General features: G+C 68.5%; 59 protein-coding genes and 3 tRNA genes (2 of these 62 running past the window's edge). 22 read left to right on the forward strand and 40 right to left on the reverse strand.

Annotation, left to right across the window (positions count from 1 at the left end; all coding sequences use genetic code 11):
* Both OEL49_RS14465 and OEL49_RS14470 read left to right on the forward strand, forming a co-directional pair.
* On the forward strand, positions 1 to 151 hold the 3' portion of the coding sequence (locus OEL49_RS14465; protein WP_014235648.1) for a hypothetical protein. The gene continues 77 nt to the left of window position 1, outside the view; the window shows 151 of its 228 coding nt (coding positions 78-228); its start codon lies beyond the left edge, outside the window; its stop codon occupies positions 149 to 151.
* A gap of 31 nt (positions 152 to 182) precedes the next feature.
* Entirely contained in the window at positions 183 to 428 is a 246-nt protein-coding gene (locus tag OEL49_RS14470; RefSeq protein ID WP_014235649.1) for a hypothetical protein, read from the forward strand.
* A 10-nt stretch (positions 429 to 438) separates the two neighbouring features.
* On the opposite strand, the gene OEL49_RS14475 is transcribed toward OEL49_RS14470, so the two are convergent.
* The 6 genes from OEL49_RS14475 to cbiB form a co-directional block, all read right to left on the reverse strand.
* On the reverse strand, positions 439 to 1,899 hold the full coding sequence (locus OEL49_RS14475) for an ATP-binding protein (RefSeq protein WP_287875335.1): 1,461 nt from the start codon (positions 1,897 to 1,899) through the stop codon (positions 439 to 441).
* A gap of 121 nt (positions 1,900 to 2,020) precedes the next feature.
* Positions 2,021 to 2,560, reverse strand: coding sequence for a flavin reductase family protein (locus OEL49_RS14480; RefSeq protein WP_287875337.1), 540 nt, complete (start codon positions 2,558 to 2,560; stop codon positions 2,021 to 2,023).
* 55 nt (positions 2,561 to 2,615) lie between these two features.
* Positions 2,616 to 3,359 (reverse strand): hypothetical protein, encoded by a 744-nt coding sequence (locus tag OEL49_RS14485; RefSeq protein ID WP_287875339.1) that lies wholly within the window; start codon positions 3,357 to 3,359, stop codon positions 2,616 to 2,618.
* A 9-nt stretch (positions 3,360 to 3,368) separates the two neighbouring features.
* Positions 3,369 to 4,253, reverse strand: a complete 885-nt coding sequence (locus OEL49_RS14490; protein WP_287875341.1) for a cobalamin-binding protein — start codon at positions 4,251 to 4,253, stop codon at positions 3,369 to 3,371.
* On the reverse strand, positions 4,250 to 5,254 hold the full coding sequence (gene cobD / locus OEL49_RS14495; RefSeq protein WP_014235654.1) for a threonine-phosphate decarboxylase CobD: 1,005 nt from the start codon (positions 5,252 to 5,254) through the stop codon (positions 4,250 to 4,252). Before cobD ends, OEL49_RS14490 begins: the two co-directional genes overlap by 4 nt.
* Positions 5,247 to 6,218 (reverse strand): adenosylcobinamide-phosphate synthase CbiB, encoded by a 972-nt coding sequence (gene cbiB / locus OEL49_RS14500; protein ID WP_205229699.1) that lies wholly within the window; start codon positions 6,216 to 6,218, stop codon positions 5,247 to 5,249. The genes cobD and cbiB overlap by 8 nt, the downstream gene beginning before the upstream one ends.
* 115 nt (positions 6,219 to 6,333) lie before the next feature.
* Between cbiB and OEL49_RS14505 the strand changes: the two genes are divergently transcribed.
* Together OEL49_RS14505 and OEL49_RS14510 are read left to right on the forward strand one after the other, a co-directional pair.
* Positions 6,334 to 7,827: a cobyric acid synthase gene (locus tag OEL49_RS14505; RefSeq protein ID WP_287875344.1), complete on the forward strand. Its 1,494-nt coding sequence runs from the start codon at positions 6,334 to 6,336 to the stop codon at positions 7,825 to 7,827.
* Positions 7,828 to 8,055: 228 nt separating this feature from the next.
* Positions 8,056 to 10,332, forward strand: coding sequence for an NADP-dependent malic enzyme (locus OEL49_RS14510; RefSeq protein WP_130459797.1), 2,277 nt, complete (start codon positions 8,056 to 8,058; stop codon positions 10,330 to 10,332).
* Between the two features lie 124 nt (positions 10,333 to 10,456).
* Here the strand turns inward: OEL49_RS14510 and OEL49_RS14515 are convergent, their stop codons facing one another.
* From OEL49_RS14515 to queC, 6 genes are all read right to left on the reverse strand, one after another.
* Complete coding sequence (locus OEL49_RS14515; RefSeq protein WP_152090347.1) at positions 10,457 to 10,846, reverse strand: flagellar basal body-associated FliL family protein; 390 nt, start codon at positions 10,844 to 10,846, stop codon at positions 10,457 to 10,459.
* Positions 10,847 to 10,940: 94 nt separating this feature from the next.
* Positions 10,941 to 11,015, reverse strand: a tRNA-Thr gene (locus tag OEL49_RS14520).
* An 81-nt stretch (positions 11,016 to 11,096) separates the two neighbouring features.
* A tRNA-Lys gene (locus OEL49_RS14525) sits at positions 11,097 to 11,172 on the reverse strand.
* 59 nt (positions 11,173 to 11,231) lie between these two features.
* Positions 11,232 to 11,307 (reverse strand) — tRNA-Lys (locus OEL49_RS14530).
* A 72-nt stretch (positions 11,308 to 11,379) separates the two neighbouring features.
* Entirely contained in the window at positions 11,380 to 12,486 is a 1,107-nt protein-coding gene (locus OEL49_RS14535) for a YeeE/YedE family protein (RefSeq protein ID WP_287875347.1), read from the reverse strand.
* Entirely contained in the window at positions 12,486 to 13,175 is a 690-nt protein-coding gene (gene queC, locus OEL49_RS14540) for a 7-cyano-7-deazaguanine synthase QueC (protein ID WP_014235660.1), read from the reverse strand. The genes OEL49_RS14535 and queC overlap by 1 nt, the downstream gene beginning before the upstream one ends.
* A 240-nt stretch (positions 13,176 to 13,415) precedes the next feature.
* On the opposite strand from queC, the gene nifE reads away from it, so the two are divergent.
* From nifE to OEL49_RS14580, 8 genes are all read left to right on the forward strand, one after another.
* Positions 13,416 to 14,873 (forward strand): nitrogenase iron-molybdenum cofactor biosynthesis protein NifE, encoded by a 1,458-nt coding sequence (gene nifE / locus OEL49_RS14545; RefSeq protein ID WP_287875350.1) that lies wholly within the window; start codon positions 13,416 to 13,418, stop codon positions 14,871 to 14,873.
* Positions 14,866 to 16,251: a nitrogenase iron-molybdenum cofactor biosynthesis protein NifN gene (nifN, locus tag OEL49_RS14550; RefSeq protein ID WP_287875352.1), complete on the forward strand. Its 1,386-nt coding sequence runs from the start codon at positions 14,866 to 14,868 to the stop codon at positions 16,249 to 16,251. The genes nifE and nifN overlap by 8 nt, the downstream gene beginning before the upstream one ends.
* Before the next feature lie 22 nt (positions 16,252 to 16,273).
* Positions 16,274 to 16,702, forward strand: coding sequence for a nitrogen fixation protein NifX (gene nifX / locus OEL49_RS14555; RefSeq protein WP_197739016.1), 429 nt, complete (start codon positions 16,274 to 16,276; stop codon positions 16,700 to 16,702).
* A complete protein-coding gene (locus OEL49_RS14560) occupies positions 16,695 to 17,165 on the forward strand; it encodes a NifX-associated nitrogen fixation protein (protein WP_014235664.1) in 471 nt (156 codons plus the stop codon). The genes nifX and OEL49_RS14560 overlap by 8 nt, the downstream gene beginning before the upstream one ends.
* A 154-nt stretch (positions 17,166 to 17,319) precedes the next feature.
* Positions 17,320 to 17,517 carry a CCE_0567 family metalloprotein gene (locus tag OEL49_RS14565; protein WP_014235665.1) on the forward strand — a complete coding sequence of 66 codons (198 nt, stop codon included), beginning with the start codon at positions 17,320 to 17,322 and terminating at the stop codon, positions 17,515 to 17,517.
* A gap of 8 nt (positions 17,518 to 17,525) precedes the next feature.
* Positions 17,526 to 17,906, forward strand: a complete 381-nt coding sequence (locus OEL49_RS14570) for a hypothetical protein (protein WP_014235666.1) — start codon at positions 17,526 to 17,528, stop codon at positions 17,904 to 17,906.
* Positions 17,907 to 17,927: 21 nt separating this feature from the next.
* On the forward strand, positions 17,928 to 18,227 hold the full coding sequence (gene fdxB / locus OEL49_RS14575) for a ferredoxin III, nif-specific (RefSeq protein ID WP_014235667.1): 300 nt from the start codon (positions 17,928 to 17,930) through the stop codon (positions 18,225 to 18,227).
* Positions 18,228 to 18,252: 25 nt separating this feature from the next.
* Positions 18,253 to 18,678, forward strand: a complete 426-nt coding sequence (locus OEL49_RS14580) for a nitrogen fixation protein NifQ (RefSeq protein WP_130459793.1) — start codon at positions 18,253 to 18,255, stop codon at positions 18,676 to 18,678.
* On the opposite strand, the gene OEL49_RS14585 is transcribed toward OEL49_RS14580, so the two are convergent.
* The 3 genes from OEL49_RS14585 to OEL49_RS14595 form a co-directional block, all read right to left on the reverse strand.
* Positions 18,646 to 20,094, reverse strand: coding sequence for a tetratricopeptide repeat protein (locus tag OEL49_RS14585; RefSeq protein ID WP_287875357.1), 1,449 nt, complete (start codon positions 20,092 to 20,094; stop codon positions 18,646 to 18,648). The genes OEL49_RS14580 and OEL49_RS14585 overlap by 33 nt on opposite strands.
* Positions 20,095 to 20,274: 180 nt before the next feature.
* Positions 20,275 to 20,616 carry a zinc ribbon domain-containing protein YjdM gene (locus OEL49_RS14590; protein WP_014235670.1) on the reverse strand — a complete coding sequence of 114 codons (342 nt, stop codon included), beginning with the start codon at positions 20,614 to 20,616 and terminating at the stop codon, positions 20,275 to 20,277.
* Positions 20,617 to 20,981: 365 nt separating this feature from the next.
* Positions 20,982 to 21,410 (reverse strand): TOBE domain-containing protein, encoded by a 429-nt coding sequence (locus OEL49_RS14595; RefSeq protein WP_014235671.1) that lies wholly within the window; start codon positions 21,408 to 21,410, stop codon positions 20,982 to 20,984.
* A gap of 213 nt (positions 21,411 to 21,623) precedes the next feature.
* Between OEL49_RS14595 and OEL49_RS14600 the strand changes: the two genes are divergently transcribed.
* The 6 genes from OEL49_RS14600 to modD all read left to right on the forward strand — a co-directional run bounded on the left by OEL49_RS14600 (position 21,624) and on the right by modD (position 26,689).
* Entirely contained in the window at positions 21,624 to 22,442 is an 819-nt protein-coding gene (locus tag OEL49_RS14600) for a TOBE domain-containing protein (RefSeq protein WP_014235672.1), read from the forward strand.
* A 45-nt stretch (positions 22,443 to 22,487) separates the two neighbouring features.
* On the forward strand, positions 22,488 to 23,267 hold the full coding sequence (modA, locus tag OEL49_RS14605) for a molybdate ABC transporter substrate-binding protein (RefSeq protein ID WP_014235673.1): 780 nt from the start codon (positions 22,488 to 22,490) through the stop codon (positions 23,265 to 23,267).
* A gap of 125 nt (positions 23,268 to 23,392) precedes the next feature.
* The gene (modB, locus tag OEL49_RS14610) at positions 23,393 to 24,073 is read left to right on the forward strand and encodes a molybdate ABC transporter permease subunit (RefSeq protein ID WP_014235674.1); all 681 of its coding nucleotides are present in this window, start codon (positions 23,393 to 23,395) and stop codon (positions 24,071 to 24,073) included.
* On the forward strand, positions 24,063 to 25,160 hold the full coding sequence (modC, locus tag OEL49_RS14615) for a molybdenum ABC transporter ATP-binding protein (protein WP_014235675.1): 1,098 nt from the start codon (positions 24,063 to 24,065) through the stop codon (positions 25,158 to 25,160). The genes modB and modC overlap by 11 nt, the downstream gene beginning before the upstream one ends.
* Before the next feature lie 213 nt (positions 25,161 to 25,373).
* Positions 25,374 to 25,760, forward strand: coding sequence for a NifB/NifX family molybdenum-iron cluster-binding protein (locus tag OEL49_RS14620; RefSeq protein ID WP_014235676.1), 387 nt, complete (start codon positions 25,374 to 25,376; stop codon positions 25,758 to 25,760).
* A 38-nt stretch (positions 25,761 to 25,798) separates the two neighbouring features.
* A complete protein-coding gene (gene modD / locus OEL49_RS14625) occupies positions 25,799 to 26,689 on the forward strand; it encodes a ModD protein (RefSeq protein ID WP_014235677.1) in 891 nt (296 codons plus the stop codon).
* Here the strand turns inward: modD and OEL49_RS14630 are convergent.
* The 25 genes from OEL49_RS14630 to OEL49_RS14750 form a co-directional block, all read right to left on the reverse strand.
* A complete protein-coding gene (locus tag OEL49_RS14630; RefSeq protein ID WP_014235678.1) occupies positions 26,686 to 27,516 on the reverse strand; it encodes a TOBE domain-containing protein in 831 nt (276 codons plus the stop codon). The two genes, modD and OEL49_RS14630, sit on opposite strands and share 4 nt — an antisense overlap.
* Before the next feature lie 168 nt (positions 27,517 to 27,684).
* Positions 27,685 to 29,601: a sensor domain-containing diguanylate cyclase gene (locus OEL49_RS14635; RefSeq protein WP_014235679.1), complete on the reverse strand. Its 1,917-nt coding sequence runs from the start codon at positions 29,599 to 29,601 to the stop codon at positions 27,685 to 27,687.
* 81 nt (positions 29,602 to 29,682) lie between these two features.
* A complete protein-coding gene (locus tag OEL49_RS14640; RefSeq protein ID WP_014235680.1) occupies positions 29,683 to 30,162 on the reverse strand; it encodes a hypothetical protein in 480 nt (159 codons plus the stop codon).
* A gap of 19 nt (positions 30,163 to 30,181) precedes the next feature.
* A complete protein-coding gene (locus tag OEL49_RS14645) occupies positions 30,182 to 30,676 on the reverse strand; it encodes a hypothetical protein (protein ID WP_130459782.1) in 495 nt (164 codons plus the stop codon).
* Complete coding sequence (locus OEL49_RS14650) at positions 30,667 to 30,990, reverse strand: (2Fe-2S) ferredoxin domain-containing protein (protein ID WP_205229681.1); 324 nt, start codon at positions 30,988 to 30,990, stop codon at positions 30,667 to 30,669. Before OEL49_RS14650 ends, OEL49_RS14645 begins: the two co-directional genes overlap by 10 nt.
* 9 nt (positions 30,991 to 30,999) lie before the next feature.
* Positions 31,000 to 31,455, reverse strand: a complete 456-nt coding sequence (locus tag OEL49_RS14655; protein WP_287875364.1) for a ferritin-like domain-containing protein — start codon at positions 31,453 to 31,455, stop codon at positions 31,000 to 31,002.
* A gap of 225 nt (positions 31,456 to 31,680) precedes the next feature.
* Complete coding sequence (locus OEL49_RS14660) at positions 31,681 to 31,968, reverse strand: ferredoxin family protein (RefSeq protein WP_287875366.1); 288 nt, start codon at positions 31,966 to 31,968, stop codon at positions 31,681 to 31,683.
* Between the two features lie 16 nt (positions 31,969 to 31,984).
* Positions 31,985 to 33,283 carry an FAD-dependent oxidoreductase gene (locus OEL49_RS14665; RefSeq protein WP_014235685.1) on the reverse strand — a complete coding sequence of 433 codons (1,299 nt, stop codon included), beginning with the start codon at positions 33,281 to 33,283 and terminating at the stop codon, positions 31,985 to 31,987.
* A 12-nt stretch (positions 33,284 to 33,295) separates the two neighbouring features.
* Positions 33,296 to 34,378, reverse strand: coding sequence for an electron transfer flavoprotein subunit alpha/FixB family protein (locus OEL49_RS14670; protein ID WP_014235686.1), 1,083 nt, complete (start codon positions 34,376 to 34,378; stop codon positions 33,296 to 33,298).
* A 21-nt stretch (positions 34,379 to 34,399) separates the two neighbouring features.
* On the reverse strand, positions 34,400 to 35,245 hold the full coding sequence (locus tag OEL49_RS14675; RefSeq protein WP_014235687.1) for an electron transfer flavoprotein subunit beta/FixA family protein: 846 nt from the start codon (positions 35,243 to 35,245) through the stop codon (positions 34,400 to 34,402).
* The gene (nifW, locus tag OEL49_RS14680) at positions 35,238 to 35,570 is read right to left on the reverse strand and encodes a nitrogenase stabilizing/protective protein NifW (RefSeq protein WP_014235688.1); all 333 of its coding nucleotides are present in this window, start codon (positions 35,568 to 35,570) and stop codon (positions 35,238 to 35,240) included. Before nifW ends, OEL49_RS14675 begins: the two co-directional genes overlap by 8 nt.
* 14 nt (positions 35,571 to 35,584) lie before the next feature.
* Positions 35,585 to 36,739: a homocitrate synthase gene (nifV, locus tag OEL49_RS14685; protein ID WP_014235689.1), complete on the reverse strand. Its 1,155-nt coding sequence runs from the start codon at positions 36,737 to 36,739 to the stop codon at positions 35,585 to 35,587.
* Positions 36,740 to 36,950: 211 nt separating this feature from the next.
* On the reverse strand, positions 36,951 to 37,826 hold the full coding sequence (locus tag OEL49_RS14690) for an AEC family transporter (RefSeq protein ID WP_014235690.1): 876 nt from the start codon (positions 37,824 to 37,826) through the stop codon (positions 36,951 to 36,953).
* 110 nt (positions 37,827 to 37,936) lie between these two features.
* Positions 37,937 to 39,274, reverse strand: a complete 1,338-nt coding sequence (gene hslU / locus OEL49_RS14695; RefSeq protein WP_014235691.1) for an ATP-dependent protease ATPase subunit HslU — start codon at positions 39,272 to 39,274, stop codon at positions 37,937 to 37,939.
* Positions 39,275 to 39,281: 7 nt separating this feature from the next.
* Positions 39,282 to 39,818: an ATP-dependent protease subunit HslV gene (gene hslV, locus OEL49_RS14700; RefSeq protein WP_014235692.1), complete on the reverse strand. Its 537-nt coding sequence runs from the start codon at positions 39,816 to 39,818 to the stop codon at positions 39,282 to 39,284.
* A 74-nt stretch (positions 39,819 to 39,892) separates the two neighbouring features.
* Positions 39,893 to 41,122 (reverse strand): STAS domain-containing protein, encoded by a 1,230-nt coding sequence (locus tag OEL49_RS14705; RefSeq protein WP_014235693.1) that lies wholly within the window; start codon positions 41,120 to 41,122, stop codon positions 39,893 to 39,895.
* A 76-nt stretch (positions 41,123 to 41,198) separates the two neighbouring features.
* Positions 41,199 to 42,017, reverse strand: coding sequence for a metal ABC transporter permease (locus tag OEL49_RS14710; RefSeq protein ID WP_014235694.1), 819 nt, complete (start codon positions 42,015 to 42,017; stop codon positions 41,199 to 41,201).
* The gene (locus tag OEL49_RS14715) at positions 42,014 to 42,607 is read right to left on the reverse strand and encodes an ATP-binding cassette domain-containing protein (protein ID WP_014235695.1); all 594 of its coding nucleotides are present in this window, start codon (positions 42,605 to 42,607) and stop codon (positions 42,014 to 42,016) included. The genes OEL49_RS14710 and OEL49_RS14715 overlap by 4 nt, the downstream gene beginning before the upstream one ends.
* Positions 42,608 to 42,614: 7 nt before the next feature.
* Complete coding sequence (locus OEL49_RS14720) at positions 42,615 to 43,508, reverse strand: metal ABC transporter substrate-binding protein (RefSeq protein ID WP_014235696.1); 894 nt, start codon at positions 43,506 to 43,508, stop codon at positions 42,615 to 42,617.
* 164 nt (positions 43,509 to 43,672) lie between these two features.
* Entirely contained in the window at positions 43,673 to 45,127 is a 1,455-nt protein-coding gene (locus tag OEL49_RS14725) for a hypothetical protein (protein ID WP_014235697.1), read from the reverse strand.
* Between the two features lie 98 nt (positions 45,128 to 45,225).
* Positions 45,226 to 45,534: a hypothetical protein gene (locus OEL49_RS14730; RefSeq protein WP_014235698.1), complete on the reverse strand. Its 309-nt coding sequence runs from the start codon at positions 45,532 to 45,534 to the stop codon at positions 45,226 to 45,228.
* Positions 45,535 to 45,540: 6 nt separating this feature from the next.
* A complete protein-coding gene (locus tag OEL49_RS14735; protein WP_014235699.1) occupies positions 45,541 to 46,605 on the reverse strand; it encodes a CobW family GTP-binding protein in 1,065 nt (354 codons plus the stop codon).
* Between the two features lie 11 nt (positions 46,606 to 46,616).
* Positions 46,617 to 47,612, reverse strand: coding sequence for a CobW family GTP-binding protein (locus OEL49_RS14740; RefSeq protein WP_014235700.1), 996 nt, complete (start codon positions 47,610 to 47,612; stop codon positions 46,617 to 46,619).
* 8 nt (positions 47,613 to 47,620) lie between these two features.
* A complete protein-coding gene (locus tag OEL49_RS14745; RefSeq protein WP_014235701.1) occupies positions 47,621 to 48,061 on the reverse strand; it encodes a Fur family transcriptional regulator in 441 nt (146 codons plus the stop codon).
* Positions 48,062 to 48,152: 91 nt separating this feature from the next.
* Positions 48,153 to 49,601 carry a cryptochrome/photolyase family protein gene (locus tag OEL49_RS14750; RefSeq protein WP_014235702.1) on the reverse strand — a complete coding sequence of 483 codons (1,449 nt, stop codon included), beginning with the start codon at positions 49,599 to 49,601 and terminating at the stop codon, positions 48,153 to 48,155.
* 155 nt (positions 49,602 to 49,756) lie between these two features.
* On the opposite strand from OEL49_RS14750, the gene OEL49_RS14755 reads away from it, so the two are divergent.
* The 4 genes in view from OEL49_RS14755 to pyrR are tightly spaced (at most 48 nt apart) and all read left to right on the forward strand, a layout consistent with a single transcriptional unit that may run on beyond the window.
* The gene (locus OEL49_RS14755) at positions 49,757 to 51,397 is read left to right on the forward strand and encodes a DUF342 domain-containing protein (RefSeq protein WP_014235703.1); all 1,641 of its coding nucleotides are present in this window, start codon (positions 49,757 to 49,759) and stop codon (positions 51,395 to 51,397) included.
* A gap of 48 nt (positions 51,398 to 51,445) precedes the next feature.
* Positions 51,446 to 52,006 carry a YqgE/AlgH family protein gene (locus OEL49_RS14760; protein ID WP_014235704.1) on the forward strand — a complete coding sequence of 187 codons (561 nt, stop codon included), beginning with the start codon at positions 51,446 to 51,448 and terminating at the stop codon, positions 52,004 to 52,006.
* The gene (ruvX, locus tag OEL49_RS14765; RefSeq protein WP_014235705.1) at positions 51,999 to 52,475 is read left to right on the forward strand and encodes a Holliday junction resolvase RuvX; all 477 of its coding nucleotides are present in this window, start codon (positions 51,999 to 52,001) and stop codon (positions 52,473 to 52,475) included. Before OEL49_RS14760 ends, ruvX begins: the two co-directional genes overlap by 8 nt.
* On the forward strand, positions 52,468 to 52,778 hold the 5' portion of the coding sequence (pyrR, locus tag OEL49_RS14770) for a bifunctional pyr operon transcriptional regulator/uracil phosphoribosyltransferase PyrR (protein WP_014235706.1). Its footprint extends 211 nt past the window's final position; 311 of the gene's 522 nt are visible here — the first part of the coding sequence; it begins with the start codon at positions 52,468 to 52,470; its stop codon lies beyond the right edge, outside the window. Before ruvX ends, pyrR begins: the two co-directional genes overlap by 8 nt.

Below are 52,778 nucleotides of genomic sequence, written 5' to 3' on the forward strand. Positions count from 1 at the left end.
GCGGCTGATCTCCGCCATCGATGCCGGCGGCATTCCCCTCAACCCCATCGCCCTCAACCGGCTGGCCCGGGAACTGGGTCTGGAAGTCTCCCGCCAGGCCCGACCGGAAGATACGGTGGCCCGCATCCGCGCCCTGGTGGCCCGGCTTTAGCCCGGCGCCCGAGTCTGGCATCATTGCCCCCATGAAAAATCTGCCCTTCAGCTTCATCGTCATGGAGTTTCTCGGCCTGCTCTGCCTGGTGCCCGCCGTGGCCAGCCTGGCCGGATTCGGCGCCCTCCTGCATCCCATCCTGGCCGACAGCGGCGCCGGCATCGCCGCCCTGGTGACGGCCGTCTCCCTCATCATTTCGGGCTTCTTTCCCTTCGTCCTGCGTCGCCTCATGGTGCAGGAAGAGGAGCAGGACGCCGCCAACCACCGCGGCGGCTGAACCCTGAGGCCTAGGCGGCCCCTGGGGCGGCCGGCTCCAGGGGCAGGCTGACGCGGAAGGTGGAACCCTGGCCCGGGGCGCTGCGCACTTCGATGCGGCCGCCGTGCTTCTTGACCACGATGTCGTAGGAGAGGGAAAGGCCCAGGCCCGTGCCCTTGCCCACCGGCTTGGTGGTGAAGAAGGGCTCGAAAATGCGCTTCTGCACTTCCGGCGTCATGCCCTTGCCGGTGTCCTGCACCTCCATCCACACCCCGTTTTCTTCCCGGCCCGAGCGCACGGTGATGGTGCCGTGCTCAGGAATGGCGTGGGCCGCGTTCACCAGCAGGTTCATGAACACTTGGTTGATCTGGGCCGGCATGCACTGCACCAGGGGAATGTCGCCGTACTCCCGCACCACCTCGGCCTTGTACTTGAGCTCGTTCCACACCACGTTGAGGGTGCTTTCCATGCCCTTGTTGAGATCCGCCGCCTGCAGCTCGGCCTCGTCCACGTGGGAGAAATCCTTGAGGTCCTTGACGATCTTGGTGACCCGGGCCAGACCCTCGTCGGACTCGGCCAGCAGGGCCGGCAGGTCGCTCTTCAGGTAGGCCAGGTCCGCCTCCTCCCGCACCTGCTGCAGGGCGGCGAAGGCCGGGCCGCTGTCCGGCAGGTGCTGCTCGTAGGTGTCGATGACCTTGAACAGCAGGGCGATGTCCTGCTTCAGGCTGCCCAGGTTGGAATGGACGAAGCCCACCGGATTGTTGATCTCGTGGGCCACCCCGGCCGCCAGCTGGCCGATGGCCGCCATCTTTTCCGACTGCAGCAATTGCTGCTGGGTGCTTTCCACCTTCTGCAGCAGCCGCGCCAGTTCGGCCTGCTCCGCCGCCAGGCGGACGTTGGCCGTCGACAGCTCCCGGGTGCGCTCCTCCACCTTGGCCTCCAGCTGCTGGTTCATGGCCGCCAGGTCCCGGTTCTGCTGGGACACCAGGTGGTAGAGGCGGCCCAGGGCGTCGAGCAGGGCGCTGGTGCTGTCGGCCACTTCGCCGCTCTCGGCGGCGAAGGCCTCGGCGGCGGACTGGCCGGCCTGGACCCGGGACATCTGGCGCGCCATGACCTGGTCCTCGCCCAGGATGTGCACCGTCAGCCAGGCGGCGAGAAAGCCGTGCACCGTCTCCGCCGGCTGGCTGAGGGAGGAACGGGCCTGCCACATGGACAGCAGCTGCTCGACGAACTGGCGGTGGTGCTGCACGTGGAGGTCCTGGTGGCGGATGTCCAGGCCCAGCTCCGTCATCAGCCGCTCTTCGTCGGCGAAATGCAGGTGGGCGTAGTCGGCCAGCTGCTTGAAAATCTGCTGCAGGGCCTCGTCGGTGCCCTCGCCCTCGGCCAGCAAAAGGTCGCCGACCCGGTTGACGATGTCCACCAGATGCCGGTGCTGGGCATCCACGCTGGGGATGCCGGTGACGAAACGCTCATCCCAGACAAAAGCTTCCATGACGCTCCCTGATCCCAGGACACGATTGCATGCCGATAGGGTACAGCGCCGGCCGCCGCCCTGCCACCCGGCAACACCCTAGTTCCCGGGCGGGGTGAAGCAGCAGGGTCAAACCTTCATCTCACTTCATGGCCGAGGGCAGGCGCAGCACCGAGCCGGCCACGGCAAATTCGCCCCAGCCCCGGTGGTGCAGGGTGCGGGGACGCTTGCGCGGTGCGGCCCAGGCGGCCACCACTTCGAGCACGAACAGGTTGTAGCGCGCCACCCAGCCCCGGTCGTGCACCACGCACTCCAGGCTGGCATAGCACTCGTCGATGAGGGGAGCGCCGACCCGGGAGGCGGGACTCGGCGTCAGGCCGGTGAGGCGGAACTTGTCGCGGCGGCGCCCGTGGCTGTTGCCGCAGGCCACCACCTGGGGCGCCAGGTCGGCGGTGGGAATGTTGAGCACGCACTCGCCGTTGGCCTCGAGCCAGGCGAAGCTGTCGTCCCGGCCGCTGACCAGGACGCCCACCAGGGGCGGCTCGAACTCCATCATCATGTGCCAGGAGAGGGTCATCACATTGGGCCGCCCGCCCCGGGGATCGGCGGTGGTGAGCAGCAGCACCGGGCCGGGTTCCAGCAGGCGGTAGGCTTCGGCGAGGGGAACGGACTGTTTTTTCATGACGGGCTCCGGCGGGCAGAACCCTTCCATCATAGCCAGCCCGGCGGCGACGGGCTCAGTAGAACCAGGAAATGCCCGCCGTCAGCCGCCGCGCGTCGGTGTCGCCGCCGCTGCCACCGATGGCCACGTCCGCCAGCAGGCCCTTGCCCACCACCCGGGCGACGCCCAGCAGCCAGTGGTCGATGCGTTCCCCCAGGGGGCTGCGCACGAAGCGCGCCTCCGCCGCCAGGCCCCAGCCGTGCAGGGGGCCGGCGTCCCACAGGCGGAACCAGTTCACGCCCCACTCGCGCCCCTGGTGGGGCTCGCCGGGACGCCGCCGGTCCTGGGAATAGCCGCTGCCGAAGGTGCCCAGGTCCGTGTCCAGGTTGAGGCTGAAGCCCCGGGTGTGGCTGTGGTGCTCCTGGTCCTGCAGGCGGTTGGCGCCGGCAAAGGCCGCCACGTGGAGCCCGTTCCAGGCCGGCAGGGCGTATTTGAGCAGCACCTCCCGGGAGGCGGCGCGGGAACCGCTGCCGTCGTCGAAGAGGGTGCGGGAACTGCCCTCCAGGCCGACCACGGCGCTGAAGCCGGCGCCCAGGCCGAAGGTGGCTTCCAGGGGCGTCACCGTGCGCCGCCGGGTGCCCCGCTCGGGCCGCAGCTCCCGGTCCACGCCGGCGGTGAGATGGCCTTCGCCCCACTCCACCCGGTCTGCCGGCTCGATGCCGAAGGCGCGGAAATGGAAGTCCGTCTCGGCATCCATTTCCGCCTCGGCCCGGGCGCCCCAGGCCAGGAACAGGGAGCACAGCAGCAGGAGCATGCGCATGGCGGCGACCTACCGGGCCGGACGGCGGTGGCGGGCCGTCTCCAGGTGTTCGCAGAGGCGGGCCGCCCCTTCCAGGATGCGCGGCGTGTGGCGCTGGATCAGCTCGGGCGGGACGAAGAAGAGGTTGTCCCGGGCCACGGCGGTGATCTGCTTCCAGCGCTTCCAGTCGTCCAGCCACTCGGGCCGGGAATCGCCCATGCCGCTGGCGATGATGGCCTCCGGATTGGCGGCCAGCACCGCTTCCTCGCTCACCTTGGGCGCCATCTGTTCCACCTGGCCGAAGACGTTGCTGCCGCCGCACAGGCTGATGACGTCGGAAATGATCTGCTGGCGGCCGACGGACATCAGGGGCTGTTTCCAGATCTGGTAGAAGGTGGGCACCCTGGGTTGCCCGGAATACTGCTTGCGGATTTCCGCCAGCCGCGCGCGGAAGCGGGCGACGGCGCCGTTGGCGACGGCACTGGTGCCGGCCAGCTGACCGAACTTCTCCAGCTGCTCGGCCACGTCCTCGATGCGGTTGGGCTGGGAGATGAAGACTGGGATGCCCAGGCTGCGCAGCTTGGCCACGTGGCCGGGGGCGTTGCCGCTTTCCCAGGCGATGATGAGATCGGGGCGCAGGGCCGCCACCGCCTCCAGGTCCAGGCGGGAGTAGCCGCCGACCCGGGCGATTTTCTTCGCCGCCTCCGGATAGTCGCTGTAGTCCACGGTGCCCACCACCTGCCCGCCGGCGCCGGCGGCGAAGAGGTTTTCCGTGACATGGGGCGCCAGGCTGACGATGCGCCGGGCCGGGGCCGGCAGCCGCAGGGTCGCCCCCGTGTCGTCCTTGAGCACGATGTCGGCGGCCTGGGCGGCGCCGCCGCAGAGGGCCAGGGACAGCAGCAGAACGGCTTTCATAGATCCTTCCTCAGTTCGTTGAGGGCGCCTTCCAGGCGGCGCCATTCGTCGTCGCTGCCGGGCAGGCCGAAGCGCAGGCTGGAGGAGCCGTCCACTTCCAGGAACAGGCGCACCAGGATGCCGCGGCGGGCCAGCTCGTCATACACCCAGTCGGCCCGGGGATGGGGCAGCCAGCGGAAGAGGCCGGTGCCGGTGCTGGCCCCCAGGCTGTCCTGCAGCAGGGTTTCCAGGCGCTCGGCGGCCACCTGCAGCTCCTGGCGCATGTCGGCCTGCCAGGCCCGGTCTTCCAGGGCGCAGCGGGCCACCCAGCGGGCCGGGCCGGCCACCGGCCAGGGGCCCAGGGTGTCGGCCAGGGCCTCCAGCAGTTCGGGCCGGCCGATGGCAAAGCCGACCCGGGCCCCGGCCAGGCCGAAGAACTTGCCCAGGGAACGCAGCACGATGATGTTGGGCGCCGCCTTGGTGCCGGCCAGGTCGGCCAGGGAATCCCGGGGATCGGCGTCGGCAAAGGCCTCGTCCACCACCAGCAGGCCGCCCCGCTTGGCCAGGGCCCGGGCGGCGGCGCGCAGGCGGCGGGCGGTGATGCGCTCGCCGGTGGGATTGTTGGGGTTCACCACCACCACCACGTTGTGCTCCTTGGCCACCTCTTCCAGCCGGGGCGGGGCGAAGGGGGTGACGGCCCATTCGGCCTTGACCCAGGCGGCCGCATGTTCGGCGTAGGACGGAGCCAGCACCGCCGCCCGGCCCGGCGGCAGCAGCTTGGGCAGGGTCTGGATGGCAGCCTGGGAACCGGCCAGGGCCAGCACGTGCTTGGCCCCGTAGTAATTGCGGGCGGCCGCCTCCAGGCCGTCCTCCTCTTCCGGCAGGCGCTGCCAGGCATTGATGGGAATGCCGGGAATGGGGTAGGCCCAGGGGTTGATTCCGGTGGACAGATCGAGCCAGTCCGCCAGGGGAATGCCCCACTGCCGGGCTGCCTGGCGCAGGCGGCCGCCGTGTTCAAGCATGGAAGACCTTTCCGAGAAGGAACTGCACCAGGGCGATGAGGGGCAGCAGGGCGACGATGGCTGCCAGCCACAGGACCAGGCCGCGTTGCACCAGATGGCTGGCCCGGTCGATGTCGAAGGCGGCGGCAGGACGGCCTTCGCCCAAAGGCGGGCGCTGTTCCTCCCGGCCGTGGTAGATGGCGGCGCCGCCCAAGAGGATGCCGAGGGAGCCGGCGCCGGCGGCCATCACCGGGCCGGCGTTGGGGCTCTCCCAGGTGGGGGCCTGGGCTTTCCAGCAGGCCAGGGCCTGGCGGGTGTTGCCGAGCCAGGCGTAGGTCAGGGCGGTGAGGCGGGCGGCGGGCCAGTTGAGCAGGTCGTCGAGGCGGGCGGCGGCCCAGCCGAAGTGCAGGAAGCGCTCGTTCTTGTAGCCCCACATGGCATCCAGGGTGTTGGCCAGGCGGAACAACAAAGCGCCGGGGCCGCCCAGCAGGGCGAACCAGAAGAGGGTGCCGAAGACGGCGTCGTTGCCGTTCTCCAGCACCGATTCGACGCAGGCCTTGGCCACCCCGGATTCGTCCAGGGCGGTGGTGTCGCGGCTGACCATGTAGCCCACCTTCTGGCGCGCCGTGGCCAGGTCGCCGCCGGCCAGGGGCACGGCCACGGCGTCGGCGTGTTCCTTCAGGCTGCGGGCGCCGAGGGCGAAGTAGAGCAGGCCGGCGTCGGCCAGGATGCCCAGCCAGGGCGTGGCGCTGGCCCAGGCGGCGAGCAGCACAGGCGGCAGCACGGCGAAGCTCCAGGCGAGCAGGCCGAAGATGCGCAGGGCGGAGCGGGAGGCAACGGCGGGCGGCGGCCGCAGGGCTTTTTCCAGCAGGTTGGCCAGGGCGCCGAAGGCCACCAGGGGATGGCCGCGACGCGGCTCCCCCAGCAGCCGGTCGAGACCGACGCCGAGAAGGGCGGCTAAGGGCAGGGCAAGCCAGCTGGGCATGGGATAATCCGTGGTTTCAATCAGACCCCGGGCGGGGGCCGCACAGAGCGGCCGGCCGACCGGGCAACAGTGCCGGCGCTGTTGCATCGTCCTGGCACGAAAGAGCGGATTTTAAATGAATAAGCCCACCCTCATGGTCCAGGGTTGCACCTCGGACGCGGGAAAAAGCACCGTGGTGGCGGCCCTGTGCCGTCTGCTGCACCGGCGCGGCGTACGCGTGGCGCCCTTCAAGTCCCAGAACATGGCCTTGAATTCCGCCGTCACCGTGGACGGCGGCGAGATCGGCCGGGCCCAGGCCCTGCAGGCCCTGGCGGCCGGCCTGGAGCCCCATACCGACTTCAATCCGGTGCTCCTGAAACCCAATACCGACACCGGCGCCCAGGTCATCATCCACGGCCAGGCGGTGGCCGACCTCAACGCCCGGGACTACCACGAGTACAAGCCCCGGGCCATGGCGGCGGTGCTGCAATCCTACGGCCGCCTCTGTGAGCAATACGAGGCGGTGCTGGTGGAAGGGGCCGGCAGCCCGGCGGAGATCAACCTGCGGGACCGGGACATCGCCAACATGGGCTTCGCCGAGGCGGTGGATTGCCCGGTGGTGCTGGTGGCCGACATCGACCGGGGCGGCGTCTTCGCCCATCTGGTGGGCACCCTGGCGCTGCTCTCGGAGAGCGAACAGCAGCGCACCGTGGGCTTTCTCATCAACCGCTTCCGCGGCGACATCAGCCTGCTGCAACCGGGACTGGACTGGCTGGAGGCCCGCACCGGCAAACCCGTTCTGGGGGTCCTGCCCTACCTGCACGGCCTGTACCTGGACGCGGAGGATGCCGTGGCGCGCACCAGCCTGGATGCGGGCCCCAGCCAGGGCCGCCGTCTCAGGGCCGTGGCGCCTGTCTATCCGCGCACCTCCAACCACAACGACCTGGACCCCCTGCGCCTGCATCCGGAAGTGGATTTCCGCTTCATCGGCCCCAACGAGGCGCCGCCCCAGGACGTGGACCTGATCGTCCTGCCCGGCTCCAAGAGCGTCCAGGCCGACCTGGCCTGGCTGCGCCAGCATGGCTGGGACACTGCCCTGCGCCGCCACCTGCGCTACGGCGGCAAGGTCATCGGCATCTGCGGCGGCCTGCAGATGCTGGGCCGCCGCCTGCACGACCCCCTCGGCCTGGAAGGCGCCCCCGGCTCCGCCGACGGCCTCGGCCTGCTGGACCTGGAAACCTCCCTGGCGGCGGAAAAGCAGCTGCGCAACGTGAGCGGCCGGCTGTGCCTGCCCGGGGACGCGGCCCTGGCCGGCTACGAAATCCATATGGGCGTCAGCCACGGCCCGGCCCTGGAGCGGCCCGCCGCCATCTTCGCCGACGGCCGCCCCGACGGCGCCCTGTCGGCGGACGGGCAGATCCTCGCCACCTACTGCCACGGCCTCTTCGACCAGCCCGAGGCCCTCGCCGCCCTGCTGGCCTGGGCCGGTGCCGACACGGGCTTCGCCCCGGCGCAGACGGTGGACCCGGTGGCCCGGCGCGAGGCGGACCTCAACCGTCTGGCCGACGCCACCGTTGCCGCCATCGACTGGGACAAGTGGCGCGCCGCCCTGCCCGGCCAGCCCTGGTAGCGCTGACGGGGTGGCTGCCGGCAGCGGCCGCCACCCCATCAGCGGCGACATTCCCGGCAGCGATTTTTCGCGCTTTTGCCGCCCGCCTCCCGAGGCAAAAATGCTGTGCCGCAACAAGCAGTTGTGGATAACCGCTCTTTGCGTCCATTGGGAAAAACCCGCATACTTCCGCTCTTTTATTTTTCACAGCAAGCCCGGGAGCCCGCGCGGCTCCCCAGGAGTTAAGTCATGGAAAAGGATCTGCGCGAAGCAGCGCTCGAATATCACCGCCTGCCGACCCCCGGCAAGATCGCCGTTCGCCCCACCAAGGGTCTGACCAACCAGCGGGACCTGGCCCTGGCCTACTCCCCCGGCGTGGCTTACGCCTGTGAGGAAATCGTCGCCAACCCCAACGCCGTGGACGAAATGACTTCCCGCGGCAACCTGGTGGGCGTGGTCACCAACGGCACCGCCGTGCTGGGCCTGGGCAACATCGGCCCCCTCGCCGCCAAGCCGGTGATGGAAGGCAAGGGCTGCCTGTTCAAGAAATTCGCCGGCATCGACGTTTTCGACATCGAAATCTCCGAGAACGACCCGGACAAGCTGATCGACATGATCGCCGCCCTGGAACCCACCCTGGGTGGTGTGAACCTGGAGGACATCAAGGCCCCCGAATGCTTCTACATCGAAGAGAAGCTGAAGGAACGCATGTCCATCCCCGTCTTCCACGACGACCAGCACGGCACCGCCATCATTTCCGCCGCCGCCATGCTCAATGGCCTCAAGGTCATCGGCAAGGACATCGCCAGCGTCAAGGTGGTCTGCTCCGGCGCCGGCGCCGCCGCCATCTCCTGCCTCAACCTGTGGTGCGAACTGGGCATCAAGCGCGAGAACGTCACCGTCTGCGACTCCAAGGGTGTCATCTACGTCGGCCGCGACGCCAAGATGGAAGCCACCAAGGCCCGCTACGCCCAGGAAACCAGCGCCCGCACTCTGGCCGATGCCATCGTCGGTGCCGACATCTTCCTCGGCCTCTCCGCCGCCGGCGTGCTGAAGGCCGAGATGGTCAAGCAGATGGCCAAGGACCCGCTGATCTTCGCCCTGGCCAACCCGACCCCGGAAATCATGCCGGAACTGGCCAAGGAAGTCCGTCCCGACGCCATCATCGCCACCGGCCGCTCCGACTACGCCAACCAGGTCAATAACGTCCTCTGTTTCCCCTTCATCTTCCGCGGCGCCCTGGATGTGGGTGCCAAGCGCATCACCGAGGAAATGAAGCTGGCCTGCGTCAAGGCCATCGCCGCCCTGGCCCAGGAAGAAGTCAGCGACGAAGTGGCCATGGCCTACCAGGGCCAGCAGCTGACCTTCGGCCCCGAGTACCTGATTCCCAAGCCCTTCGATCCCCGCCTCATCTCCATCATCGCCCCGGCCGTAGCCCGGGCCGCCATGGAATCCGGCGTCGCCACCCGTCCCATCGTGGACATGGACGCCTACCGGGACAAGCTGAAGGAATTCAACACCCACACCGGCGTCGGCATGCGCGCCGTCTTCTCCGCCGCCAAGCAGGGCGAAGCCAGCCGCGTCATCTACGCCGAAGGCGAGGACGAGCGCGTCCTGCGCGCCATCCAGGTGATCCTGGAAGAGCGCCTGGCCAAGCCCATCCTGGTGGGCCGCCCGGAAGTGATCGAAGCCCGGCTGCAGAAGATCGGCTCCAAGCTCAAGGCCGGCGAGCACTTCGAAGTGGTGAACCCCAACTACGACGAGCGCTACAAGGAATGCTGGAGCGCCTACCACCAGCTGATGAAGCGTCGCGGCGTCACCATCGACATCGCCAAGATGCGCCTGCGCTCCGACAACACCATCATCGGCGCCATGCTGGTCAAGCTCGGCTACGCCGACGCCCTGATCTGCGGCATGAGCGGTCGCTTCGCCCACCACCTGCGCCAGGTGGAAGAGGTGATCGGCAAGGCCGCCGGCCACAACACCCTGGCCGCCATGAACCACCTGCTGCTGCCCAACCGGGCCCTGTTCCTCTGCGACACCCACGTCAATGAGAACCCGGACGCCCAGCAGCTGGCCGACATCGCCGTGATGGCCGCCGAGACCGTGCGCAGCTTCGGCATCACCCCCAAGGTGGCCCTGCTCTCCCACTCCAACTTCGGCTCCTCCCAGTCCGCCTCCGCCCGCAAGATGTCCGAAGCCGCCGACATCGCCCGGGCCAAGGCCCCGGACCTAGAGATCGACGGCGAAATGCACGGCGACTCCGCCCTGTCCGAGGAAATCCGCCTGCAGTCCGATCCGGAATCCCCCCTCAAGGGCGAGGCCAACGTGCTGGTGATGCCCAACCTGGACGCCGCCAACATCTCCTACAACCTGCTGAAGATGACCGGCGGCGAAGGCGTCACCATCGGCCCCATCCTCATGGGTGTGGCCAAGCCGGTGCACGTGCTGACCGCCACCGCCACCGTGCGCCGCCTGGTGAACATGACGGCCCTGGCCGTGGTGGATGCCAAGAAGCAGCGCTGAGTCGCAACGGCCGGGCTAGCCCCGGCCAAAAAGAAAAGCCCCGCCGGCCGCAAGGCCCCGGGGCTTTTTTCTTGCCGCCCGGCACCGCCTGTAGCGGCCCTGGCGACCAGGAAGGCGGACTCGCCTACTGGATGATGAAGTTGGTGAACAGCACTTCCTTGACGCCGCTCTTGGGCGTCTCGTCGAGGAGTCTGTTGAGGACGTCGCGGATGCTTTCCGCCAGGGCCTTCTTGCCCTCCAGGGTCAGCAGCTGTTCCGGCTGCTCGGAGGAGAGCAGGATGATGAGCTTGTGCTGCACCTTGGGACGGATGGCCTTGAGAGTCCCATCCACCTCGGCGTGGGCCACTTCGAACACCATGTCCACCTGCAGGATGCGGCCGCTGCCGGCCAGATTGACGACGAAACGCAGGGGCTCCGCCGCCGCCCCGCCGCCGCCTTCATTGGCAAAGGCCGGCGCCGCCAGGAAGGCGAACAGGCACAACAGGACAGAGCAACTCCGCGCAATCATCTTCATGACTTCCCCTGGAGAGAAAACCTGCACCGGCTCAAGACAAAAAAATAGCCCCGGACGGGGCGCGCTGCGGACGGCTTGGCGCCACCGGAAAGGATGGTGCCCATGGGCAGGATTGAACTGCCGACCTCTCCCTTACCAAGGGAGTGCTCTGCCACTGAGCTACATGGGCCACACATTCGGGCCGCCAACGAGAAAACGGCAGCCCTGCAAAATAAAACGGCCCCCTAGCGGAGGCCGTTTTACCTGAATCTGGTGGGTTGTGAGTGGCTCGAACACTCGACCTACGGATTAAGAGTCCGCTGCTCTACCAACTGAGCTAACAACCCGAATGAGGGGCGCATTATAGCCGCCCTACTTCCGTTTGTACACCTCTTTTTTAAGAGGCTGGTGGGTCGGGCGAGATTCGAACTCGCGACCAACGGATTAAAAGTCCGCTGCTCTACCGACTGAGCTACCGACCCGCAAAAACGGAGCGCGAATTATAGGGGGCACCCCCTGGCCTGTCAAACCCGGGATTGATGCGGGCAAGCGGGCTATTCGCTGAGCATGCGCTGGTACTGCAGGCGCAGGGCCAGCCAGGCGCCGGCAATGATGGCCAGGGTGGTGATGAGGCTGCCCAGGGCCAGGGTGGAGATGCCGGAGAGGCCCTGGCCCACGGTGCAGCCGAGGGCGGTGACGCCGCCGAAGCCCATGAGGACGGCGCCGATGAGGTGGCTGGCCGTGTCTTCCGCATCGCGGAAGCCTTCCCAACGGAAGCTGCGGCGGGACAGGGCCACCAGGGCGGAACCGGCAACGACGCCGAGCACCGTGGCGATGCCCAGGGTCAGCCTGCGGCTGGCGTCGCTCCAGGTGGCGAACAGTTCCAGGGCATAGGCCGGCGGGGCGACGAAGGTGAGGGATTCCATGCGGCCGCTGTTGGTGCCGAGAAAGGCCGGCTGCAGGGTGTCGGGATGTTCGGCGACGAAGGCCAGATGGCCGCTGAGGAACCAGCCGCCCACCACGGCGGCGCCGATGGCCAGACCGCCGAGGATGTACTCGGCCTGGCGGAAGTCGGCGCGCAGCAGGGGCGCCGCCAGCAGCAGGCCGCCGACGCTGCCGGCCACCAGGGCCGACGCCGTGGCCGGCGGCAGGCCCAGGAGGGGCTGCAGCAGCCGGGGCAGGTCCTGGCCCGGGGCGGACAGATCCACGGCCAGGACATCCAGCAGGCCGACCCGCAGCAGGGCCGGCAGGCCCTTGAGGGTGGCCAGGGCGGTGAGGCCCATGACCAGGAACACCACCAGGGACTTGAGATTGCCGCCCCCCAGGCGCACCAGGGTCTTGGCGCCGCAGCCCGAGGCCAGCACCATGCCGATGCCGAACAGCAGGCCGCCCACCAGGTGGGACGCCCACAGCAGGCGGGGGGCGGTGTAGATGGAATTGGCCACGTCGATGAGGCCCGCCAGCTGCAGGCCGGCAGTACCCAGCACCGCCGTGCCCATGGCCAGCAGCCACATGCCCATGCGGTTCCAGTCCCCCATGTTCACGATGTCGGACACCGCGCCCATGGTGCAGAAGCAGGTGCGCTGAGCGACGGCGCCGAAGAGGCCGCCGAGGCCGGCGGCCAGCCACAGCAGGGGCGACAGATCGGGCAGGCTGTCCATCAGGCGCTACGGTAGGGCGTGGGATCGGCCAGGCCGGCGGCGCGGAAGCCTTCGGCCCGCAGGCGGCAGGAATCGCAGACGCCGCAGGCCCGGCCCTCGTCGTCGGCCTGGTAGCAGGAGACGGTGATGCCGTAATCGACACCGAGGGCGGTGCCGCGCTGGATGATCTGGGCCTTGGTGAGGTCGATCAGGGGCGCATGCACATGCAGCTCGGCCCCTTCCACCCCGGCCTTGGTGGCCAGATTGGCCATGCGTTCGAAGGCGGCGATGAATTCGGGGCGGCAGTCCGGGTAGCCGGAATAATCCACGGCATTCACACCGACGAATATGTCCTTGGCCCCCAGCACCTCGGCCCAGGCCAGGGCGAAGGAGAGCATGACGGTGTTGCGGGCCGGCACATAGGTGACGGGGATGCCGCCGGCCTGGACGCCCTCGACGGGCACGGCAATGGAACTGTCGGTGAGGGCGGAGCCGCCGAACTGGCCGATGTCCAGGCGCACCACGCGGTGCTCCTTGGCGCCGAGGGCGGCCGCCACCCGGGCGGCGGCCTGCAGCTCGGCCTTGTGGCGCTGGCCGTAGTCGAAGGACAGGCAATAGGGGGCAAAGCCTTCGCTCTTGGCGATGGCCAGGCAGGTGGCGGAGTCCAGGCCGCCGGAAAGCAGGACGATGGCAGGGCGAATGTCAGTCATAGGCGGGCAAATATACCGCGAGCAGGGGCCGGCATAAAGGCTGGCCCCCGGTCCGGCCGGTCTGGTGCCAAGTGCAACAAGAGGCCCCCCGGGGCTGTCGCGAAACCGACAGGACGGTGCCCCATGGCGCCGCCACGGCCCTGACGAGGCAGCAAAAACAAGCACTTTGGGGCAGTGCCGGGCACTGGCACCAAACCTGCTACTTAAGGCTCACAAAAGAAAAATTGTAGGAGAGCCGACATGAGCGCGTTGCAACAGAAGGTGGCCAGTGTCCTGGAAGAGCCGGGTTGCGCCACCAACCAGGCCAAGGGCGAGAAGGAACGCAAGGCGGGCTGCAAGAAGCAGCTCACTCCGGGCGCCGCTGCCGGCGGCTGTGCCTTCGACGGGGCCAAGATCGCCCTGCAGCCCATCGTGGACGTGGCCCATCTGGTACACGGCCCCATCGCCTGCGAAGGCAATTCCTGGGATTCGCGCCATACCCTCTCCTCCGGCTCCCATATCTACCGCACCGGCTTCACCACCGACATGAACGAGATGGACGTGGTGTACGGCGGCGAGAAGAAGCTCTATCGGGCCATCAAGGAAATCATCGACAAGTACGACCCGCCCGCCGTCTTCGTGTACCAGACCTGCCTGCCGGCCATGATCGGCGACGACATCGAGGCGGTGTGCAAGGCCGCCGCCGCCAAGTTCGGCAAGCCGGTGATCCCGGTGAATGCCCCCGGCTTCGTCGGCAGCAAGAACCTGGGCAACAAGCTGGGGGGCGAAGCCCTGCTGGACTACGTCATCGGCACCCGGGAGCCCGAGTACACCACCCCCTGCGACATCAACCTGATCGGCGAATACAACGTGGTGGGGGAGTTGTGGCAGGTGAAGCCCCTCTTCGACGAACTGGGCATCCGCATCCTCGCCACCATCTCCGGCGACGGCCGCTACAACGACATCGCCACGGCCCACAAGGCGAGGGCGGCCATCATGCTGTGCTCCCAGGCCCTCATCAACGTGGCGCGCAAGATGGAGGAGCGCTACGGCATTCCCTTCTTCGAGGGCAGCTTCTACGGCGTTTCCGACATGTCCGACGCCCTGCGCAAGATCAGCGCCCTGCTGGTGCGCCAGGGCGGCCCGGCGGATCTGCCGGAACGGGCCGAGGCCCTCATCGCCCGGGAGGAAGCCAAGGCCTGGGCCCGACTGGAGCCCTACAAGGCGCGCCTGAAGGGCAAGCGGGTGCTGCTGTTCACCGGCGGGGTGAAGTCCTGGTCCGTGGTCTCGGCCCTGCAGGAAGTGGGCATGGAAATCGTCGGCACCTCCATGCGCAAGACCACCGCCAACGACCGGGAGAAGGTGAAGGAGATCATGGGCACCGACGCCCACATGTTCGACGAGCTGCCGCCCCGGGAGATGTACCGGATGCTCAGGGACTCCCAGGCCGACGTGATGCTCTCCGGCGGCCGTTCCCAGTTCGTGGCGCTGAAGGCCAAGACCCCCTGGGTGGAGATCAACCAGGAGCGGCACCACGCCCTGGCCGGCTACGACGGCATCGTCAATCTGGTGGATGAAATCGACAAGGCCCTCTACAACCCGGTGTGGCAGCAGGTGCGCCAGCCGGCCCCCTGGGAGCGGCCCGACTGGGAACAGGACTTGGAAGAGTGGCAGTCCTGTAACCAGGAAGCACTTGAAGGCGAGGTGTGCCATGGCTGAGGTCAAGCACAGCAGGAAGGCCTGCGCCGTCAATCCGCTGAAAATGAGCCAGCCCATCGGCGCCGCCCTGGCCTTCCTCGGCATGGACCAGGCCCTGCCCCTGCTGCACGGCTCCCAGGGCTGCACCGCCTTCGGCCTGGTGCTCTTCGTCAAGCACTTCCGCGAGACCATTCCCCTGCAGACCACGGCCATGAACGAGGTCACTACCATCCTCGGCGGCCTGGAGAATGTGGAGCAGGCCCTGGTGAATATCCACAAGCGGGCCGCCCCGGCCCTGGTGGGCCTCATCTCCACCGGCATCACCGAGGCCAAGGGCGACGACGTGGACGGCTTCCTCCAGCTGATCCGGCAGAAGCACCCGGAACTGGCGGACATGGAGGTGGTGTTCGTCTCCACCCCGGACTTCGCCGGCGCCTTCCAGGACGGCTGGGGCAAGGCGGTGCTGCGCATGGTGGAGACCATCGCCAAACCGTCGAACGTGCGCCGCCCCTGGCAGGTGAACATCCTGCCCGGCTGCCACCTCACCCCCGGCGACATCGAGGAGGTGAAGGAGATGGTGGAAGCCTTCGGTCTCACCCCGGTGGTGCTGCCCGACCTCTCCGGCTCCATGGACGGCCACATTCCCGAGACCTTCCTGCCCACCACCCTGGGCGGCACCCGGCTCGACGAACTGCGCAGCATGGGCGAGTCGGCCTACACCCTGGTCATCGGCGAACAGGGCCGGGCGGCGGCGGCAAAGCTGAAGGACATCGCCGGCGTGCCCTACACCGTCTTCGACCGGCTCACCGGGCTGAAGCCCTGCGACGACTTCCTGGCCCTGCTCTCCCGCATCGCCAACACCGAGGTGCCGCCCCGCTTCAAGCGCCAGCGCAGCCAGCTGCTGGACGCCATGCTGGACGGCCACTTCCACTTCGGCAAGAAGAAGGTGGCGGTGGCCGCCGAGCCGGACCTGCTGTACGCCCTCACCACCTTCCTCACGGAAATGGGGGCGGAAATCCAGGTGGCCGTCACCAGCACCGAATCCCCGCTCCTCAACCGGGTACCGGCGGACGAAGTGCTGATCGGCGACCTGGAAGACTTCGAGCAGGGCGCCGTCGGCGCCGACCTGCTCATCACCCATGCCCACGGCCGCCAGGCGGCGGCGCGGCTGGGCATCCCCTTCTGCCGCTCCGGCCTGCCCACCTTCGACCGCCTCGGCGCGGCCCACAAGGTGAGCGTGGGCTACCGGGGCACCCGGAACCTGATTTTCGAGGTGGGCAATGTCTTCATTGAAAACCTGCACGAAGCCGTCCCCGACGATTTCCGGCCGACCGCCGAACCCGCCGCCAGCTGCGGCACCGGCTGCGCGCACGGTGCGGCGGCTGTCGCTTGTCACTGAATCAACCAAGGAAGGTGCCGCCATGAGCAAACCGCTGAAAGTCGCATTCGCTACCGAGGACCTGCAACAGGTGGACGCCCACTTCGGCTGGGCCCGCAACATCGCCATCTACGACATCACCGCCGACAGCTCGACCCTGGCCACCGTGGTCCGCTTCGAGGGAGACCTGAAGGAGGACGGCACCGAGGACAAGCTGGGAGCCAAACTGGAAGCCATCCAGGACTGCGCCATCGTGTACGTGGCCGCCATTGGCGGCTCGGCGGCGGCCCGGGTGGTGAACATGAAGATCCACCCGGTGAAGGTGCCCAATCCGGAACCCATCACCGCCATCATCGGCAAGCTGCAGGCCGTGCTCAAGGGCACCCCGCCGCCCTGGCTGCGCAAGGCCCTGATGAAGGATCAGGAACGCAATTTCGACGACGCCCTGGAAGAGGAAAAATCCCATGTCTGATTCAGCTGTCTGCACAACTTTTGCCATTGCCGACTCCCCCTTCCTCTCCGAGCTGGTCAAGCAGCTGCGTTCCCAGGACAGCTACGGCCACTGGGACGGCAAGAGCGATGTGGAAGTGGTGGGTCCCTACGTGCTGGACAAGGAGGCGCGCAAGGCCATCCCCATCATCGACGACCCGGACCCGGAAGTGCTGTGGCGCCTGGAGCTGTACTACAACGCCATCGGCCTGGCCATCGAGCGCCAGAGCAAGGTGATGTGCGCCCCCATGATCAAGATGAGCCACGAGGGCTTCGGCCGCGTGGTGCTCATCGCCGGCCGACTGGTGGTGTTCAACAAGTACCACCGGGACGTGCACCGCTTCGGCTTCGACTCCCTGGAAGCCCTGGCCGAACAGGGCGACAAGATCGTCAACGAAGCAGTGGCCATGATCGCCCGCTTTGGCGAGGTGGCGAATTACGGTTGAAAGGCTTTAGCCACAGAGGACACAGAGAGCACAGAGAAATTCCGGGCAGTAGCGGCGGCAATACGGATCGTCAAAGTCCCCGGCGTTTCCGCTGCGATGTTTTCCCCTCTGTGATCTCTGTGCCCTCTGTGGCCACGATTTAAGGAATCCCCCCATGAGCGACAACCCCGAAGAACTGAAGGCCCAGATCAAGAAGCTCTCGGCCCAGGCCATGACCTGGAAGATGAACCTGCACGACCTCTCGGAGGAGCTGCCGGTGAACTGGGAAAACATCATGGAAACGGCCCAGAAGACCCACGACGCCTACGCCGCCCTCACCGCGGCGCGGCAGCGCCTGGCCGAGCTGGGCTAGGAGGAATCGTGGAACGCCTGCCCGACCTGACCCGGGACGAGACCTCCTGGCGCCGCGAATGGCAACGCTACCTGCCGGCGGACTACCGGCGGCGTACCGCGGTGCCCATCCGCTTCGAGCGGGAGGCGGACCTCCAGGCCGGCGGCGTGCGGGTCATGGGCTTTGACCGCTGGGGCGAGAACTGCTTCTACCACCACGTCTATGAAGTGCCCGCCCCCATCGTGGACGACGAGGAAGGCGCCTTCCAAGAAGCCCGCTGCTACGGCCAGTCGGTGTTCGCCTGGCGCCTCGCCGGCAACTGGCTGGTGTGCACCCGGGAGCACGGCGCCGCCGGCGCCTGCCGCCCGGAGCGGCGCCACTACGCCCTGGCCGCCACCCTGCCCCGCTGAATTTTTCTACAAGGAGCCATCATGTCTGTCTTCAGCGTCACCCTGCCCTCCGGTGTGGAGTGGATTCCCAACTTCGTGCAAAGCATCGACGACGAAAAGTGCATCGGCTGCGGCCGCTGCTTCAAGACCTGCGGCCGGGATGTGCTCTCCCTCATGGCCATGGACGACGAGGGCGAGCTGATCGCCATCGACGACGGCGACGACGACGAGTACGAGAAAAAGGTCATGACCGTGGCCCACCCGGAAAACTGCGTCGGCTGCGAGGCCTGCGCCCGCAACTGTTCCAAGAAGTGCATCAGCCACGCCCCGGCCAAGGCCTGAACCCGTTCCGCCCCGAGCCGCCGCCATGGACGCCGCCCACTACCTGGCCCTGATGGACCTGGGCCGTCTCGCCCGCCTGCCCCGGGCGCGGGACGACGAGTACGAGGACCTGCTGGCCCTCCTGCTCGACCATGGCAGCGGACCGGAGAGCCGGCCCCTGGCCGCCGCCGTGGCCAAGGGCTGCCTCGGCGACAACCACCTGTGGCAGGACCTGGGCCTGCCCCACCGGCAGGCCCTGTCGGACCTGCTGCGGGAACACTTTCCCCGGCTTTTCGCGCGCAACACGGGCAATATGCGCTGGAAAAAGTTCTTCTACCTGCAACTGTGCGAGCAGGCCGAGATCCGCGCCTGCCGCGCTCCCTCCTGCGGCGTCTGCGCCCATCTGGCGGAGTGCTTCGGCAACGAGGACGGGCCGGCCCTAGGCACCCTCTCCGTGAGCGCCCACCTCTAGGGCAGGGGTCCCGCTGTCAGGAGTTGCACCGTCAGCCCAGGCCGCCAGTTCCCCGGCCACCCGGGACACCACCTCGTCCCAGTCGCCCCGCCGCTCCTGGCGGAACAGGCGCATCACTCCCGGATACCAGGGCGAATCCTGGCGCCCTTCGAGCCAGCGCCAGTCGGTCTTGTAGCGGGGCAGCAGCAGCCAGCAGGGCACGCCCAGGGCCGCCGCCAGATGGGCCACCGCCGTATCCACCGCAATCACCAGATCCAGGTTGGCGATGAGGGCCGCCGTGTCGGCGAAGTCCGTCAGCTCCGAGCCCAAGGCGGCGATGTGCATGCCGGCCGGGGGCCACAGGGCCTCTTCCTCCGCCTCGCCCTTCTGCAGGCTGACCAGGGCGATGCCGGGCACCGCCGCCAGGGGCGCCAGGGTCCACAGCCCGGGCAGGGAGCGCTCGCCGTCGTTCTCGAAGCGGGGATTGCCGCGCCAGGCCAGACCCACCCGCAGGCCTGCCGCCGGCAGGCGCCGCCGCCAGGCCTGGCGTTCAGGGGCGCCAGCCTGCAGATAGGGCAGGGCGGCGGGAATGCTGTCCACCCGGGTGGCGAAATGGCGGGGCAGGCTCATCAGGGGCACCCAGGCATCCCAGTCGCCCCGGGCGCCGGGCAGGTCGGCCAGGGGAATCACCCGCTCCACCCCCGGCAGGGCAGCGAAGAGGCGCACCAGGGCCGGCTGGCAGACCAGGCTGAGACGGGCGCCCCGGGCCTCAAGCAGGGGCAGGTAGCGGCAGAACTGGATCATGTCGCCGTGGCCGGCCTCGCACAGCACCAGCAGGTGGCGCCCCGCCGGCGCCTCGCCGCGCCAGCGCGGGCAATGGGCGTGGGCCGCCAGTTCCCGGTACCAGGGCCGGGCCTCGAGGCACTCCCAGCCCGCCTCGTAGCGCCCCTGGCGCAGCAGCAGGTAGGCCAGGTTGATGTGGGCCGACGGCCGGTCCGGCTCCAGGCTGAGGGCCTTCAGCAGGCAGCGCTCGCCCTGGGCGAAATCCTCCAGGCAGATGCAGGCTGCCCCCAGATTGACCCAGGCCGCCGCCGCCCCGGGCAGCAGGGAGAGGGTCTGCAGGCACACAGGCAGGGCCTCCTCGGCCCGCCCCCGGGACAGCAGCAGGCCGCCCAGGTTGAGCCACACCGGCCCCAGGCCGGGATCTTCCGCCAGGGCGCGGCGGTAGGCGGCCTCGGCCTCCGCCCAGGCGCCCCGTTCCTCCAGCACATAGCCCAGGTTGGCCCGGGCCCGGGTCAGCTGGGGCGCCAGGGCCAGGGCCTGGCGCAGGTGCGCTTCCGCCTGCTGCCCCTGCCCCGCTTCCAGACAGGCGATGCCCTGGTGGTAGAGGCGTTCCGCCCGGGCGGCTGCGCTGGCGGAGATGGGGGGCAAAGTCATGGCAGCGGCGGCGGACCCTGACGGTGGGCGCCGTAAGTATGGCGATGCGGAAAATTTAGGGGCGGTCCCCGTTAAGTAGCTGACGGCCTCGGTAAAAGAATGTAAAGCCGCAAAAACAAAGGCCCGCCGGAGAGGCGGGCCTTGCTGCGGCGGGACCGGCGCTGCCGGTGCCTATACGACTCAGACCTTCTTCAGGAAGCAGGCCTTGAGCATGAAATTGCCCTGGTCCAGCTTGCAGTCCACCTCGTGGTCGCCGCCACTCACCAGACGGATGCTCTTCACCTTGGAGCCCTGCTTGAGGACGATGGAGGAACCCTTGACCTTGAGGTCCTTGATCAGCACCACGGCGTCCCCGTCGTTGAGGACGGTGCCGTTGGCGTCCTTGATCACGGCGTCGGCTTCCTCTTCCGCCGCCGCACCGGCCTGGGGCCATTCAAAACCGCAATCGGCGCAGACGTAGTTGTCGCCGTCCGGGTAGGTGTTTTCCAGGGTGCATTGGGGGCAGGCGGGCAGGTTGGACATGGGGTTCTCCAGTTAACAGGGACGGGATTTTAACCGATCGCCGCCCTCCCCCGCCCAATCACCGGCATGCAGAAGGAATTCCGGCCTCCCGGCATCCGCCATCCGTACTATGATCCAGACAGTGCCGGCATCGCGCCGGCACCCTCATTCAAGGAGCAAACATATGGGCAGCAAGGACAAGAAGAAGGAATCCAAGGGCAAGAAGCCCCAACCCAAACCGGCAACCTGCCGCGCCTGATCCGGCGCACCCGGAGCAAATTTCCCCCAAAGGGGAAGCGGCCAGCACTCCTCGCCGCAGGAGTCGATGCCGCAAAATAGAAAAGCCGCCCACGGGCGGCTTTTTCCTTTTCTGCTGGCCGAAAAACTCAGGCCGGCACGCCCAGCACCACGTGACTGGCCTTGATCAGGGCGGTGGCCGGGCTGCCTTCCCTGAGGCCCAGTTCGGTCACCGCCTCGTTGGTGACCACGGCGTGCACCTGGGTGCCGCCGGCCAGGGCCAGCACCACATCGGTGTTGATGGCGCCCCGGGAAATTTTCTGCACCGTGCCCTTTAGCTGGTTGCGGGCGGAGAACCTCACCTCGCCGTCGTCGGCCATGAGGATGACCCAGGGCGCCTTGACCAGGGCGAAGGCTTCCTTGCCCAGGGCCAGGCCCAGTTCCCTGACGCTGGCCTGGGTGACGATGGCGACCAGCCGGTCACCGCCGTCGGTGGTGATTTCGACCTCGGTATTGATGGCGCCGGCCGTGAGGGCGCTCACCTTGCCGGAAAAGACGTTACGGGCGCTGGTCTTCATGCTGAACTCCTTTTTGATCCGGGTTATTTTCAATTGCGCTATTTACTACATAATATCGCGCATGGTTCTTGCGTGATGAAGCGCAGTCTAGGTCGTTCCGTTGCATAAGTTCAACCATAGCGCTGCAAATCCCCGCGGTGGTGCATCAATGATCGCCCGCGCACCAGAATGGCTATGTAGTTTTGTATATTTCGTGACAAGGAAGAGGCTGTGATGTCCCAAAATCAACAGAAGCTGGTGGGCAAGCTGGCCCTGGAAACCGAGTTCGGCCCCTTTCTCGGCGACACCCGCATCCGCCTGCTGGAGGCCATCGACACCCACGGCTCCATTTCCCAGGCGGCCAAGGCCGTGCCCCTCTCCTACAAGGCGGCCTGGGATGCGGTGGATGCCATGAACAACCTGGCCGACGAGGCCCTGGTGGTGCGCAGCACCGGCGGCCGCCACGGCGGCGGCACCCTGCTGACTGACTACGGACGCAAGATCATCGCCCTCTACCGGGCCGTGGAGCAGGAATACCAGGGCGCCCTGGACCGCCTCGCCGGCCATATGGCGGAAATCAGCGAGGGCGACGTGCGCCAGTTCCAGTCCCTGCTGCGCCGCCTCTCGGTGCGCACCAGTGCCCGCAACCAGTTCGTCGGCAAGATCGTCGGCCTGCGCGACGGCGGCGTGGATTTCGAGGTGCGCATCGCCCTGGATGAATCCACCGAGCTGGTGGCCATCATCACCAGGGAATCCTCGGAGAACCTGGAACTGGCCCTGGGCAAGGAGATCTGCGCCCTGGTCAAGGCCTCCTCCCTGATGCTGCTGACCGAGGGCGCCGGCCGCATCACCGCCCGCAACCAGCTGTGGGGCGAGATCAGCCACATCCACGACGGCCCGGTGAATGCCGAGGTCACCCTGACCCTGCCCGGCGGCAAGACCCTCACCGCCGTGGTCACCCACGGCAGCATCGAGTCCCTGGAACTGGTGCCGGGCAAGAAGGCCTGCGCCTTCTTCAAGGCCTCCAGCGTGATCCTCGCCGCCACCGCCTGATTCCCGCTTTTCCCAATCCCCTTTCACGACCTTCGGAGAACCGCCATGACCCTGCCCCGCCGTTCCGCCGCCATCCTCGCCACCGCCCTCCTGGGCGCCTTCGCCGCCACCGCCGCCCAGGCGGACGAGGTGCAGGTGGCCGTGGCCGCCAACTTCACCGCCCCCATGCAGAAGATTGCCGCCCAGTTCGAGAAGGACACGGGCCACAAGGCGGTGCTGTCCTTCGGCGCCACCGGCAAGTTCTATTCCCAGATCAGGAACGGCGCCCCCTTCGAGGTCTTCCTCGCCGCCGACGACGAGACCCCGGCCCGACTGGAAAAGGAAAACGGCATCCTGCCCGGCAGCCGCTTCACCTACGCCATCGGCAAGCTGGTGCTGTGGAGCGCCAAGCCGGCCATCGTGGACAACCAGGGCGAAGTGCTGAAGAAGGGCGGCTTCGATCATCTCTCCCTGGCCAATCCCAAGCTGGCCCCCTACGGCGCCGCCGCCGTGGAGACCATGAAGGCCCTGGGCGCCTACGACACCCTGGCGCCCAAGTTCGTGCAGGCCGAGAACATCGCCCAGGCCTACAACTTCGTCGCCACCGGCAACGCCCTGCTCGGCTTCGTCGCCTATGCCCAGGTGCTGGACGAGCACGGCCAGCTCAAGGGCGGCTCCGTCTGGCTGGTGCCGGGCAAGCTGTACAGCCCCATCCGCCAGGACGCCGCCATCCTGGAAAAGGGCACCGTCAACGGCAAGGCCAAGCCCGCCGCCGAGGCCCTGGTCAAGTATCTGAAGGGCGACAAGGCCAGGGCTGTGATCAAGACCTACGGCTACGACCTCTGAGTCACCCCCTTGGGCCGGGCGGGGCGCCAGGCGCCGCCCCGGCCCCCTTTTGCGCCGGCTGCCACAATCACCACCTGCACCGCCCTTCGGCCATACTTACCTGACCCGACTGCCCCACGCCGCCCATGCCCTTCGGTCCCGATGATTGGAACGCCGTCCTGCTGACCCTCAAGCTGGCCGGTACCACCACCCTCCTCCTGCTGCTCTTCGGCACGCCCATCGCCTGGTGGCTGGCCCGCACCCGCTCCTGGCTAAAGGGCCCGGTGGGGGCCGCCGTGGCCCTGCCCCTGGTGCTGCCGCCGACGGTGCTCGGTTTCTACCTGCTGGTGACCCTGGGCCCCAACGGCCCCATCGGCCAGCTGACCCAGTCCCTCGGCCTGGGCCTGCTGCCCTTCACCTTTCCCGGCCTGGTGCTGGCCTCCGTGCTCTACTCCATGCCCTTCGTGGTGCAGCCCCTGCAGCAGGCCTTCGAGTCCCTGGGGGAACGGCCCCTGGAGGCGGCCGCCACCCTGCGGGCCTCGCCCTGGGACACCTTCTTCTCGGTAGTGCTGCCCCTGGCCCGGCCCGGCTTCGTCACCGCCACCATCCTGGGCTTCGCCCACACCGTGGGCGAGTTCGGCGTGGTGCTGATGATCGGCGGCAATATCCCGGAAAAGACCCGGGTGGTCTCGGTGCAGATCTACGACCACGTGGAGGCTCTGGAATACACCCAGGCCCACTGGCTGGCCGGCGGCATGCTGGTCTTCAGCTTCCTGGTGCTGCTGGCCCTCTACGGCAGCAAGGCAAGGAGCCGCCATGGCTACTGAAATGCCCAACGACGATCAGGCCATTCGCGCCCGCTTTCACATCGCCTACGGGGAATTTTCCCTGGCGGCAGACCTGACCCTGCCGGGCCGGGGCGTCACCGCCCTGTTCGGCCACTCCGGCTCGGGCAAGACCACCCTGCTGCGAGCCATCGCCGGCCTGGAGCGCCACCCCGGCGCCTACCTGGAGGTGAACGGCGAGGTGTGGCAGGACGGCGACCACTTCCTACCCACCCATCGTCGCCCCCTGGGCTATGTCTTCCAGGAGGCCAGCCTCTTTCCCCACCTCAGCGTCGAGGCCAACCTGGACTTCGGCCGCAAGCGCCTGGCCGCCGCCGAACGGCGGGTGGACCTGGCCCAGGCGGTGGAACTGCTGGGCATCGGCCACCTCCTGGCCCGCCGCCCGGACAAGCTCTCCGGCGGCGAGCGGCAGCGGGTGGCCATCGCCCGGGCCCTGCTGGCCTCGCCCCGGCTGCTGCTCATGGACGAGCCCCTGGCCGCCCTGGACGGCAAGCGCAAGGCCGAGATCCTGCCCTATCTCACCCGCCTGCGGGAGGAGCTGGACATCCCGGTGCTCTACGTCACCCATTCCCCCGATGAAGTGGCGCGCCTGGCGGACCACCTGGTGCTGCTGGACAACGGCCAGGTGGCGGCCAGCGGCCCCCTGGCGGAAACCCTGGCCCGTCTCGACCTGCCCACGGCGGTGAGCGACGACGCCGGCGTGGTGGTGGAAGGCCTCGTGGCCGGCCACGATGCCGCCTACCACCTGCTGGCCCTGGATTTCCCCGGCGGCCGGGTGCAGGTGGCCCACGGCCCGGAAAACCCGGGCAAGCGCCTGCGCTTCCAGGTGCGGGCCCGGGACGTCAGCCTCTCCCTCTCGGAACGGGACGACAGCTCCATCCTCAACCGGGTGCCGGCCACGGTGGCCGCCATCGCCGACGCCGACACCCCGGCCCACGTCCTGGTACGTCTGGAAGCCGGCGGCACGCCCCTGCTGGCCCGCATCACCCGCCGCTCCCGGGACCAGCTGCAACTGCAGCCGGGGAAAAACGTGTGGGCCCAGATCAAGGCCGTGGCCCTGCTGGCCTGAGGGCTGCACGGCTGGCGAAGGCGACCGCCAGGCCGCGACTCGGGTTTTCTGCAGGCGCTGCCCGCAACGGCAAGCGGGACGCCACTATTCAGCATGGCATCGTCGAGAAGGCCGTCCCTTCTGCCTCCCAGACCGGCCCTTGCAAGGAAGGCGAAGCGGTACGGAATTCGCTCTGAAGAGCCATCCGCCTCCCTTTGTAGGATTTCCGACACCATGAAAATCGCCATCGCCGCCAAGGATTTCGCCACCGTCTCCAGCCATGCCGGCCAGGCCCGCCAGTGGCTGCTCTACGACTGCCGGCCGGGTGCGCCCCTGCCCGCCGGGGAACGCATCGAGCTGGCCAAGGAACAGGTCATCCACCACTTCGACGACAACGGCCCCCATCCCCTGGACGGGGTGGAAGTGGTCATCGCCGCCAGCGCCGGCGACGGCTTCATCCGCCACATGGCCAAGCACGGCGCCCAGGTGCTGCTCACCGGCGAGACCGACCCGGCGGCGGCCCTGGCCCGGGTGCTGGCCGGCGAGGTGCTGCCCGACACACGTTTCGACCCGACCCTGATCCTGTGCAAGCTGAAGGACCTGCTCACCTCCCGCCACTAGCCGCGCCCCCGGCGCGGCGCCAACGACGAAAGCCCGCCATGGTTGCCGCCGCTCCTCTTTCCCATCCTCATTCCCCCTCCGCCACGCCTGCGGTCGACACCGACTGTGTCCTCGGCGACGCCGACCTGACCCGGCTGCTGGCCGACGACGTACCCCACGGCGACCTCACCACCGCCGCCCTGGGCATCGGCCCCCAGGCCGGCCGCCTCGACTGCCGGGCCCGCCAGCCCATGACCCTGTGCGGCGTCGAGGAGGCGGTCCGCCTGCTGACCCTGGCCGGCTGCGCGGCACGCCCCCTGGTGGCCAGCGGCGAGGCCCTGGCCGCCGACGCCCCCATCCTGGAAGCCCAGGGCAGTGCCGCCGCCCTGCACCGGGCCTGGAAAAGCGCCCAGGTGCTGCTGGAATGGAGCAGCGGCCTGGCCAGCGCCGCTACCGAACTGGTGGCCGCGGCGGCGCCCCTGCCGGTGGCCTGCACGCGCAAGACGCCGCCGGGCAACAAAGCCCTGGCGGTGAAAGCGATGCGCTGTGGCGGTGCCGTCATGCACCGCCTGGGCCTCTCCGAGTCCCTCCTGCTCTTCGCCGAGCACCGCCGCTTTCTCGCCGAGCCCCCCGCCGCCACCGCGGCCCGGCTCCATGGCGCCCTGCCGGAGCACAAGCTGGCGGTGGAGGTGCATAGCGCCGAAGAGGCCCTGGTCTGGGCCCGGGCCGGCGCCGAAATCCTGCAACTGGAGAAATTCAGCCCCGCCGCCGTCACCGCCTGCCGCGACCTGCTGGCCAGCCACGAGCTCCGCCCCATCCTCGCCGCCGCCGGCGGCATCCACCCCGGCAACGCGGCGGCCTACGCCGCCAGCGGCGCCCGCCTGCTGGTCTCCTCCTGGCCCTACAGCGCCCCGCCCCGGGACGTGGCGGTGAGCCTGGTGCTGGTCTAGCCGACGAGACCCAGCAGCACGGCCGAGGGACGGAAGGCGATCCAGGCCGGCTGGCCCGGGGCGAAGGGTTCGGCCAGGTCGGCGCCGGCGTTGGCGACGCCGGTGAGGCCGTGGCCCAGGTCCACCACGATCTCCCGCCGTTCGCCGCTTTCCTGGATGCGCTGGACGATGCCGCCGAGGCGGTTGTAGTCGGCGTAGTCACTGCCTTCGCCGCTGCCCAGCACCAGGGTGGCCGAGGCCTTGACCAGGGCCACCAGTTCCTGGCCCGGAGCCAGGCCCAGGCAGCGGGTACTCTCCGGGGTGACGCTGGCCCGCAGCAGGCGACCGCCGGGCAGGGCCAGCAGCACCTGGTCGAGCAGGGGCCCCTGCTCCACCGCCTGCACCCGGCCGCAGAACTGGTTGCGGGCGCTGGTGCGCACCGCCACCCGTTCCAGCAGTTGCAGATCCGCATCGAAATGGCCGCCGCAGCGCTGGCGCAGCAGTTGCCGTTCCTCCGCCAGTGCCACCAGCACCATGGCCAGGCGCCGGCCCCGGGGCGTCAGGCGCAGGCGGCCACTGCCTTCCCCACCATCCTCTGCCTCCCATTCGGCCAGGCGTTCGCCGGCCAGATTGTTCAGTTCCTCGGCGGCGCGGCGGGCCTCCCCGGCGGCCTCCGCGCCCACCGCCAGGGCGTCGGCCACGGCGGCCCGCTCCAGCCAGGCCAGACGGTCGTGGCCGGCGGCCACGGCAAAGGGACCGGGAATACCCGCCACCGGGTACAGGCGCAGGGGCGCGACCCGGTCGGGGCTGAGTTGATCGGCAATGTCGCTAACGGGCTGGTCGTTCATGGCGGCTTTCCTTCGTTATTTTTCGAATATATAACGATTAGCAAAGCCCATGCCGGACAAGGACTTAGGGGAATTTCCCGGCAATGGCGGGAATGGGGGCGCCCCGGGGCCGGGTGCCGGGCCCCGCCTTGGGTCGCCCGGAGGACCCCGCGCCCCAGGCCAGTGCGCTCAGGCAGCGGGGGGCTGCCAGCCTTCCCAGGCCAGCCGGTCCCGGCCGCCGGCCTTGGCGGCATAGAGGGCGGCATCGGCCCGGTGCATCATGGCCTCCAGGTCGTCCCCCGGACCGGCCAGGAGGGAGGCTCCGATGCTGACGCTGAAGGACAGTTCGCCCTGGGCCAGGGGCAGCCGCACCTGGCGCACCGCCTGCAACAGGCGCTGGCCCAGCTGGTGGGCCCCGGCCGGCGGCGTCTGCGGCAGCAGCAGGCCGAATTCCTCGCCTCCCAGGCGGCCGAAGACGTCGCTCTGGCGCAGGCCGCCGCCGATGGCACGGACCAGGGCCTGGAGCACCTGGTCGCCCACCGGGTGGCCGTGGCTGTCGTTGATGTTCTTGAACTTGTCCGCATCGAGGATGAACAGGGCCAGGGGGTGATCGTGGCGCCGGGCCAGGGCCACCAGGCGCTCGGCCTCGGCGGTGAAGGCGCGGCGGTTGAGAATGCCGGTGAGGCCGTCGGTGGTGGCCAGGCGCTGCAGCTCCTCTTCCACCGCCTTGCGTTCGCTGATGTCGCGCAGGATGCCGACGAAAACCCGCCCCCCCGCCAGTTCCGTGCTGCCGATGCTCACTTCCACCGGGAATTCGCGGCCGTCGGCGGCGCGGGCCAGCATCTCGCGGCCGTGGCCGGCCCCATCGGCGGCATGGCCGGCGGCCGCTTCCGCCAGCAGGGCGCGGTGGATCGGCACCGTCTGCTCCGGCATGAACTCCTCCACGCTGCGGCCCAGCAGTTCCTCGGCGCGGAAACCGAAGAGCCGCTCCGCCGCCCGGTTGAATTCCAGCACCCGGCGTTCCTGGTCGAGGACGACCACCGCGTCCATGGCGGTGTCCATGAAGGTGCGGGCCTGGGCCTCGCGCTGGCGCAGTTCCGCGGTGCGCTGGGCCACCCGGGCCTCCAGGCCCTGGTTGGCTTCCCGCAGGGCCTCCAGGGCGCGGCGGCGGCGCAGCAGTTGGTGGTAGGCAAAATAGGCCAGGGCCGCCAGGCCAATGTTGCTGCCCAGGGCGATGACCCAGTAGCTGGGCAGGCTGTCCCGCCACGGCGCCAGCACCCGGGCCTCGTCAGCGGTGGCCACCACCAGCACCGGGTAGCGCTCGGAGCGGGCAAAGGCGCCGGGCCCCACCACGTCGCCGATGACCCGGCCGTTGTCGAAGGGGCCGTGGGGTGCCGCCAGGATGGCGCGGGCCAGCCCCGGGTCGGCCAGCCAGTTGCGTTCCAGGCAGTCGGGACCCAGGGGCAGGCAGGCCAGGGCCCGGCCGTCTTCCAGCAGCAGGTGCAGGGCGAAGCCGGGGGGCAGGTCCTCGTCTTCCAGCAGGCGGCGCAGCTGCTCCGGGTTGATGCCGCCTGCCACCACGCCGAGGAGGCGTTCGCCGTCGTTCTCGACGCGGCGGCTGACGGGGACGAAGGGCTCGTTGGAGTGGGGCGAGCGCTGGGCCGGGCCGATGTACAGGCCCATCTCCCAATGACGCAGGGGGAGCTGGTAGAACGGCCATTGGGAGACGTCGTCCACGTCGCTGGCGGGGAAGCGGTCCGACAGTTCGGCGATGCGGCCATCGGTCCCGGCCAGCATCAGCCAGTTGAGGCCCGGGGTGATGGCGTGGCGGCGCAGCAGCAGACGGTGCAGGTAGAGATCGGGCCGGCGGGAGAGGCCGCCGTGGGCACCAATGGCCTCGCCGATGCCGGACAGGGTGCGGTCGTAGGTATCGAGCAACTGGTCCATGCGGCCCAGCAGCACCTTGGCGCTGGTGTGCAGGGTGGCGTGGGCCCGGGCCAGGGTTGCCTGCCGTTCGTCCTGGGCCAGGAAGTACAGGCGCAGGTCGATGCCGCATACCAGCAGCAGCACCAGGGCGATCCAGCGCCAGCTTTCCTTGATGGCCATAAGACGTCTTCCCGGGAGTGGTTTTTGAGGCCAGTCTAGGGGAAACGGGGGCAAATTACAGCCCGGGGAAAACCACGGGCGCTACCCGGGGGATGCCCGGGGAAAAGCCAGCACCGTGGCGGCACCGGGCTGCACCCACTGGGCCGTCAGGGCCTCCATCCAGCGCACCAGGGGACGGGCCAGGTAGGCCGGCAGGGGCACCCGCTGCAACTGCCCGGACCACAGCCCCAGCCAGGACTGGCGCAGCCCTTCGTCCAGCGCCAGGGGGCCGTGGCGGCCCCACAGGCGGACCCAGGCGATCACCGCCCGCTGCCGCTGGCGGCCGGCCAGGCCGTGCACCACCAGCTCGGCCAGTTCGCCGGCGAGGTCGGAGAACTCATCCACCTCCAGCTGCCACACCGCCGCCAGGGGCCCGGCCTGGAGGGCTTCCGCCAGGCGCAGGCAGAGCCAGCGCAGCTCGTCCTCGCCGACGGCGGCGACGATGCCGGGCAGGGGCGGCGGCAGGTGCAGTTCGGGGCAGGCCGCCCGGGGCGGCGCCTGGCTGGCCGGAGCAGGAACCATGGACGCGCCGGGCCGCCCTTTACGCCGTCGCCGCGGCCACCGCCCGGACCGGGCCGGCGCCGATGCGATCCTCCGGGTCCAGGCGCTGCAGCTGGTCCAGGTAGGCCCGGGCTTCCTCCGGGCGCTGCTGGCGCAGCAGGGTGAAGGCCAGGGCCTTGAGGGAGAAAAGATAGAAGCGGGGCGCCGCCGCCAGGGGCTCGGCGAAGCGGGCCGGGGCCGGCGCATCCAGGGGAAAGCCGGCGGCCTGGGCGCTGGCCGCCAGGCCGGCCCGCATCCACTGTTCCGCCGCCTCGAAGTGCTGGCGGTAGAAGTGGAACTTGTACAGGGCCAGGTACACGGCGAAGTGGAAGGGGGACTGGTGATGGGCCCGGAGGATGAGGAACTCGGCCCGCCGTTCGTCGTCGCAGGCGGCGGCTTCCTGCAGCAGGGCCGCGGTGGCGGCGGGGAGGTCGCCGCAGTAGCCGGGGATGCTTTCGCCGCCGGCCGGGTCGCCGTCTTCCAGATCTAGTCCCATACTCCGGCGGGAGCCCGCAGCCGTTCCAGGGGCTCGTCGAATTCCAGATGCTGGTCGAAGATTTCCCCGGCGTCGCCGGGCTGCACGTGCTGGTACAGCACCCCGTCCGGATAGACCAGGACGTGGGGGCCGCCGTCGCAGGGGCCGAGACAGCCGCAGGCGGTGACGGCAAAGCGGTCGAAGGCGTTGCGGCTGCCCAGCTCGTTGAGGAAGGCCTGCATCACCGCCTGGCCGCCGCTCTGCATGCAGCTGCCCCGGGGATGGCCGGGGGGCCGGCCCTGGGTACAGACGAAAACGTGCTTCTTGGGTTTCATGGCGCCTCCTCAGGCGGGAAGTTTGGCGATGCGTTTTTCCAGCTCGGCCACGTGTTCGCCTTCTTCGGCGGCGAATTCCTCGGCCATCAGCTTGACCCGGGGATTGCTGGTGGTGGCGGCGATGCCGGCGTAGAAGGCGTAGCTGCGCTGCTCCCCGTCCAGGGCCAGGGCCAGGGCGGAGGGCACGTCCATGAAGGCATCCACCCCGGCCCAGGCGGCGGTTTCCGGGCTGGTGCCGTCGGGCCACTGGTACTCGTGGGCCTCCAGCTTGGGCGGATGGCGGAAGCCGCCCCGCTCCGTGGCCTCGGCCAGGTGCAGGCGGGAGTAGTGGGCCATCTGCTCGAAGAAGGCGGCCACTTCCGGATCGCCCAGGGTTTTCATGCCTTCGGCCAGCTCCTCGTAGCGCCGGGCGGAATCCCGCTCCAGGGTGATGGCGTGGGCGAGGAACAGATGAATGTCTTCCATTTTTGCGCTTTCTTTTTTAGCCACAGAGGGCACAGAGATCACAGAGTAAAGTCAAAACCGGCTGCCGCGCGGACCAATAAGGACGCCATTCTCCGACACCGAACGGCTGCAACGACCGTCCCTCCTGGGTCCTACGGCATGGCTCATTTCAATCCAAACCTGGGTAAAAATCCGCAGGAAACTCTGTGTTCTCTGTGCCCTCTGTGGCAAAGGTTCTAACAGCCCTCAACCAAACTTGAAGAGGATGCCGAAACCGCCCCGGGGCCATTCCCATTCCAGGTTGCGGTGTTCGTCGCAGATGATGCGGCAGGTGCCGCACTCCAGACAACCGTCGGAGATCAGCACCACCTTGCCGTTGCCCTCCTGGGTATAGCAGCCGGCGGGACAGCACACCGTGCATTGCTGCTCGGCGCACTTGTGGGTGCAGATTTCCGCGTTCTTGATCTGGATGTGGGGACGGCCCGAATCGACCCGGTAGCGGTCCTGGAACAGTTTCTCTTCGACTTTCAACATGGTCATGTCCTCCGGGTTATTCCATGGCGCGCCAGAACTTGAAGGCGTCGCCGATCAGGCCAAAGACGGAGCGGGAGGCGATGAAGCTCTTCTTGATCTCCTTTTCCTTGGTCTTCTTGTCCACCCCGTCCACCCGGATGATGGTCTGGGCCGCCTTCGACAGCAGGGTCGGGTAGGTGGTGAAGAACTGGTTGTTCTTGTGGAAGATGTCCGGCATGCGGCGGTACTTCTTCAGGTCCTTCATGACGAAGCTGTCGTCCAGCTTGGCCTTGTACTTGGAAAGGTTGGGGGCGGTGAAGGCCTTGCCCGCCTGCTTCAGCTCCACCAGGGTCTGGGCCGCCAGCATGCCGGTAGTCATGGCCAGGTTGGAGCCTTCGCGGTGGATGCCGTTCACGAACATGCCGGCATCCCCGGCGATCAGCCAGCCGTCGCCATAGACCTGGGGCACGGCGTTGTAGCCGCCTTCGGGGATCAGGTGGGCGGCGTATTCCTTCATCTCGCCGCCTTCGATCAGGGGGGCGATGGAAGGATGCTTCTTCATCTTGTCCAGCAGCTCGTAGGGCGTGGTCTTCTGCTTCTTGAAGTCCGACAGCATGCAGCCGATGCCGAGGGTGATGGATTCCTTGTTGGTGTAGAGGAAGGCGGTGCCCATCATGCCTTCGGAGATGGTGCCGGCCATTTCGATGACCACGCCCTCTTCCTCGCCGATGTTGAAGCGGGCCTCGATGGTCTCCTGGGGCAGGAAGTGGATTTCCTTCACCGCCAGGGCCACATCCTTGGGCTTGATCTCGGGATGGAAGCCGGCCTTGGTGGCCAGGCGGGAATTCACCCCGTCGGCCAGGATCACCGCGTCGGCGTAGATTTCGCCGCCCTTGCGGTCGGTCATCACCCCCACCACCTTCTTGCCGTCCAGCAGCAGCTCGGTGACGGTGGTCTCGCAGATGGTGAGGGCACCGACCTCCCGCGCCTTCTTGCTGAACCACTGGTCGAAGTGGGCGCGGATGATGGTGTAGCGGTTGTAGGGCGGCTTGTTGAAATCCTCGGAGCGGTAGTTGGTGCCGACATAGGAATTGTCGTCCAGGATCCACACCCGCTGCTCGATGAGGTGGCGCTCCAGGGGGGCGTCGTCGCGGAAGTCGGGAATGATCTTCTCGATGGCGTCCGAGTAGAGGATGGCGCCCTGCACGTTCTTCGAGCCCGGGGTTTCGCCCCGCTCGATCTGCAGCACCTTGAGGCCGCCCTTGGCCAGGGTGTAGGCGGCGGCGTTGCCGGCCATGCCGGCGCCGACCACGATCACGTCAAATTTTTCAGCCATGGTGTTCTCCTGTTAGCCGGCTTTTTTGGCTTGCGCCAGGTGGGCCTTGAAGGCTTCGGTCAGCGCCGGAAGGATGGTCATGGCGTTGCCGACGATGCCGTAGTGGGCGAAGTCGAAAATGGGGGCGTTGGCATCGGTGTTGATGGCGATGATGACGTCGGCTCCGTCCATGCCCACCCGGTGCTGGATGGCGCCGGAGATGCCGGCGGCGATGTACAGCTTGGGTCGCACCGTCTTGCCGGACTGGCCCACCTGGCGGTCCAGCTCGGCCCAGCCGGCCTGCACCACCGGACGGGAGGCGCCCACCTCGGCCCCCAGGACCTTGGCCAGGTCCCACACCAGCTGGAAGTTCTCCGGCTTCTTCAGGCCCCGGCCGCCGGAGACGATGATGTCGGCGAAGGGCAGGTTGGGCTTGTCCCGGGTGTCGTCGGCGATGAACTCCAGCACCTTGGTGACGATGGAGGTCTCGACCATGGAGAAGGGCACCGTGACGATCTCGCCGCTACGGCTGCCGTCGGCTTCCGGCATGGCCATCACCCGGGGGCGCACGGTGGCCATCTGGGGCCGGTGGCGCTGGGTCATGATGGTGCAGAGCAGGGAGCCGCCGAAGGTGGGACGGGTGGAGGCCAGGTTGCGGGTCTCGGTCTCGATCACCAGTTCGGTACAGTCGGCCACCAGGCCGGTGCCCAGGGTGGTGGCCACCGAGCCGGCCAGGTCCCGGCCCAGGGTGGAGGCGCCGAGCATGAGGATTTCCGGCTGGTAGGTGTTCACCAGATCGGTGAGGGCCTTGGTGTAGGGCTCGTTGCGGTAGTCCTTCAGCACCTCGTCCTGCATCAGGTAGCACTTGTCGGCGCCGTAGGTGAAGGCCTCGCCGCAGATGCCGGCACCGCGTTCGCCGGGGCCGCACATGACCACGCCGCACAGCTGCACGCCGAGGGCGTCGGCCAGCTTGCGGCCCTCACCCAGCAGTTCCCAGGAGACCGGATGCACTTCGCCGCGCTCGCTCTCGACGACCACCCAGACGTGCTTGTAATTGACGAAGCGGGGGTCCAGTTCGACCTTTTTCTTCGCCGGCTTTTTCGGTTGTTCGCTCATGGCTGTTGTCCTCTTCCCTGGTTAACCCGCCCGCTTGGCGATTTCCTTTTCCAGCTTGGGGTGCTGGGTGAACACCTTGGCCAGGAGGGTCACGGCCAGGTTCTTCGGATCGTTGTCCACCGTCTCCACCATCTCGGCCCGCTGGCTGCGGGGACGGGGGGCGAAGACCTTGCTCACCACGGTGGGGCTGCCCTTGAGACCGATCATCTCGGCATCGTCGATACCGGCGGCTTCCCGGTTCCACACCTTGAGGTCATAGCGGGCGGCGCGGAACAGGTCGTCCAGGTCGCCGAAGCGCATCTCGTTGGTGCCTTCAAGCATGGTGATGAGGCAGGGGGTAGCGGTCTTCAGGAGCTGCACGCCGCCCTCGGCCCGGCGCTCCACGGTGATTTCCTTCTTCTCCAGGTCCAGGTCCACGATCTTGGAGACGTAGGTGAGGAGCTGGTAGTCGAGGCGCTTGGCGATGCCGGGGCCCACCTGGGCGGTGTCGCCGTCGATGGTCTGCTTGCCGGTGAAGATCAGGTCCACCGGCATGTTGCCCATGATCTTCTTGATGGTCGTGGCCAGGGCGTAGGAGGTGGCCAGGGTGTCGGAACCGGCAAAGGCCCGGTCGGACACCAGGATGGCGTCGTCGGCGCCGTAGGAAAGGCACTTGCGCAGGGCCGCCTCGGCCATGGGCGGGCCCATGGTGACCACGGTGACGGTGCCGCGGAACCTGTCCTTGAGGCGCAGGGCCTCTTCCAGGGCGAACAGGTCGTAGGGGTTGATGATGGCCGGCACCCCCTGGCGCATGATGGTGTTGGTCACCGGATGCACCCGGATCTGGGCCGAGTCCGGCACCTGCTTGATACAGACGACACTATGCATGGCTTGCCTCTCCTAGGGAGCGGCGCAGGCTATCCACGGATACCCGCTGCACGCCCTGTTGAAACACTTTGAAAACCTTCTGCTCGATCCCGGAGGAATGAACGAAATCGGTGTAGGCCCGGGCCAGCAGCTCCCGGCACTTGATGCGGCTCAGGCCCTCGTTGAGGCCCGCCAGTCCGCCTTCCCGGGCCAGGTACTGGTTGAAGCGCTTGAGGATGTGCAGGCGCGAAACGCTGACCACGGCCGGGTCGTATTCCAGGCCGAAGTAGTCGAGGAATTCCTCGGCGGTGGAGAGCTGCTGCAGTTCGTCCATCAGGGTTTCCATAGGCTTCTCCTTGTTCAGACGACATGCAGCCGGGGGGCCGGACGGCCGCTCCCCTGCATCCCTTCCAGGTAGTAACTCATCAGTTCGCGAAAGCCCGGCGGGCGCTTGAAGGCCATGGCGTAGCTGCGCACCCGGGAGAGGATGCGGCGGGCCATGCCCTCGTCGATGTCTATCCCTAAGTCCTTGTAGGCGTGGATCACGGCGGTGGAGCCGGAATGCTTGCCCAGCACGATGCGGTGGCCCTTGCCCACTTCCGCCGGATCGAAGGCCTGGTAGTTGGCCGGGTTCTTGGCCAGGCCATCCACGTGGATGCCGGCCTCGTGGGTGAACACGTTGGCGCCGACGATGCTCTTGTTCACCGCCACCGGCCGGCCGGAAGCCTTGGCCACCAGATCGGAGATGGCCGGCAGCTGCAGGGGATCGACGCCACTGTCGATGTCGTAGAGATGCCGGAGGGCGATCACCGACTCTTCCAGGGGCGCATTGCCGGCCCGCTCGCCAAGACCGTTCACCGTGGTGTTGATGTGGGTGGCGCCGGCGGTCACCGCAGCCAGGGTGTTGGCGGTGGCCAGGCCCAGGTCGTCATGGGCGTGGATTTCGATTTCCAGGTCGCTGCGGGCCCGCAGGGCGGCGATGCGCTGGTGGGTGATGAAGGGGTCCAGCACCCCCAGGGTATCGGCAAAGCGGAAACGGCGGGCGCCGGCGGCCTGGGCCGCCTCCATGACCCGGTGCAGGAAGTCCAGGTCGGCCCGGGAGGAATCCTCGCCGCCGACGCACACCTCCAGCCCCGCCGCCCGGGCCTCGGGCACGAAGCGGCGGATGGAATCGAGCACCCAGCGGTGGTCCTTGTTCAGCTTGTGGCGGATCTGCTGGTCGGAAACGGGAATGGAGAGATTGACGATGTGGGCATTGCAGCGCCGCGTCACCTCCAGGTCGGCGGCGCACATGCGGCCCCACACCATGAGCCGGCTGGACAGCCCAAGGCCGGCGATGGCCCGGATCACTTCCTGCTCCTGCTCGCCCATGGCGGGAATGCCCACCTCCATCTCCGGCACCCCGGCCGCCGCCAGGGCCTGGGCAATGGCCAGTTTCTCCGCGGCGGTGAACGCCACCCCGGCGGTCTGTTCGCCGTCGCGCAGGGTGGTGTCGTTGATGGTGATGGTTGTCATGGCATGGCCTCTTGCCGGGGTATCAGCAATAAGGGTGCCAGGGCCGGATTTTTTAAAACAAGCTATTTAAATCATGCGGTTGCTGATTTCAGACAGGGCCCGCAGCGGGGGGAGAGGAATGCGACATTTGTAGGTTTTCGGACAGGGGAAGAGGCCCCTGCCCTGGCCCGAAAACCTGCCGGCCCGGTAGGCCGCTCCCGGACTCGACGGACTAGGGCAACACCAGGGCCAGGGCCAGGGGCAGGAACAGGAGGGCGGCCAGGTTGCCGAGCAGGACGATGGAGGCCACCTGGTCCGGCTCCTGGCGATAGCGTTCGGCGAAGACGTAGTTGAGCACGGCCGGCGGCAGGGCGCCGAAGATCACCAGCAGGGCTTTCTGCTGCCCTTCCAGGCCCAAGGCCAGGGCGGTGGCGTAGGCCAGCAGCAGGCCCACCAGGGGCCGGGCCAGGGCGCCCCACAGGCCGACCCGCACCGCCGACAGGCTGGAGCCGGCCAGGCGCACGCCGAGGGAAAAGAGCAGCAGGGGAATGGAGACGTCGCCCAGCATCTTGATGGCCAGCTTCAGGGGCGGCCAGATGGGAATGTGCAGCAGGCTCACCGCCAGGCCGGCCAGACTGGCCAGCACCACGGGAATGCGCCACAGATTGGCCAGGCGGGTGTGGTGGTCGAGCAGCCAGGCGCCGAAGGAGAAGTGCAGCAGGTTGGAGACCATGAACAGCACCACCATGGGAGCCAGGGCTCCGTCGCCGAAGGCCAGCACCGCCAGGGGCAAACCCAGGTTGCCGCAGTTGTTGAACATCATGGGCGGCACGAAGGTCTTGGGGGCGCTGCCCAGCAGACGGGCCAGGCCCCAGCCGGCGAGGCCGGAGCCGACCACGCCCACCACGGCGCCTACGGCCAGCCCCCAGTTGGCGGCCAGGTCGAAGGATTTGTCGGCCATGGCGGCGAAGACCAGGGCCGGCACGAACACTTCCATGTTGAGCTGGTTGGCGAAGGCCATGTCCGGCTGCTTCTTGCGGCCGTAGAGCCAGCCGAAGAAGACGATGGCGAAGAGGGGAAAGACGATGGCGACGATGCGCAGCAGCATGCCGGCTCCAGGGCGGGGTTCCGGGAGAGTGTAACGGCGGCCCGGGCGGGGCGGCCATCAGGGTTGCCCCTAGTTGGGGACGTCGGGGCGGCCTGCCGCCGCCCCGCTTCTTACAGCACGTAGCGGGAGAGGTCCTCGTCCCGGGACAGTTCGCCCAGGCGGGCATCCACGTAGGCGCCGTCCACGGTGAGGGTCTCGGCGCCGGACTTGCCGGCGGTGAAGGAGACTTCCTCCAGCAGCTTTTCCATGACCGTGTACAGGCGGCGAGCGCCGATGTTCTCGGTCTTTTCATTGACCGAGTAGGCGATCTCCGCCAAGCGCTTGATGCCGTCGGCGGTGAATTCCAGCTTCAGGCCCTCGGTGCCGAGCAGGGCCTGGTACTGGCGCGTCAGGCAGGCGTCGGTCTGGGTCAGGATCTGCTCGAAATCGGAGACGGAGAGGGAATCCAGTTCCACCCGGATGGGCAGGCGGCCCTGCAGCTCGGGGATCAGGTCCGACGGCTTGGCCAGGTGGAAGGCGCCGCTGGCGATGAAGAGGATGTGGTCCGTCTTGACCATGCCGTACTTGGTGGACACGGTGGTGCCTTCCACCAGGGGCAAGAGGTCCCGCTGCACGCCCTGGCGGGAGACGTCGGCGCCATGGGCATCGGAGCGGGAGGCGATCTTGTCGATCTCGTCGAGGAAGACGATGCCGTTCTGCTCCACGTTCTTCAGGGCTTCCAGCTTCACTTCCTCGTCATTGACCAGCTTGGCCGCCTCTTCCTCCACCAGCAGTTTCATGGCTTCGGGAATTTTCAGCTTGCGCGACTTCTTGCGGGCCGTGCCCATGCTCTGGAACATGCCCTGGATCTGGCTGGTCAGCTCCTCCATGCCCGGCGGCGCAAAAATCTCCGCCTGCATGCCGGGGGCCGCCACCTCGATGTCGATTTCCTTGTCGTCCAGTTCGCCCTCCCGCAGCTTCTTGCGGAATTTCTGGCGAGTGGTGGAATCCTCGCTGCTGCCCTGGTTCTCGTTGAAGAAGCCGGCACCCCGGGCGGGAGGCAGCAGGGCGTCGAGGACCCGGTCCTCGGCCGCGTCTTCGGCCCGGGCCCGCACCCGCTTCATGGCCTGCTCGCGCTGGCCCTTGATGGCGGTCTCCATGAGGTCGCGGATGATGGTGTCCACGTCCCGGCCCACATAGCCCACCTCGGTGAACTTGGTGGCCTCGATCTTGATGAAGGGGGCATTGGCCAGGCGCGCCAGGCGGCGGGCGATCTCGGTCTTGCCGACGCCGGTGGGGCCGATCATGAGGATGTTCTTCGGCGTGATCTCGTGGCGCAGGCCCTCTTCCACCTGGGAGCGGCGCCAGCGGTTGCGCAGAGCGATGGCCACGGCCTTCTTGGCCTGGGCCTGACCGACGATGTGCTTGTCCAGCTCGTGCACGATTTCCTGGGGAGTCATCTGAGTCATGGCGTCCTTACTCCAGGGTCTCGATGGTGAAATTGCGGTTGGTGTAGATGCACAGGTCGCCGGCAATCTCCAGGGACTTGCGCACCACCTCGCCGGGGGCCAGCTCGGTGTTCTCGATCAGGGCCCGGGCGGCGGACTGGGCGTAGGCGCCGCCGGAACCGATGGCGACGATGCCGTACTCCGGTTCCAGCACGTCGCCGTTGCCGGTGATGATGAGGGAGGACTCCCGGTCGGCGACGGAGAGCATGGCCTCCAGCCGGCGCAGGGCCCGGTCGCTGCGCCAGTCCTTGGCCAGCTCCACGGCGGAGCGGACCAGGTTGCCCTGGTGCTTTTCCAGCTTGGCCTCGAAGCGCTCGAAGAGGGTGAAGGCGTCGGCAGTGCCGCCGGCAAAGCCGGCCAGGATGCGGTCGTTGTAGAGGCGGCGTACCTTACGCGCCGTGGCCTTGACGACGATGTTGCCCAGGGTCACCTGGCCGTCGCCGCCCATGGCGACGGAGGCGCCGCGGCGCACCGAGAGGATGGTGGTGCCGTGATACTGTTCCATGCGGTTTCTTCAGTTCGGGAAAGAAGGGGAAATGCGCTGCCGCCCGCGCCACGGCGGGGCGGCAGGCTGCCAATTCACTTGCGGGCCGGCTCGATGCGGGCCACCGCATTGACCCCCACCACCGCCAGCAGCTCGAACACCAGGCGGTTGGTGTTGCGGATGATGACCGCCTTGCCGGCGGATTTGCAGGGGGTCAGCATATTCACCAGGGCGCCGGCGCTGACGAAGTCGATGCGCACCACGGCGGTGAAATCCAGGACCACCGGGTCCCGGCTTTCGGCGAAATCCTTGAGGTCGTTGAAGCGGGCGTTTTTCAGTTCGCCGCTGAGACGGTAGGCCTCGTCGCCCTCGCTGCCGTCCGTACAGTCCGGACACTGGGCGGCGGCCACCGGGGTGGCCTGGACCCGGGCCGGGTCCCAGGAGGGGGGCGACACTTCGAAGGTGACGGCGTAATCCACCGCCCGCTCCTCGAACTGTTCCTGGCGGCCGGCCCGTTGCAGCAGTTCCAGCTGCAGCAGCCAGCACTGGGGATTCTCGGCCTTGCCGGTGACTGCGGCAGCGGCCAGCAGGCCTTCCAGGGCCTCGATGCCGGCCAGTTCCAGCACCTGCTTGCGCTTGGCCGACTGCTGCAACAGTTTGAGGAAACGCTCGGCCCCGGCATCGTCCAGCTGCTGCACCTTGGACAGGTCCAGGCGCTGCTTCTGGTTCTTCTCCAGGGCATCGGCCAGGATGCCGAAAGCGGCATGATTGCTGCCTTCCATGGCGCCCTTGAAGAGGGTGGTGGGCGTGCCGCCAGCCACCACCGCCTCGGCCTTCTTGGTATCGCACCAGGCCGGCGGGGATCGCTCGAAAATGCGGGCGAAGTCCAGTTCCAGGTTTTCGAAGGCGGCCTTGTCGCCGTGCAGCTGGTAGAAATCGAACAGCATCATCCACAGGCGGATGGCCGTGGGGCCGGAACGGTAGCGGCCCACCGCGTCTTCCAGGGTGGCCTTGGCGACACCTTCCTGGCCGTTGGCGTAGAGCACGGCGGCCTGTTCCACCACGGCTTCCAGGGGATCGCTTTCGTTATCCAGCTCGATGCCGCCGGACTCCAGGTCGCCGAGGGAGAAGCCGGTGAAGTCCAGGGACATGGAATCCACGGCCGGGGCGGCCTTGGAGGGAGTTTCGAGGGGCGCGGCGGCGGGCGCGGCAGGAGCCCCGGCGGGCTGGGGCGCGGCGGCCGGGGTCGGCGCCGGTACCTTGACCATGCGGGCTTCGGGAACCTTGTTGTCTTCGCGACTCTTCTTGAACAGCGAGAAAATCATGGCCTGCTTTCAGTGGGCAGCAAAACGCCGCAGCAGTATATAACGACTAGCTTATGACTTTTATCACACTACGCCGTCATGCCGCAATCCGGGGAAAGCCGCGCGCCAGCAGGGCGCTGGCGGCCCCCAGGAGAACCAGCAGCAGGGCCAGTACCGGGCCGAAGGGCTGATCCAGGACCAGGGCCAGGGCGAAGGCCAGCAGGTGAGCCAGGCCGCCCAGGAGGGCGCCCAGCCACAGGGCGGCACGCCAGCTGCGGGCCCAGGGGGCGGCGGCCAGGGGCGGGATGAAGACCAGGGCGAAGGCGGCCATGACGCCGACGCTGGTGGTGGCCAGGGCCAGGACGCCGGCCACCACCAGGTCGAAGGCCAGGTGCAGGCGGCGGCTGGAGCGGCCCCGGGCCCGGTAGAAATCCGGGTAGAAATGGGACAGCAGCAGGGGCCGGGAGAGCCAGCGCAGCAGGGGCACGGCCACGGCGAAGGCGCCCAGGGCGGCGAGGAAATGGCTGCGGTCGGTGAAATAGAGCTGGCCGTCGAAGAGGGCATGGCCCAGGCGCTCGGCCAGGGGCAGGTTGGCCGCCAGCAGCACCGCCGTGCCCCAGCCGGCCAGCAGCAGCATGGCGTAGGCGGCGCCCCGGGTGGCTTCGGCCGCCTCCTCGAAGGCGTTTTTCACCGCCGCCGCCAGGAAGGCCGCAGCCGGCCCGCCCAGGACCAGGGGCAGGGCCAGGGCTGCCGCCGAAAGGCTGCCGGCAGCCGCCATCTGGGCGTAGGAGAGGGCCGCCAGCCACTCGCCGCGCAGGCGCAGGTAGGCGCCGCAGAGGGGCAGCAGCAGGGCGAAGACCAGGCCGGTGAGGCAGGGCCAGAGAAAGAGGGGGTCGGACAGCAGATCCAGGTTCATGGCCGGGGCCCTCCCGGCAGGCGCACCACCCGCTGGCAGGCGGCGGCGACGAAATCGTCGTCGTGGCTGACCAGGACGATGCCGGCGCCGGCCGCCGCCCGGGCGGCGATGGCGGCTCCCAGGGCGGCCACGCCCTGGGGGTCCAGGTTGTTGGTGGGTTCGTCGAGCAGGATCACGTCCGCCGGCGCCTGCAGGCAGGCCCACAGGTGCAGGAACTGCAGCTGGCCGCCGGAAAGCCGGTCCAGGCGCTCCTCCAGGCGGGCCGCCAGCCAGGGCGGCAGGCCGGCAGCGCTGGCGCCGGTAAGGGCCAGCAGCTCCCGGCCGTTGAGGGGGATGCCGGCCACTGCCGGCTGGCGCTGGGTCTGCCAGGAGATTTCCACCCCCGGCGCCAGCTCGACGCTGCCGGCAAAACGCCGGCCGGCGCCGGCCAGGACCGAGAGCAGGGTGCTCTTGCCCGAACCGTTGGGCCCCGCCAGCCCCAGCACCTCGCCCCGGGCCAGGGTGAAATCCACCGGCCCCACCACGGGCCGGCCGTAGCCGGCGACGAGGGCGGCAACGCTGAGCAGGGGATGGGCGGAGGCAGTGGGCATGGAGGGTTCAGCGCAGGGCGGCCAGGAGGCGGTTCACCGTGTCGTCGAAAAGGGAGAACAGGTCCTTGGCCTCGGCCGTGCCGCCCACGGTGAAGGGCAGGATCACGGAGGGGATGCCGGCCTTGTCGGCGATCCAGCGGGAGGGGGCATCATACTGGTAAGCGGGCCGCAGGACCATGCGCCCCGGGTTGTGCTGCTGCCGCGCCAGCACTTCCGCCAGGTAGCCGGAAGACGGTTCCATGCCCGGCTTCTGCTCCAGCACGCCGACCTGCTTCAGGCCGAGCCAGGCATTGAGGTAGGGGAAGGCGTCGTGCTGCACCAGTACCGGCACGCCCTTGAGCGGGGCGGCCTTGGCTTCCCAGCGGGCGATGGCGGCCTTCCAGCGTTCGGCGAAGCTGCGGTAGCCGGCCTGGTAGGCCTGGGCCTGGGCCGGGTCCAGCAGGGCCAGGCGCTCGGCCAGGGCCTCGCCGATTTTCAGGTAGAGGCGCGGATCGGTCTGGATGTGGGGATTGCCGCCGGCATGGACGTCACCGTGGGAGCGGTCCAGCACCGCCGGCACTTCGCGCAGGGTGACGTAGCGGGCCGCCTCGAAATAGCCGGGCTGGCCGCTCTGGATCGCCGGATTGCCCGACTCCCGCTGCACCAGGGGCAGCCAGCCCACCTCCAGCTCGGCGCCGGTGGCCACCAGCAGCTGGGCATTGCGGCCCCGGGCGATGAGGGAGGGCTTGGCCTCGATGCGGTGGGGGTCCTGCAGGCCGTTGGTGGCGGCCACCACATTGACCTTGTCGCCGCCGATCTCCTTCACCAGGGCCGCCCATTCGGGCACCGTGGCCAGCACATTGAGCGCCGCCTGGGCCGGCAGGGTGAAAGCCAGGAGCAGTAAAACAATCAGTCGTTGCATGGAAATTCCTTTCAGCCGGCGAAGGGGCAAAACCCACTCCGCCAAAAAATTCAGATCACCTTGAAAACCACGCTGGTGCCGGCGAGGCTAGGCGCGAGGAGCCGCCGTGTGCTCTTGCACACAAGGCCCCAAGCAACGACGCATCGCCGGTGCCAGCGTGGTTTTTAGAATTTGTGGGCGCCGTGGGTGCCCAGACTCTGGATGTATTGCAGGAACACCTGGTTGTCCGTTTCCCCCAGCCCGGACTGGTCCCGCGCCAGCTGCACGCGGAAGCGGGAGAACTCGCTGGGGCTGTAGTCGAACATGACGCTGTTGCGGGTCGGGTTGTGGCTGGCCATGACCGGGAAGTCGGAACCGCTGAGGATGCCGTTCTTCGCCAGGCCGATGTCCACCGTGCCGTAATCGAGGCGGTCGTGGCGCAGGCCGGCGCGCCAGCGCGGCATGAACTGGTACACCCCTTGCAGGTACCAGCCGGACTGCTTGCTCTCGTAGCTGCCGCTGCAATCGCCGCCGCAGGCGCCGGCGGCCGAGTTGCTGGCCAGGGTGCCGCTTTCGGTGCGGCGGAAGTACTCGCCCTGGAGGGTGAAGTTGGTGACGCTGGGGTTGCCGTTGGGCGCCCACTTCCACACCCCGTCCAGAATCCACAGGCGGCTCTTGCCGCTGAAGGTGTCGTCCACCGCCGCCCCCAGGCTGTCCGTGTCCTGGTAGGTACGGTCCTTGGGCGAGGTGCCCAGGTAGGAGAGGCCGGCGCGCCAGGCGTTGCTGGGGCCCACGTCGCCGCCCAGGTGGGCGAAGAGGACGCCGGTGGTGGTGCCGTTCTTGTTGCGGTCGGTGCTGGGGAAGGACTGGCCGCGGCCGGCTTCGGCGCCGATCTCGAGGAAGGTCTCGGTGGGTGCCAGCCAGCGCAGCTGCACCCCGTCCTGGCCGAACTGGTTGCCGAGGAAGGCCTTGTAGGCCAGGGGCGCATCGACGAAGTCCCAGGCGTGGGCGTGCTGCTCGTTGAGATAGCCGAGGCTGGAGAAGAAGCGGCCGGCCTTGAAGTTGAAGCCGCGGCCCAGGCCCAGGCTCTCGATGTAGGCGTTTTCCATATCCACGCCGCCTTCGGGCTTCAGGGCGGCGATGGCGACGCCGCGCCAGTTGGGGTCCACGTTGGCGCTCAGCACCAGCTCGGTCTCGCCCAGGCTGAAGCTGCGGCTGCCGGGGCCCACTTCGCCCAGGGTCGGGGTGAAGCCGGTGATCTGGTAGCTGTTGGGGTCCTTCTTCAGGTTGTTGTAGGTGCCGGTGAGGATGAGGGAGATTTCCGGGTTGAAGGCATTGGCCCGCACCGGTTCCCGGCTGCGGGAGGCCTGGGCGCTCTCGGCGCTGGCCTTGGCCTCGCCGGCGGTGGCGCTGGCATCCACCGCCGTCTTCTCGGCCTTGACGGCCTTGGTTTCAGCCTGGGCCAGGCGCCCTTCCAGGGCGGCGATGCGCTGCTCGTAGGCGCGCTGCATCTGCTGCAGCTGCTCGCGCATCTGCTTCATTTCCCGGGCCACGTCGGCATCGGGAGCGGCCTGGGCGGCGCCGGCGGCCAGGGCAAACGAAACGGCCAGGGCCAGGGGGGTGTAACGGGGAGTGAACATGGTCTACCTCAATTCAAATCTGACAACGACGGGACAGCGACGGCCGCCAGCCCCCGGCCGGAGAGGCAAGGGGGATGCGGCTCTTCATGGCTCGTTGCTCAGGATCGAGGCGGGGCGCCCTGGCGGGGCAGGGGGGTCGGCAGATGGCGCCAGCGGGACGCGCTGGCGATGGCCGGCTCGAAAGCGGCCAGGGACAAGGGCAGGGGAGCAGCTGTCGCCGCCAGGGGCGTCGCGTGGCCGCCCAGGTGCAGACAGACGAGACAGGACTCGGCCGCCGGGCCGGCCCCCTCCTCGCCCTGCAGATGGCTGGCCAGGTGCAGCAGCCACACCGCCGCCAGCAACAGGGGCAGCAGGGCCAGCCAGCGGGCGAGGCGGGCGGGGGGGCGGCAGCGCGGCGCCGGCATCATGGCGGTTTAGACGGCCTGCCCGTCGGCATCGCGAACGCCGCCGCAGAACATGGTGAAAGCCTTCTCCACGTTGTCCTTGGCGAAGTTGCGCACGATGAACACCAGCCGGGTGCTGCGGTCGTTGAAGGGTTCGGCTTCCGGCCAGGCATCCAGCACCAGGGTCGGGTAGCGGGTGTGCTGCACGCAATGCACCACCCGGGGCTGCGCCTCCCCGGCCACGTGCACCAGGCCCTTGACCCGCAGGATGCGGTCGCCGCAGGTGGCCAGCAGCACGTCCAGGGCTTCGAGGAAATCGCCCCAGTGCAGGGGCTCGGCAAAGCGCAGGGTGAAGGCGTGCACCAGGGCGTCGTGGCGGTTGGGATCGTGGTCGTGGCCGCTGTGGCTGGCCCGGGTCGCCTTGACCGCTTCCTCCGCCAGCCAGCGGGCTACTTCCGGCGCCTTGGCGGCGGCGTTGAAGGTGCCGCTGTCGAGGAACCAGGCGGCGTCGGCCCGGCCCTGCACCACCACATGGCGCGGCGCGCCGGGGTTGAGGCGCTGCAGGCGGCGCTCCAGGCGCGGCAGGGCCTCGGGATCGGCGAGCAGGTCGGTCTTGGTCAGCAGCAGGCGGTCGGCCATGGTGACCTGCTTCACCGCCTCGAAGTGGCGCGACAGCTGGCCCTCGGCATGGGTGGCATCCACCGCCGTGATGACGCCATCGGTACGGTAGCGCTCGGCGATGAAGAAGTCTTCCATCAGGGTGTGCATCACCGGCGCCGGATCGGCCAGGCCGGTGGTCTCGATCAGTACCCGCTTGAGGGCCTTGATCTCGCGCCGCTGGGCGCGCATGGCCAGGTCCTTCAGGGCCCGCACCAGGTCGCCGCGGACGGAACAGCAGAGGCAGCCGGAGTCGAGCAGCACCAGGTTCTCGTCCACCTTTTCCACCAGATGGTGGTCCAGGCCCGTCTCGCCGAACTCGTTGATGAGCACGGCGGTATCGGCCATCTCCGGCTGGCGCAGGAGGTGGTTGAGCAGGGTGGTCTTGCCGGCGCCGAGGAAGCCGGTGAGGACGCTGACGGGAACGCGGCGGTCCATTGTTTAAGCGCTCACCAGGGCTTGCCGATGCACTGGCGCAGGCCCTTCTCGAAAATGTCCCGGGGCAGGTTGCGGCCGATGAAGACGATGCGCGACTCCCGCGCCTCGTTCTCGGCCCAGGGCCGGCCCACGTTGGTGGCCACCAGCATGTGCACCCCCTGCAGGATGATCTGGTGGGCCTGGCCGGTCACGGCCAGGAGGCCCTTGTAGCGCAGCATGTCCTCGCCGTAAACCTGCACCAGGGCGCCGAAGAATTCGTCCAGGCGGGCCGGGTCGAACTCGCCGTGGGTGGTGAAGGCGAAGCTGCTGATGGCGTTGTTGTGGTGATGGTGGTGGCCGCTGGCGAGGAAATCCGGCTCCCGCTCCAGCACCGACTCCAGGGAGAAGCTGTTCACGTCCAGCAGGGCCGCCAGGTCCACGCCCTGGCCCTGGAGCGTCTCGTAGATGGCGGCGCGGCCGTTGATGTCCACCAGGCGGGCGATCAGGGCGGCCTTCTCGGCCTCGCTCACCAGGTCGGTCTTGGTCAGCAGCAGGCGGTCGGCGAAACCCACCTGCTCCTGGGCGATCTCGTGCTGGTCCAGCTGCGCCATGGCGTGCTTGGCATCCACCAGGGTGAGGATGGCGTCCAGGCGGTAGGCCTGGGCCACCTCCGGCTCCACCAGGAAGGTCTGGGCCACCGGGCCCGGGTCGGCCAGGCCGGTGGTCTCGATCAGCACCCGGTCGAAATGCAGGGTGCCGTTGGCGCGCTTTGCCACCAGCTCGCCCAGGATGCGGGTGAGGTCGCCGCGCACGGTGCAGCAGATGCAGCCGTTGTTCATCTCCACGATCTGCTCTTCGCTTTCCAGCAGCAGGTCGTTGTCCACCCCCACTTCGCCGAATTCGTTTTCGATGACGGCGATGCGCTGGCCGTGGGCTTCCTTGAGGATGCGGTTGAGCAGGGTGGTCTTGCCGCTGCCGAGAAAGCCGGTGAGCAGGGTGACGGGAATACGGGGATCGGTGGTGAGCATGGCGGCTTTCAGGGCTGGGCGGCGGCGCAGGCGGGGCACTGGCCGTGGAGATCCACTTCCATGCGGGCCAGGCGGAAGCCGGCGGGGAGTTCGGGGGCGGCGGGGGGCGGCGCATCCAGGCAGAAGATGCGGCCGCAGGCTTCGCAGCGGAAATGGGCGTGGGCGATGTGTTCGGCGGCGGGGCCGGTGGCGGAGTAGCGGAAGACCCGGGAGGCATCGGTGGCCTTGGCCGCCAGGCCGGCGGAGACCAGCCAGTCCAGGGCCCGGTAGAGGGTGACCCGGTCGCCGGCCAGGGGGCCCAGGGCCTTTTCCACCTCCAGGTGGGTCAGGGGCCCGGCGGCGCCCCGCAGCAGGGCCAGCACCTGGACCCGGGCCGGCGTCACCCGGGCGCCGGCGGCGCGGATGGCGGCGGCCGCCTGGAGGGCGGGAGCGGCGGCGGAATCGGTCATGGCGTCAGGCGCCCGAGGTGCACGGGCGCGGCGGGAATTGGCGGGAGGGCCATTAGAGCACAACACTATTGCAACTGCAATTGTGTTGCACTTACTCCGCCGCCGCCTCCTTGCCGGCCTTGCCCTTCACCGCCTCGAAACGGGCCAGGGTGCGTTGGCGGGCCAGATTGTGGTCCACCACCGGCGCCGGGTAGTCGCGGCCGATGATTACGCCAGCAGCCTGCTGCTCCAGGGGGGCCATGCGCCAGGGGGCGTGGATGTGCTTGTCCGGCACCCCGGCCAGCTCCGGCACGTAGCGGCGGATGAAGCGGCCCTGGGGATCGAATTTTTCCGACTGGGTGACGGGGTTGAAGATGCGGAACCAGGGCTGGGCGTCGCAGCCGGTGGAGGCGGCCCATTGCCAGCCGCCGTTGTTGGCGGAGAGGTCGAAATCCAGCAGCAGGTCGGCAAAATGCCCTTCCCCCAGGCGCCAGTCCAGGCCCAGGTCCTTGGTCAGGAAGGAGGCCACCACCATGCGCAGCCGGTTGTGCATCCAGCCGGTCTGGGCCAGCTGGCGCATGGCCGCATCCACCAGGGGATAGCCGGTACGGCCCTCCCGCCAGGCCGCCAGCAGGGCGGGGGCCTCGTCCCACAGCACCCGGTCGAACTCGGGCTTGAAGCAGCCGTCCGGCAGTTGGGGGAAACGGTCCAGCACCATGAAATAGAAGTCGCGCCAGATCAGCTCCGAGAGCCAGGTGGCGGCGCCAGGGCCGCCGCTGCGCCAGGCCTCGCCCGCCAGCTGGCGAATGGAGAGGCAGCCGAAGCGCAGATAGACGGAGAGGTAGGAGACGCCCTTCACCGCCGGAAAATCCCGCTGCTCGGCGTAGCGCTCCAGGCGCTGGCGGAAGTCCTGCCAGCGGGCGGCGCCGCCACTCATGCCGGGAACGACGCCGATGCGCTCAAGGTCCGTCGGCAAAAAGCCGATATCTGCCAGTGAAGGCACCCCGCCGCCGTCCGGGGGCGGGGCCAGGTGCCCGCTGTAGCGATCCACCGGATAGGGACGGACATGAAAATCCTCCAGTTTCCCCAGCCAGCAGTTCTTGTAGGGCGTGAACACGGTGTAGGGCGTGCCGCCCTTGGTCAGGACCTCGTCGCCGTCGAAGACGGCCTGGTCCTTGAACAGGTGCAGGGCGATGCCGTCCCGCTCCAGGTCGGCGGCCACCGCCGCGTCCCGGGCCTTGGCCCGGGGCTCGTAGTCCCGATTGGCGAACACCGCCACCACGCCCAGCTGGCGCGCCAGGGCGGCAATTTCCGCGGCCGCCGGGCCGTGGCGCACCATGAGGCCGCCGCCCTTGGCCTGGAGGGCCACATGGAGTTCCGCCAGGGATTCCCGGATGAACTCGACCCGCCGGTCGCTGCGCCCGGGCAGGGCCTCCAGGATGTCGCTGTCGAAGACGAAGGCGCACCACACCCGGCGCGCCGACTTCAGGGCGTGGTAGAGGGCGGCGTGGTCGTAATCGCGTAGATCACGGCGGAACCAGACAAGGGCGGATTCAAGCATAATGGCAATCGATTCAGGCGCGGCGGGGCAGTGCCGCCCCCACAGGGAAGGGGCTTCCGGGTTCGACGGCCGGAAGGTGCGCCAGATGTTAGCTCTAAATACTCCAGTCGGCGAAGAGGCGTGCGACAGACACGCCTGATCTCAGGAAGGGATCAATGGAAGCGCAAGGACTCGATTTCACCTACGACCCCGAAAGTCGTAGCCTGGTCGCCAGCTTCACACCGGAAGCGGGAGTGGCGCCCCCCACGATAGACGTCCCCTGGCTGGAAGAACGCATCGCCGAGCTCGGCCACGGCGCCCTGCGGCGCAATGCGGCCGCCCTCGGCGTGCTCGCCGACAGCATCAAGGGCGCCCGCCCGGTGGCGGCCCTGGCGGTGGCCGAGGCGGTGGACGCCAAGGCCGAGGTCAGCGTCGCCGGCGACAAGATGGCCGCCTTCCTCAGCATCACCCCGCCCCAGGGCGGCGCCCCCATCGACGACGCCGCCATCCGCCGGGCCCTGGCCCAGCAGGGCGTCACCACCGGCATCCGGGAGTCCGCCATCGCCCAGGCCCTGGCCCTGGGCCAGGCCGACAACCTGCTCATCGCCGAGGGCCGGGCCCCGGTCCACGGCGAGGACGGGCGCATCGAGGTGCTGGTGCCGGAAAGCCGCAGCCGGGTGCCCCAGGTCAACGAAAAGGGCCTCATGGACTACCGCAACCTGGGGGAAATCCTCACGGTACACGCCGGCCAGGCCGTCATGCAGCGCATTCCCGCCACCCCCGGCACCCCGGGGGAAACCGTTTCCGGCGCCGTGATCCCGGCCCTGGCGGGCAAGGAGACCATGTTCTCCCCCAACCTCTCCGGCGTCGCCCCGGACCCGGCGGACCCCAACAAGCTGGCCGCCGCCATCACCGGCCAGCCGGTGCGCACCCGGGAAGGGGTGATCGTCGAGCCCACCTACACGGTGAATGAAGTCACCATCAATTCGGGCAACATCGACTTCGACGGCGCCGTCACGGTCAAGGGCGACGTCCAGGCCGGCATGACCATCCGCGCCAGCGGCGACATCGAGATCGGCGGCACGGTGGAGGCGGCGGTCATCGTCGCCGGCGGCGACATCGTCATCAAGGGCGGCGCCATCGGCGCCGGCGGCCGCAAGGACGCCCAGGGCAACGAAATCCCCTCCTACATCCAGTGCGGCGGCAGCTTCACCGCCACCTACGTGCAGCAGGCCAAGGTGGAGGCAGGCGACAGCATCTTCATCGACGACGTGGCCATGCAGAGCAATCTCATCGCCATCAACCAGATCGTCGTCGGCCACAAGCAGCGGGGCCACATCATCGGCGGCCGGGCCCAGGCCACCCTGCTGGTGAAGGCCAAGGTGATCGGCTCCGGCGCCCACATCGGCACGCGCATCGACATCGGCCTGGACCCCAAGCTGCGGGCCCAGCAGCAGCGCCTGGTGCTGCACCGGCAGCAGGTGGAGGAGCAGCTGGCCCAGGTGGTCAAGCTGCTGGAGCTGGCGGCCAAGCTGCCGGAACGGGTGCCGCCGGAGACCCTGAAGCGGGCCCGCATCACCCGGGAATCCCTGCTGCGCACCCTGACCCGCCTGGGGGAGGAGGAAACCCTGCTGCAGGAACAGCTGCGCCTGGCCCAGAACGCCAAGGTCATCGCCGAGCAGGCGGTGTACGAGGGCATGGAGGTTCATTGCGGCCTGCTGCACTACACCCTGGTGGGGGACAAGGCCCACGGGCTGCAGGTGCGGGTGGCGGAAGGGGCCCTGGAGGCCGACCAACTGGCCCGGGGCAAGAGCTGAGCAGGACGCCCATGCCGGGACCCGTTCCGGGGTAAAATCCGCCCTGCCATGGACAGCGTCAATCTCACCGACCACTTCCTCATCGCCATGCCGGCGATGGACGATCCCTATTTTTCCCGCGCCCTCGTCTACGTCTGCGAGCACAACGACCAGGGCGCCCTCGGCATCGTCGTCAACAAGCCCCTGGACATGCCCCTGCAGGACCTCTTCGAGAAGGTGGACATTCCCCTCGACGCGGCCGGCCTGAACAACCTGCCGGTGTATTTCGGCGGCCCGGTGCAGACGGACCGGGGCTTCGTCCTGCACCGGCCGGTGGGCCAGTGGCAATCCACCCTGGCGGTCAATGACGAGGTGGGCCTCACCAGCTCCCGCGACATCCTGGTGGCCATGGGCCGGCAGGGCCAGCCCAGCGAAGTGCTGGTGACCCTGGGCTACGCCGGCTGGGGCGCCGGCCAGCTGGAAAGCGAACTGGCCCAGAACGGCTGGCTCACCGTGCGCGCCGATCCCTCCATCGTCTTTTCCCTGCCGCCGGAAGAGCGCCTGGCCGCTGCCATGCTCGCCCTGGGCATCGACTTCGCCCATCTGGCCGAGGACGCCGGGCATGCCTGAGGCTGCCGTCGGCTCCCCTTCCGCTCCGACCGGCACGGTCCTGGCCTTCGACTTCGGCGAGAAGCGCATCGGCGTCGCCGTCGGCGAGCCCCAGGTCAAGCACGCCCATCCCCTGACGGTGATCCACGCCCAGTCCAACCAGGAGCGTTTCGCCGCCATCGCCGCCCTCATCGCAGAATGGCGCCCCGCCTTGCTGGTGGTCGGCCTGCCGGTCAGTCTGGACGGCAATCCCCACGGCATGACGGCCCGCTGCACCCGCTTCGCCAACCAGCTGAAGGGCCGCTTCGCCCTGCCGGTGGCCTTCGCCGACGAACGCCTGACCTCCCTCGACGCCAACGAGCGCCTGCGGGAAACCGGCCACAACGCCAAATCCGCCAAGCAGCACCTGGACGCGGTGGCGGCCCAACTCATTCTGCAAGCCTATTTCGACACTTCCGACCCTTTCTCCGAACCTGCCGCCCATGCCTGAAGCCATTCCCACCCAGCTCCCCGACGCAGAACTGCAGCTCGCCAGCCTGGCCGAGCAACTGCGCCCCCACCTCACTCCCGACACCGCCCTGGTGGGCATCTACTCCGGCGGCGCCTGGGTCGCCGAGCGTCTCAAGCAGCTGCTCGACATTCGCGAGGAAGTGGGCCAGATCGACGTCTCCTTCTACCGCGACGACTTCGCCGAGAAGGGCCTGCATCCCCAGGTGCGCCCCAGCCACATCCCCTTCGAGGTGGAAGGCCGGCCCCTGATCCTGGTGGACGACGTGCTGTACACCGGCCGCAC

It is taken from the genome of Azospira sp. (assembly GCF_030247495.1).
GTDB lineage: Bacteria > Pseudomonadota > Gammaproteobacteria > Burkholderiales > Rhodocyclaceae > Azospira > Azospira oryzae.

Excerpts from the sequence above, each read along its gene's own strand:
- OEL49_RS14535 (WP_287875347.1), bottom strand. The coding sequence starts at position 12,486 with ATGGACAGCCTGCCCGATCTGTCGCCCCTGCTGTGGCTGGCCGCCGGC.
- OEL49_RS14640 (WP_014235680.1), bottom strand. The coding sequence starts at position 30,162 with ATGGTTCCTGCTCCGGCCAGCCAGGCGCCGCCCCGGGCGGCCTGCCCC.
- nifN (WP_287875352.1), top strand. The coding sequence starts at position 14,866 with ATGGCTGAGGTCAAGCACAGCAGGAAGGCCTGCGCCGTCAATCCGCTG.
- OEL49_RS14710 (WP_014235694.1), bottom strand. The coding sequence starts at position 42,017 with ATGAACCTGGATCTGCTGTCCGACCCCCTCTTTCTCTGGCCCTGCCTC.
- modB (WP_014235674.1), top strand. The coding sequence starts at position 23,393 with ATGCCCTTCGGTCCCGATGATTGGAACGCCGTCCTGCTGACCCTCAAG.
- OEL49_RS14475 (WP_287875335.1), bottom strand. The coding sequence starts at position 1,899 with ATGGAAGCTTTTGTCTGGGATGAGCGTTTCGTCACCGGCATCCCCAGC.
- OEL49_RS14655 (WP_287875364.1), bottom strand. The coding sequence starts at position 31,455 with ATGGAAGACATTCATCTGTTCCTCGCCCACGCCATCACCCTGGAGCGG.
- OEL49_RS14620 (WP_014235676.1), top strand. The coding sequence starts at position 25,374 with ATGAAAATCGCCATCGCCGCCAAGGATTTCGCCACCGTCTCCAGCCAT.
- hslU (WP_014235691.1), bottom strand. The coding sequence starts at position 39,274 with ATGACTCAGATGACTCCCCAGGAAATCGTGCACGAGCTGGACAAGCAC.
- OEL49_RS14490 (WP_287875341.1), bottom strand. The coding sequence starts at position 4,253 with ATGAAAGCCGTTCTGCTGCTGTCCCTGGCCCTCTGCGGCGGCGCCGCC.
- OEL49_RS14515 (WP_152090347.1), bottom strand. The coding sequence starts at position 10,846 with ATGAAGATGATTGCGCGGAGTTGCTCTGTCCTGTTGTGCCTGTTCGCC.
- OEL49_RS14745 (WP_014235701.1), bottom strand. The coding sequence starts at position 48,061 with ATGACCGATTCCGCCGCCGCTCCCGCCCTCCAGGCGGCCGCCGCCATC.
- nifV (WP_014235689.1), bottom strand. The coding sequence starts at position 36,739 with ATGACAACCATCACCATCAACGACACCACCCTGCGCGACGGCGAACAG.
- modD (WP_014235677.1), top strand. The coding sequence starts at position 25,799 with ATGGTTGCCGCCGCTCCTCTTTCCCATCCTCATTCCCCCTCCGCCACG.
- OEL49_RS14725 (WP_014235697.1), bottom strand. The coding sequence starts at position 45,127 with ATGTTCACTCCCCGTTACACCCCCCTGGCCCTGGCCGTTTCGTTTGCC.
- OEL49_RS14480 (WP_287875337.1), bottom strand. The coding sequence starts at position 2,560 with ATGAAAAAACAGTCCGTTCCCCTCGCCGAAGCCTACCGCCTGCTGGAA.
- cobD (WP_014235654.1), bottom strand. The coding sequence starts at position 5,254 with ATGCTTGAACACGGCGGCCGCCTGCGCCAGGCAGCCCGGCAGTGGGGC.
- nifW (WP_014235688.1), bottom strand. The coding sequence starts at position 35,570 with ATGGAAACCCTGATGGACGAACTGCAGCAGCTCTCCACCGCCGAGGAA.
- OEL49_RS14585 (WP_287875357.1), bottom strand. The coding sequence starts at position 20,094 with ATGACTTTGCCCCCCATCTCCGCCAGCGCAGCCGCCCGGGCGGAACGC.
- OEL49_RS14510 (WP_130459797.1), top strand. The coding sequence starts at position 8,056 with ATGGAAAAGGATCTGCGCGAAGCAGCGCTCGAATATCACCGCCTGCCG.
- OEL49_RS14580 (WP_130459793.1), top strand. The coding sequence starts at position 18,253 with ATGGACGCCGCCCACTACCTGGCCCTGATGGACCTGGGCCGTCTCGCC.
- OEL49_RS14715 (WP_014235695.1), bottom strand. The coding sequence starts at position 42,607 with ATGCCCACTGCCTCCGCCCATCCCCTGCTCAGCGTTGCCGCCCTCGTC.
- OEL49_RS14560 (WP_014235664.1), top strand. The coding sequence starts at position 16,695 with ATGTCTGATTCAGCTGTCTGCACAACTTTTGCCATTGCCGACTCCCCC.
- OEL49_RS14505 (WP_287875344.1), top strand. The coding sequence starts at position 6,334 with ATGAATAAGCCCACCCTCATGGTCCAGGGTTGCACCTCGGACGCGGGA.
- OEL49_RS14485 (WP_287875339.1), bottom strand. The coding sequence starts at position 3,359 with ATGCGCATGCTCCTGCTGCTGTGCTCCCTGTTCCTGGCCTGGGGCGCC.
- nifE (WP_287875350.1), top strand. The coding sequence starts at position 13,416 with ATGAGCGCGTTGCAACAGAAGGTGGCCAGTGTCCTGGAAGAGCCGGGT.
- OEL49_RS14630 (WP_014235678.1), bottom strand. The coding sequence starts at position 27,516 with ATGAACGACCAGCCCGTTAGCGACATTGCCGATCAACTCAGCCCCGAC.
- OEL49_RS14600 (WP_014235672.1), top strand. The coding sequence starts at position 21,624 with ATGTCCCAAAATCAACAGAAGCTGGTGGGCAAGCTGGCCCTGGAAACC.
- fdxB (WP_014235667.1), top strand. The coding sequence starts at position 17,928 with ATGTCTGTCTTCAGCGTCACCCTGCCCTCCGGTGTGGAGTGGATTCCC.
- OEL49_RS14720 (WP_014235696.1), bottom strand. The coding sequence starts at position 43,508 with ATGCAACGACTGATTGTTTTACTGCTCCTGGCTTTCACCCTGCCGGCC.
- OEL49_RS14735 (WP_014235699.1), bottom strand. The coding sequence starts at position 46,605 with ATGGACCGCCGCGTTCCCGTCAGCGTCCTCACCGGCTTCCTCGGCGCC.
- OEL49_RS14650 (WP_205229681.1), bottom strand. The coding sequence starts at position 30,990 with ATGAAACCCAAGAAGCACGTTTTCGTCTGTACCCAGGGCCGGCCCCCC.
- OEL49_RS14760 (WP_014235704.1), top strand. The coding sequence starts at position 51,446 with ATGGACAGCGTCAATCTCACCGACCACTTCCTCATCGCCATGCCGGCG.
- OEL49_RS14595 (WP_014235671.1), bottom strand. The coding sequence starts at position 21,410 with ATGAAGACCAGCGCCCGTAACGTCTTTTCCGGCAAGGTGAGCGCCCTC.
- OEL49_RS14740 (WP_014235700.1), bottom strand. The coding sequence starts at position 47,612 with ATGCTCACCACCGATCCCCGTATTCCCGTCACCCTGCTCACCGGCTTT.
- queC (WP_014235660.1), bottom strand. The coding sequence starts at position 13,175 with ATGACTGACATTCGCCCTGCCATCGTCCTGCTTTCCGGCGGCCTGGAC.
- OEL49_RS14590 (WP_014235670.1), bottom strand. The coding sequence starts at position 20,616 with ATGTCCAACCTGCCCGCCTGCCCCCAATGCACCCTGGAAAACACCTAC.
- nifX (WP_197739016.1), top strand. The coding sequence starts at position 16,274 with ATGAGCAAACCGCTGAAAGTCGCATTCGCTACCGAGGACCTGCAACAG.
- OEL49_RS14675 (WP_014235687.1), bottom strand. The coding sequence starts at position 35,245 with ATGCATAGTGTCGTCTGTATCAAGCAGGTGCCGGACTCGGCCCAGATC.
- OEL49_RS14565 (WP_014235665.1), top strand. The coding sequence starts at position 17,320 with ATGAGCGACAACCCCGAAGAACTGAAGGCCCAGATCAAGAAGCTCTCG.
- hslV (WP_014235692.1), bottom strand. The coding sequence starts at position 39,818 with ATGGAACAGTATCACGGCACCACCATCCTCTCGGTGCGCCGCGGCGCC.
- OEL49_RS14690 (WP_014235690.1), bottom strand. The coding sequence starts at position 37,826 with ATGCTGCTGCGCATCGTCGCCATCGTCTTTCCCCTCTTCGCCATCGTC.
- OEL49_RS14705 (WP_014235693.1), bottom strand. The coding sequence starts at position 41,122 with ATGATTTTCTCGCTGTTCAAGAAGAGTCGCGAAGACAACAAGGTTCCC.
- modA (WP_014235673.1), top strand. The coding sequence starts at position 22,488 with ATGACCCTGCCCCGCCGTTCCGCCGCCATCCTCGCCACCGCCCTCCTG.
- OEL49_RS14635 (WP_014235679.1), bottom strand. The coding sequence starts at position 29,601 with ATGGCCATCAAGGAAAGCTGGCGCTGGATCGCCCTGGTGCTGCTGCTG.
- OEL49_RS14470 (WP_014235649.1), top strand. The coding sequence starts at position 183 with ATGAAAAATCTGCCCTTCAGCTTCATCGTCATGGAGTTTCTCGGCCTG.
- OEL49_RS14645 (WP_130459782.1), bottom strand. The coding sequence starts at position 30,676 with ATGGGACTAGATCTGGAAGACGGCGACCCGGCCGGCGGCGAAAGCATC.
- OEL49_RS14665 (WP_014235685.1), bottom strand. The coding sequence starts at position 33,283 with ATGGCTGAAAAATTTGACGTGATCGTGGTCGGCGCCGGCATGGCCGGC.
- OEL49_RS14670 (WP_014235686.1), bottom strand. The coding sequence starts at position 34,378 with ATGAGCGAACAACCGAAAAAGCCGGCGAAGAAAAAGGTCGAACTGGAC.
- OEL49_RS14750 (WP_014235702.1), bottom strand. The coding sequence starts at position 49,601 with ATGCTTGAATCCGCCCTTGTCTGGTTCCGCCGTGATCTACGCGATTAC.
- cbiB (WP_205229699.1), bottom strand. The coding sequence starts at position 6,218 with ATGCCCAGCTGGCTTGCCCTGCCCTTAGCCGCCCTTCTCGGCGTCGGT.
- OEL49_RS14660 (WP_287875366.1), bottom strand. The coding sequence starts at position 31,968 with ATGTTGAAAGTCGAAGAGAAACTGTTCCAGGACCGCTACCGGGTCGAT.
- OEL49_RS14730 (WP_014235698.1), bottom strand. The coding sequence starts at position 45,534 with ATGATGCCGGCGCCGCGCTGCCGCCCCCCCGCCCGCCTCGCCCGCTGG.
- modC (WP_014235675.1), top strand. The coding sequence starts at position 24,063 with ATGGCTACTGAAATGCCCAACGACGATCAGGCCATTCGCGCCCGCTTT.
- OEL49_RS14755 (WP_014235703.1), top strand. The coding sequence starts at position 49,757 with ATGGAAGCGCAAGGACTCGATTTCACCTACGACCCCGAAAGTCGTAGC.
- ruvX (WP_014235705.1), top strand. The coding sequence starts at position 51,999 with ATGCCTGAGGCTGCCGTCGGCTCCCCTTCCGCTCCGACCGGCACGGTC.